Origin of the sequence: Azospirillum sp. BE72 (assembly GCF_031455875.1) — a bacterium.
Lineage (GTDB): Bacteria > Pseudomonadota > Alphaproteobacteria > Azospirillales > Azospirillaceae > Azospirillum.
In genome coordinates this window covers 844085-899705 of sequence record NZ_JAVDTO010000002.1, presented here as the reverse complement: position 1 = coordinate 899705, position 55621 = coordinate 844085, and the positions used below count along the sequence as shown (strand labels likewise).

At 67.5% G+C, this 55621-nt stretch carries 54 protein-coding genes and 1 pseudogene (2 of these 55 cut by a window edge); 28 read left to right on the top strand and 27 right to left on the bottom strand.

Going from position 1 to position 55621, the window contains the following annotated elements:
• Window positions 1-663: the 3' end of a S10 family serine carboxypeptidase-like protein gene (locus J2Y49_RS10325; protein ID WP_310114682.1), read on the top strand. 963 nt of this gene lie to the left of the window's left edge; 663 of the gene's 1626 nt are visible here — the last part of the coding sequence; its start codon lies beyond the left edge, outside the window; its stop codon occupies window positions 661-663.
• A 103-nt stretch (window positions 664-766) separates the two neighbouring features.
• Here the strand turns inward: J2Y49_RS10325 and J2Y49_RS10320 are convergent, their stop codons facing one another.
• Complete coding sequence (locus J2Y49_RS10320; RefSeq protein ID WP_310114680.1) at window positions 767-2626, bottom strand: flagellin; 1860 nt, start codon at window positions 2624-2626, stop codon at window positions 767-769.
• A gap of 367 nt (window positions 2627-2993) precedes the next feature.
• Between J2Y49_RS10320 and J2Y49_RS10315 the strand changes: the two genes are divergently transcribed.
• Together J2Y49_RS10315 and J2Y49_RS10310 are read left to right on the top strand one after the other, a co-directional pair.
• Window positions 2994-3461 carry a RidA family protein gene (locus J2Y49_RS10315; RefSeq protein ID WP_310114678.1) on the top strand — a complete coding sequence of 156 codons (468 nt, stop codon included), beginning with the start codon at window positions 2994-2996 and terminating at the stop codon, window positions 3459-3461.
• 101 nt (window positions 3462-3562) lie between these two features.
• On the top strand, window positions 3563-4726 hold the full coding sequence (locus tag J2Y49_RS10310; RefSeq protein WP_310114676.1) for a GNAT family N-acetyltransferase: 1164 nt from the start codon (window positions 3563-3565) through the stop codon (window positions 4724-4726).
• A 3-nt stretch (window positions 4727-4729) separates the two neighbouring features.
• Here J2Y49_RS10310 and J2Y49_RS10305 read toward each other — a convergent pair whose 3' ends face one another.
• The 5 genes from J2Y49_RS10305 to J2Y49_RS10285 form a co-directional block, all read right to left on the bottom strand.
• Window positions 4730-5842 (bottom strand): CoA transferase, encoded by a 1113-nt coding sequence (locus J2Y49_RS10305; RefSeq protein ID WP_310114674.1) that lies wholly within the window; start codon window positions 5840-5842, stop codon window positions 4730-4732.
• A 170-nt stretch (window positions 5843-6012) separates the two neighbouring features.
• The gene (gene moaA / locus J2Y49_RS10300) at window positions 6013-7053 is read right to left on the bottom strand and encodes a GTP 3',8-cyclase MoaA (RefSeq protein WP_310114672.1); all 1041 of its coding nucleotides are present in this window, start codon (window positions 7051-7053) and stop codon (window positions 6013-6015) included.
• Between the two features lie 133 nt (window positions 7054-7186).
• Window positions 7187-9241: a 4Fe-4S dicluster domain-containing protein gene (locus J2Y49_RS10295; RefSeq protein ID WP_310114670.1), complete on the bottom strand. Its 2055-nt coding sequence runs from the start codon at window positions 9239-9241 to the stop codon at window positions 7187-7189.
• A gap of 173 nt (window positions 9242-9414) precedes the next feature.
• A complete protein-coding gene (locus J2Y49_RS10290) occupies window positions 9415-10272 on the bottom strand; it encodes a substrate-binding domain-containing protein (protein WP_310114668.1) in 858 nt (285 codons plus the stop codon).
• A 117-nt stretch (window positions 10273-10389) separates the two neighbouring features.
• Window positions 10390-11088: an ABC transporter permease gene (locus J2Y49_RS10285; RefSeq protein WP_310114666.1), complete on the bottom strand. Its 699-nt coding sequence runs from the start codon at window positions 11086-11088 to the stop codon at window positions 10390-10392.
• Between the two features lie 87 nt (window positions 11089-11175).
• On the opposite strand from J2Y49_RS10285, the gene fdhD reads away from it, so the two are divergent.
• The 11 genes from fdhD (at window position 11176) to J2Y49_RS10230 (ending at window position 20946) form a co-directional block, all read left to right on the top strand.
• Window positions 11176-12057, top strand: a complete 882-nt coding sequence (gene fdhD / locus J2Y49_RS10280; protein WP_310114663.1) for a formate dehydrogenase accessory sulfurtransferase FdhD — start codon at window positions 11176-11178, stop codon at window positions 12055-12057.
• The gene (gene mobA / locus J2Y49_RS10275; protein ID WP_310114661.1) at window positions 12047-12682 is read left to right on the top strand and encodes a molybdenum cofactor guanylyltransferase MobA; all 636 of its coding nucleotides are present in this window, start codon (window positions 12047-12049) and stop codon (window positions 12680-12682) included. The genes fdhD and mobA overlap by 11 nt, the downstream gene beginning before the upstream one ends.
• On the top strand, window positions 12682-13191 hold the full coding sequence (locus J2Y49_RS10270) for a DUF3305 domain-containing protein (RefSeq protein WP_310114659.1): 510 nt from the start codon (window positions 12682-12684) through the stop codon (window positions 13189-13191). Before mobA ends, J2Y49_RS10270 begins: the two co-directional genes overlap by 1 nt.
• Entirely contained in the window at window positions 13188-13757 is a 570-nt protein-coding gene (locus J2Y49_RS10265) for a DUF3306 domain-containing protein (protein ID WP_310114657.1), read from the top strand. Before J2Y49_RS10270 ends, J2Y49_RS10265 begins: the two co-directional genes overlap by 4 nt.
• Window positions 13758-14196: 439 nt before the next feature.
• On the top strand, window positions 14197-14823 hold the full coding sequence (locus J2Y49_RS10260) for a molecular chaperone TorD family protein (RefSeq protein ID WP_310114655.1): 627 nt from the start codon (window positions 14197-14199) through the stop codon (window positions 14821-14823).
• Window positions 14824-14840: 17 nt separating this feature from the next.
• Window positions 14841-15077, top strand: a complete 237-nt coding sequence (locus J2Y49_RS10255) for a formate dehydrogenase (RefSeq protein ID WP_310114653.1) — start codon at window positions 14841-14843, stop codon at window positions 15075-15077.
• A 13-nt stretch (window positions 15078-15090) separates the two neighbouring features.
• On the top strand, window positions 15091-17991 hold the full coding sequence (locus J2Y49_RS10250; protein WP_310114650.1) for a formate dehydrogenase subunit alpha: 2901 nt from the start codon (window positions 15091-15093) through the stop codon (window positions 17989-17991).
• Window positions 17992-18009: 18 nt separating this feature from the next.
• Window positions 18010-18687: a formate dehydrogenase FDH3 subunit beta gene (gene fdh3B, locus J2Y49_RS10245; RefSeq protein WP_310114648.1), complete on the top strand. Its 678-nt coding sequence runs from the start codon at window positions 18010-18012 to the stop codon at window positions 18685-18687.
• Window positions 18684-18884, top strand: coding sequence for a hypothetical protein (locus J2Y49_RS10240; RefSeq protein WP_310114646.1), 201 nt, complete (start codon window positions 18684-18686; stop codon window positions 18882-18884). The genes fdh3B and J2Y49_RS10240 overlap by 4 nt, the downstream gene beginning before the upstream one ends.
• Before the next feature lie 10 nt (window positions 18885-18894).
• The gene (locus J2Y49_RS10235; protein WP_310114644.1) at window positions 18895-19965 is read left to right on the top strand and encodes a formate dehydrogenase subunit gamma; all 1071 of its coding nucleotides are present in this window, start codon (window positions 18895-18897) and stop codon (window positions 19963-19965) included.
• Window positions 19966-20256: 291 nt separating this feature from the next.
• Window positions 20257-20946, top strand: a complete 690-nt coding sequence (locus J2Y49_RS10230; protein WP_310114642.1) for a class II aldolase/adducin family protein — start codon at window positions 20257-20259, stop codon at window positions 20944-20946.
• Between the two features lie 15 nt (window positions 20947-20961).
• Here the strand turns inward: J2Y49_RS10230 and J2Y49_RS10225 are convergent, their stop codons facing one another.
• From J2Y49_RS10225 to J2Y49_RS10180, 10 genes are all read right to left on the bottom strand, one after another.
• A complete protein-coding gene (locus tag J2Y49_RS10225; RefSeq protein WP_310114640.1) occupies window positions 20962-22965 on the bottom strand; it encodes a HAMP domain-containing sensor histidine kinase in 2004 nt (667 codons plus the stop codon).
• Between the two features lie 191 nt (window positions 22966-23156).
• The gene (locus J2Y49_RS10220; RefSeq protein ID WP_310114638.1) at window positions 23157-23957 is read right to left on the bottom strand and encodes a class III extradiol ring-cleavage dioxygenase; all 801 of its coding nucleotides are present in this window, start codon (window positions 23955-23957) and stop codon (window positions 23157-23159) included.
• Window positions 23958-24132: 175 nt separating this feature from the next.
• Complete coding sequence (locus J2Y49_RS10215) at window positions 24133-24612, bottom strand: F0F1 ATP synthase subunit B (RefSeq protein WP_149223115.1); 480 nt, start codon at window positions 24610-24612, stop codon at window positions 24133-24135.
• Window positions 24609-25259 carry an ATPase gene (locus J2Y49_RS10210; RefSeq protein ID WP_149223116.1) on the bottom strand — a complete coding sequence of 217 codons (651 nt, stop codon included), beginning with the start codon at window positions 25257-25259 and terminating at the stop codon, window positions 24609-24611. The genes J2Y49_RS10215 and J2Y49_RS10210 overlap by 4 nt, the downstream gene beginning before the upstream one ends.
• A 95-nt stretch (window positions 25260-25354) precedes the next feature.
• Complete coding sequence (locus J2Y49_RS10205; RefSeq protein ID WP_012973363.1) at window positions 25355-25579, bottom strand: ATP synthase subunit C family protein; 225 nt, start codon at window positions 25577-25579, stop codon at window positions 25355-25357.
• A 79-nt stretch (window positions 25580-25658) separates the two neighbouring features.
• Window positions 25659-26402, bottom strand: coding sequence for a F0F1 ATP synthase subunit A (locus J2Y49_RS10200; protein ID WP_310114627.1), 744 nt, complete (start codon window positions 26400-26402; stop codon window positions 25659-25661).
• A 12-nt stretch (window positions 26403-26414) separates the two neighbouring features.
• Window positions 26415-26783 carry an AtpZ/AtpI family protein gene (locus J2Y49_RS10195; protein ID WP_149223118.1) on the bottom strand — a complete coding sequence of 123 codons (369 nt, stop codon included), beginning with the start codon at window positions 26781-26783 and terminating at the stop codon, window positions 26415-26417.
• 251 nt (window positions 26784-27034) lie between these two features.
• A complete protein-coding gene (locus J2Y49_RS10190; RefSeq protein ID WP_310114625.1) occupies window positions 27035-27649 on the bottom strand; it encodes an SCO family protein in 615 nt (204 codons plus the stop codon).
• A gap of 75 nt (window positions 27650-27724) precedes the next feature.
• Window positions 27725-29935 carry a bacteriohemerythrin gene (locus J2Y49_RS10185; RefSeq protein WP_310114622.1) on the bottom strand — a complete coding sequence of 737 codons (2211 nt, stop codon included), beginning with the start codon at window positions 29933-29935 and terminating at the stop codon, window positions 27725-27727.
• A gap of 216 nt (window positions 29936-30151) precedes the next feature.
• Window positions 30152-30907 (bottom strand): PhoH family protein, encoded by a 756-nt coding sequence (locus J2Y49_RS10180; RefSeq protein WP_310114620.1) that lies wholly within the window; start codon window positions 30905-30907, stop codon window positions 30152-30154.
• Between the two features lie 808 nt (window positions 30908-31715).
• Between J2Y49_RS10180 and minC the strand changes: the two genes are divergently transcribed.
• From minC to dgcA, 8 genes and pseudogenes are all read left to right on the top strand, one after another.
• Window positions 31716-32483, top strand: coding sequence for a septum site-determining protein MinC (minC, locus tag J2Y49_RS10175; protein ID WP_310114619.1), 768 nt, complete (start codon window positions 31716-31718; stop codon window positions 32481-32483).
• 94 nt (window positions 32484-32577) lie between these two features.
• A complete protein-coding gene (gene minD / locus J2Y49_RS10170; protein ID WP_149223123.1) occupies window positions 32578-33393 on the top strand; it encodes a septum site-determining protein MinD in 816 nt (271 codons plus the stop codon).
• Window positions 33390-33638, top strand: a pseudogene (gene minE / locus J2Y49_RS10165) (cell division topological specificity factor MinE); the annotation flags it as partial. The gene minD and the pseudogene minE, both read left to right, overlap by 4 nt.
• Window positions 33639-34055: 417 nt before the next feature.
• Complete coding sequence (locus tag J2Y49_RS10160) at window positions 34056-35465, top strand: CRTAC1 family protein (protein WP_310114616.1); 1410 nt, start codon at window positions 34056-34058, stop codon at window positions 35463-35465.
• Window positions 35466-35717: 252 nt separating this feature from the next.
• Window positions 35718-36242 carry a PAS domain-containing protein gene (locus J2Y49_RS10155; RefSeq protein ID WP_310114614.1) on the top strand — a complete coding sequence of 175 codons (525 nt, stop codon included), beginning with the start codon at window positions 35718-35720 and terminating at the stop codon, window positions 36240-36242.
• On the top strand, window positions 36217-37545 hold the full coding sequence (locus J2Y49_RS10150; RefSeq protein WP_310114612.1) for a methyl-accepting chemotaxis protein: 1329 nt from the start codon (window positions 36217-36219) through the stop codon (window positions 37543-37545). The genes J2Y49_RS10155 and J2Y49_RS10150 overlap by 26 nt, the downstream gene beginning before the upstream one ends.
• Before the next feature lie 378 nt (window positions 37546-37923).
• Window positions 37924-38970: a methyl-accepting chemotaxis protein gene (locus J2Y49_RS10145; RefSeq protein WP_310114610.1), complete on the top strand. Its 1047-nt coding sequence runs from the start codon at window positions 37924-37926 to the stop codon at window positions 38968-38970.
• 82 nt (window positions 38971-39052) lie between these two features.
• Window positions 39053-40045: an N-acetyl-D-Glu racemase DgcA gene (gene dgcA / locus J2Y49_RS10140; protein WP_310114608.1), complete on the top strand. Its 993-nt coding sequence runs from the start codon at window positions 39053-39055 to the stop codon at window positions 40043-40045.
• A 163-nt stretch (window positions 40046-40208) separates the two neighbouring features.
• On the opposite strand, the gene J2Y49_RS10135 is transcribed toward dgcA, so the two are convergent.
• Entirely contained in the window at window positions 40209-40619 is a 411-nt protein-coding gene (locus J2Y49_RS10135; RefSeq protein WP_310114605.1) for a 4a-hydroxytetrahydrobiopterin dehydratase, read from the bottom strand.
• A gap of 154 nt (window positions 40620-40773) precedes the next feature.
• Between J2Y49_RS10135 and J2Y49_RS10130 the strand changes: the two genes are divergently transcribed.
• On the top strand, window positions 40774-41379 hold the full coding sequence (locus tag J2Y49_RS10130) for a uracil-DNA glycosylase (RefSeq protein ID WP_310114603.1): 606 nt from the start codon (window positions 40774-40776) through the stop codon (window positions 41377-41379).
• A 47-nt stretch (window positions 41380-41426) separates the two neighbouring features.
• On the opposite strand, the gene J2Y49_RS10125 is transcribed toward J2Y49_RS10130, so the two are convergent.
• The gene (locus tag J2Y49_RS10125; RefSeq protein ID WP_310114601.1) at window positions 41427-42086 is read right to left on the bottom strand and encodes a 50S ribosomal protein L11 methyltransferase; all 660 of its coding nucleotides are present in this window, start codon (window positions 42084-42086) and stop codon (window positions 41427-41429) included.
• Window positions 42087-42228: 142 nt separating this feature from the next.
• Here J2Y49_RS10125 and J2Y49_RS10120 point away from each other — a divergent pair, with 142 nt between their 5' ends.
• The gene (locus tag J2Y49_RS10120; RefSeq protein ID WP_310114599.1) at window positions 42229-43074 is read left to right on the top strand and encodes a CHAP domain-containing protein; all 846 of its coding nucleotides are present in this window, start codon (window positions 42229-42231) and stop codon (window positions 43072-43074) included.
• Between the two features lie 286 nt (window positions 43075-43360).
• Here J2Y49_RS10120 and ubiA read toward each other — a convergent pair whose 3' ends face one another.
• Window positions 43361-44308 (bottom strand): 4-hydroxybenzoate octaprenyltransferase, encoded by a 948-nt coding sequence (ubiA, locus tag J2Y49_RS10115; RefSeq protein ID WP_310114597.1) that lies wholly within the window; start codon window positions 44306-44308, stop codon window positions 43361-43363.
• 225 nt (window positions 44309-44533) lie between these two features.
• Here ubiA and J2Y49_RS10110 point away from each other — a divergent pair, with 225 nt between their 5' ends.
• The 3 genes from J2Y49_RS10110 (at window position 44534) to J2Y49_RS10100 (ending at window position 47285) form a co-directional block, all read left to right on the top strand.
• The gene (locus tag J2Y49_RS10110) at window positions 44534-44923 is read left to right on the top strand and encodes a response regulator (RefSeq protein WP_310114595.1); all 390 of its coding nucleotides are present in this window, start codon (window positions 44534-44536) and stop codon (window positions 44921-44923) included.
• Window positions 44924-45092: 169 nt separating this feature from the next.
• Entirely contained in the window at window positions 45093-45872 is a 780-nt protein-coding gene (locus J2Y49_RS10105; protein ID WP_310114593.1) for a 16S rRNA (uracil(1498)-N(3))-methyltransferase, read from the top strand.
• A 48-nt stretch (window positions 45873-45920) separates the two neighbouring features.
• Window positions 45921-47285: a glutamate--cysteine ligase gene (locus tag J2Y49_RS10100; protein ID WP_310114591.1), complete on the top strand. Its 1365-nt coding sequence runs from the start codon at window positions 45921-45923 to the stop codon at window positions 47283-47285.
• A 225-nt stretch (window positions 47286-47510) separates the two neighbouring features.
• On the opposite strand, the gene fdxB is transcribed toward J2Y49_RS10100, so the two are convergent.
• From fdxB to nifE, 6 genes are read right to left on the bottom strand one after another with little or no spacing between them, the layout of a single operon-like run.
• The gene (gene fdxB / locus J2Y49_RS10095) at window positions 47511-47804 is read right to left on the bottom strand and encodes a ferredoxin III, nif-specific (RefSeq protein ID WP_012973385.1); all 294 of its coding nucleotides are present in this window, start codon (window positions 47802-47804) and stop codon (window positions 47511-47513) included.
• A 57-nt stretch (window positions 47805-47861) separates the two neighbouring features.
• On the bottom strand, window positions 47862-48062 hold the full coding sequence (locus tag J2Y49_RS10090; protein WP_310114587.1) for a CCE_0567 family metalloprotein: 201 nt from the start codon (window positions 48060-48062) through the stop codon (window positions 47862-47864).
• 19 nt (window positions 48063-48081) lie between these two features.
• Entirely contained in the window at window positions 48082-48537 is a 456-nt protein-coding gene (locus tag J2Y49_RS10085; protein ID WP_310114585.1) for a NifX-associated nitrogen fixation protein, read from the bottom strand.
• Between the two features lie 2 nt (window positions 48538-48539).
• The gene (gene nifX / locus J2Y49_RS10080; protein ID WP_310114583.1) at window positions 48540-48938 is read right to left on the bottom strand and encodes a nitrogen fixation protein NifX; all 399 of its coding nucleotides are present in this window, start codon (window positions 48936-48938) and stop codon (window positions 48540-48542) included.
• A 38-nt stretch (window positions 48939-48976) separates the two neighbouring features.
• Window positions 48977-50362: a nitrogenase iron-molybdenum cofactor biosynthesis protein NifN gene (nifN, locus tag J2Y49_RS10075; RefSeq protein ID WP_310114581.1), complete on the bottom strand. Its 1386-nt coding sequence runs from the start codon at window positions 50360-50362 to the stop codon at window positions 48977-48979.
• A gap of 5 nt (window positions 50363-50367) precedes the next feature.
• Window positions 50368-51774, bottom strand: a complete 1407-nt coding sequence (nifE, locus tag J2Y49_RS10070; RefSeq protein WP_310114579.1) for a nitrogenase iron-molybdenum cofactor biosynthesis protein NifE — start codon at window positions 51772-51774, stop codon at window positions 50368-50370.
• Between the two features lie 226 nt (window positions 51775-52000).
• On the opposite strand from nifE, the gene J2Y49_RS10065 reads away from it, so the two are divergent.
• Window positions 52001-52540 carry a hypothetical protein gene (locus J2Y49_RS10065; protein ID WP_310114578.1) on the top strand — a complete coding sequence of 180 codons (540 nt, stop codon included), beginning with the start codon at window positions 52001-52003 and terminating at the stop codon, window positions 52538-52540.
• Between the two features lie 151 nt (window positions 52541-52691).
• Here J2Y49_RS10065 and nifK read toward each other — a convergent pair whose 3' ends face one another.
• Together nifK and nifD are read right to left on the bottom strand one after the other, a co-directional pair.
• A complete protein-coding gene (nifK, locus tag J2Y49_RS10060) occupies window positions 52692-54251 on the bottom strand; it encodes a nitrogenase molybdenum-iron protein subunit beta (protein ID WP_310114577.1) in 1560 nt (519 codons plus the stop codon).
• A gap of 31 nt (window positions 54252-54282) precedes the next feature.
• Window positions 54283-55621 carry the 3' portion of a nitrogenase molybdenum-iron protein alpha chain gene (gene nifD / locus J2Y49_RS10055; protein ID WP_111065782.1) on the bottom strand. It continues 101 nt past the right edge of the window, so only the last 1339 of its 1440 coding nucleotides appear in the window; the start codon falls outside the window, past its right edge — the gene reads right to left on this strand; the stop codon is at window positions 54283-54285.

Below are 55621 nucleotides of genomic sequence, written 5' to 3'. Positions count from 1 at the left end.
GCGCTCGGTCCCTATCTCACCGGATTGGCCGGGTTGGACTATGGCCGGCTCGACGCCGGGCAGGACGTCTTCGCCGAGGTGGCGCGCATCACCGGCCTGCCGGTGGAGATCGTGCGGCGCCAGCGCGGGCGTGTGCCGATGGGCGTCTTCACGCGCGAGCTCCTGCGCGACCAGGGGCGTATCCTCAGCATCTATGACGGCACCTTCACCGCGGCCGATCCCGATCCGGGCGCGGCCCGCATTCCGTTCGATCCCTTCCTGAAGGGGACGGTGCCGACCTACACGACGGCCTTCGCCGCCTACGCCCATGACGCTCTGGGGGTGCGGACCGACGCGCCCTACCGGCTGCTGAGCGACCGGGTGAACCGGAACTGGGAATGGCCGCGGATGTCGGTGCCGAGCGCCGTCGACGCGCTGCAGACGGCGCTGACCCTGCAACCGGCGCTGCGGGTGCTGATCGTCCATGGCCGCACCGACCTGATCACCCCCTACATGGCCTCGCGCTGGGTGGCGTCCAGGCTGGAGTTGCCGGTGGGCGGGCGCGACCGGGTGGCGGTGACGGTGCATCCGGGCGGGCACATGTTGTACACGCGCGCGGAAGGCCGCGCCGCGCTAGCCGCCGATGCCCGCGCCCTGGTCGAGGAAGCGCTGCGCCGGCGCTGACGAGGCGTGCCGACAAGGCTTCTTGAAAAGGCATGAGAGGATGAATCGAAAAGGGGCGCCCCGGCGGGAGCGCCCCTTTTCGTGTGTCAGTCCCTGGTCCGGCTTAGAACAGACGCAGGATCGACTGCTGCGACTGGTTGGCCAGCGAGAGGGCGATGGTGCCGAGCTGCTGACGGGTCTGCAGCATCAGCAGGCTGGCGCCTTCCTCGTTCTGGTCGGCCAGCGTCAGCTTGCTGGCACCTTCCGTCAGAACGTCGCTGAACTCCTTGGTGAAGCTCTCGCGGGTCGTGATGATGTTCAGGTTGGTCGACAGCGACTGCGACGCGGAGCGGATCGTCGCCTTGGCGTTGTCCAGGCCGGCAACCGCCTTGTCGATGTCGGCGCGGTCCATCCAGTCGTTCTGCGCACCGTCCATCCGCAGACCCTGGCCGCTGGTCGACAGGTTCACCGCGCTAACGGTGATCGAGTTGGTGTTGCGTTCGTTCAGCTGGACCGTGATGTCGTTCGACGTGGTGGCGTCCGAGATCTGCTTGGTGACGATGTTGGCCGAGCAGTTGGCCGTCGCCGCCTGCTGGATCGTCGTGGCATCGACCCCCAGCCGCACCGTGCCGGTGTCGAACGTGAAGGACTGCTCGCCGCCGGTCAGCTTGCCGTCGCCGCGGTCGCTCATGCCATCGCGGGTGACCTGGGCGCCGTTGGAGTTGGTCACCTGGATCTGCAGGTCGACCTTCTTCTCGATGGTCGAGATGCCGTTGCCCTGGTTGTTCGCCGCTTCCAGCAGCTTGCGGTCGACGGTGAAGGACACCACCGTGCCCGACGCGAAGCTTTCCGAGATCCTCTTGGTCAGCGCGTTGGTCGTGCTGGCGGTCACGGTGAAGTCGCGGACCTCGCCGGCCGTGGCCTCACCGGTCAGGATGATCGTGCCGCTGCCGCCCACGCTGGCGGTGGCAACGTCCTTGCCCTGCAGGCGTCCGCCCGAGATCGCGCTGCTGATCGAAGCCGCCAGCTGGTTCGCGACGTTCGTGCTCGCGGTCTGGCCCATGGCAACGTCGCCGGCGGTCGCGGTGTAGCTGAAGGTCTGGCCTGCGACCGTGATGCTGAAGATGTCGCCTTCCTCGACGGTGCCCTTGACGTTCACACCCGATGTCTGCGCGTTGCCAGCCGTGGCGGGCGTCGCCAGGTTGGTCGTCATCGTCTGCGTGTTGTCGAAGTAGGAGATCGTGCGGCTTTCGTTGCCGTCCGACACGATGAAGTCGCGGGTACGGCCGTTGGCGCCGCGGACTTCGATCTGGACGTCGGAGAAGCTGCCCAGCGTGCTGGACATCGTGCCCGACAGCTGCAGGCCGACGAGGCCGTGCTTGTTCTCGGCCTTGGAGATGTCGGCGGTCTTGCCCTCCACCGAGCCGTCGCCCTTGATGCGGATCGAATAGGTGTCGGGGGCGATGACGTTGGTGACGCGGGCGTTGTCGACGCCGGTGATGGTGTTGACGGCGGCACGGGACTCGCTGGTGCTGTCCATGCTCATGCCGTTGCCGTTGATCAGGTTCTTGCCCTGGTAACCGCTGTCGGCGGCCAGCTTGTCGATCTGGTCCTTCAGCGTGTTGAACTGGGCGGCCAGCGACTTGCGGGTGGCCACGGAGGCGGCGTCGGTGCCCAGCGCGGCGTAGGCGGCGGTGGTCAGGCCCTTGGCCTGGTCGACCAGCGAGTCGATCGAGGTCAGGCCCTTGTCGGCGGCCTGGATCGTGCTGATCGACTGGCCCATCGCGTCCTTCAGCGAGGACAGGTCGCCGGCACGCTGGTTCAGGCCCTTGGCGGCGAAGAAGGAGGTGGGACCATCCAGAGCCGAGTTGATCTTGTTGCCCGTCGACAGGATGTTCTGCTTCTTGTCGATACCGGCCTGCGTGCTCTGCAGCTGCAGCAGGTTGGTGCGCATCGAGGCGGTCAGGGTCACATTACCGGCCATGGTCCTAGTCTCCTTCTGAGGCTGTCCCCGCCCTTGGTCATTTGACCGGCGAGGCAACGTGCGTTTTTCCTGACACCACTATTTCAAGCGCCGTGCCAACTGGGTTGGTGTGCCATAAGCTGCTGATTTTCCTATGGAATAAAAATAGGTCGGCAAAAAGGGCAGGGTTGGGGCGGCCCCGGCCGGCGGGGGAGTCGAAAAAGATTCCCGGAATCTTTTGCCGGTGACGGACGGTTCTGCCGATGTGGCCGGCGGCAAGAAACTTCCCACCGCCTTGCCGGCGCGGCTATGGTCTGGCTCCAAACCGCGTCCCAGACATCGAACGCATGACCCCGACGCGGGCCACAGCAGGGAAGGGAGAAGCATCATGACCGGTCGGATCGACGCGCGCCTGGCGGAACTGGGCATCGAATTGCCACAGGCGGCGGCCCCGGTGGCGGCCTATGTGCCCTACACCCGTTCGGGCAACACTCTTTACATCTCGGGCCAGGTCACGGTCTGGAACGGCGAGCGCAAGTTCGTCGGCAAGGTCGGCCAGGACTTTACCGTGGAGCAGGGCAAGGAAGCGGCGCGCCTGTGTGCGCTGAACATCCTGGCCCAGGCCAAGGCCGCGTTGGGCGGCGACCTGGACCGCGTCACCCGCGTGCTGCGGCTGGGCGGCTTCGTCAACTCCGGCCCCGACTTCCACGATCATCCGCTGGTGATCAACGGCGCGTCGGAACTGATGCGCGACGTCTTCGGCGAGACCGGCCAGCATGCCCGCGCCGCGGTCGGCGCCCCGTCGCTGCCCGGCAACGTCGCGGTCGAGGTCGACGCCATCCTGGAAGTGGCCTGACCCGCGAGACGGTGACCGCGGCTTTACCGGGCGCCGACGGTGCCTTGCCGCAACGCGACATGAGGCTTACCTCCTTGCCATCGGTTCAGGGAGACGCATGCATGCCCGACGGCAACGACGCGATCACCGTCAAGGTTCTGACCGGGATCGGCGAGGCGGACCAGCAGGGCTGGGACGCCTGCGCCGGTCCCGGCAATCCGTTCCTGTCCCACGCCTTCCTCCTGGCGCTGGAGGAATCGGGATCGGCGACCGGGAAGTCCGGCTGGCAGCCCAGCCATCTCGCCGCCTTTGACGGCTCCGGCCGGATGGTGGGCGGGGTGCCCGCCTATCTGAAAAGCCATTCCTATGGCGAATACGTCTTCGACCATGCCTGGGCCAACGCCTATGAACGGGCGGGCGGCAGCTATTACCCCAAGCTGCAGGTGGCGGTGCCTTTCACGCCGGTGCCGGGGCCGCGCCTGCTGGTGGCGCCGGGGCCGCAGGCCGATGCGGTCGCCGACGCGCTGGTCGCGGCGCTGGAGCAGGTGGCGCAACGCTACGGCGTCTCTTCCGCCCATGTCACCTTCCCGGAGCGCACGGACTGGGACCGGCTGGGCAAAGCCGGCTGGCTGCAGCGGACCGGCGTGCAGTATCATTGGCACAACCGCGGCTATGGCAGCTTCGACGAATTCCTCGACGCGCTGAATTCCCGCAAGCGCAAGGCGATCCGCAAGGAGAGGCGCGAGGTCGCCGACAGCAGCGTCCGCCTGCACACCCTGACCGGCGGCGATCTGAAGCCGGAGCATTGGGACGCCTTCCACCGCTTCTACCTGGACACCACCGACCGCAAATGGGGCGGCGGCTATCTCAACCGCCGCTTCTTCCAGCTGCTGGGCGAGACGATGGCCGACCGGGTGGTTCTGGTGATGTGCGAGGATGGCGGGGAGTGGGTGGCGGGGGCGCTGAACCTGCTGGGCGACGATGCGCTGTACGGCCGCAACTGGGGCTCGGACGGCCGCTACCGCTTCCTGCACTTCGAGGCGTGCTATTACCGCGCGCTGGATTTCGCCATCGAACGCGGGCTGGCGCGCGTCGAAGCGGGTGCGCAGGGCGAACACAAGATCCAGCGCGGCTACATGCCGGTGCCGACCTACAGCGCCCATTGGATCGCCGACCCCGGTTTCCGCCGCGCCGTGGACCGCTATCTGGCACAGGAACGCCCGGCGATCGAGGCGGAGATCGAAGCGCTGGGCGACGAGATGTCGCCCTACCGGCGGGAGGGCTGAGCCTTACGACCAGCCGGCCAGCACCGCGGCGGCGTCGCTTTCCCGCAAGGGCGCGCGTTCCGGCGGCGGGGCGCCGTCGACGCGCAGGCCCATCAGCGTCTCTACCAGCGGTTCCGGCCCCTCCGTGACGCGGACCTGGCCGCGGGCGGCGATGTGCGGGTGGGCGGGCACCTCCGCCAGTTCCGGCAACGCCTCGAAACAGCAGTCGACCGGGTCGAGCAGGGACTTCCACTCCGCCAGCGTCCGCGTCGCGAACAGCGCCTCCAGCTCCGCCGTCAGGGCGGTCTGGGGCAGGGGATCTTCCTGCCGGGCGATCCAGTCCGGGCGGCCGACCGCCTCGCAGAAGCCTTGCCAGAACTTGGCCTCCAGCGCCGACAGGGTGGCGAAGCGGCCATCGGCGGTGCGGTAGATGCGATAGCAGGCGGCGCCGCCCGACAGCAGCGCCTCGGCGCGCTTCGGCATGGTGCCGCGCGCTGCGGCGGTCAGCGTCATGCCCTGCCAGCCCAGCACCGATTCCATGATCGACAGGTCGAGGAAGCAGCCCTGTCCCGACCGTTCCCGTCCGAACAGCGCGCCGGCCACCGCCAGCGCCGTCTGCTGGGCGGACGCGAAATCGGCCACCGGCAGGTAGCTGATGACCGGCCGGTCCGGCAGCCCGGAGGCATCCAGCCCGCCGCCGACCGCCATATAGTTCAGGTCGTGCCCGGCCCGCGTGGCATAGGGGCCGTCATAGCCCCAGCCCGACAGGCTGGCATGCACCAATCGCGGATTGAGCTGCCGCAGCCGCTCGCGCCCCAGCCCCAGCTTGTCCATCACGCCCGGCCGGTAGCTTTCGATCAGCGCATCGGCCTTCGCCAGCAGCTCTTCGAGAGCCTTGCGCCCCTCCGCCGACTTCAGGTCGAGCCGGATGACGGTCTTGCCGGCGTTCAGCAGCTTGTAGGCGGCGGTGGTGCCGTCGCTGTCCGTGGGACCCAGCCGGCGCAGCGGATCACCCGCCGGCGGCTCCACCTTCACCACCGTGGCGCCCAGGTCGCCGAGAAGCTGGGCCGCATGCGGTCCCGGCAGATACTGGCCGAGGTCGATGACGCGCAGTCCGGTCAGGAAGGGCAGGGGCATGGCGGTGCTCGCTCTTGGTTGGTGGTAGGGTGTCGGCTGGCGATTGCCCCCACCTAACCTCCCCCGCTGGGCGGGGGAGGGACTGCCGCCGTACGCCGACAAAGTTCCGATCCCTCCCCCGCCCAGCGGGGGAGGTTAGGTGGGGGCCTAACTTCCGCCTCTAGAGTAACTCACCCCCCCGTCACGCTCATATGCCGCCCCACCGCAGGACCCTGGTGGCGGCGGTCGATGATGAAGTCGTGGCCCTTGGGCTTGCGGGTGATGGCCTCGCGCACCGCGTCGATCAGCGGGCCGTCCTCGTCGCTGACGCGCAGCGGCGTGCGCAGGTCGGCGGCGTCCTCCTGGCCCAGGCACATGTACAGCGTGCCGGTGCAGGTCAGCCGCACGCGGTTGCAGCTTTCGCAGAAATTGTGGGTCAGCGGCGTGATGAAGCCGACGCGCTGGCCGGTCTCCTCCACCCGCACATAACGGGCGGGGCCGCCGGTGCGGTGGTCGCTCTCGGTCAGGGTCCAGCGCTTCTGCAACTCCGCCTTCAGCATGGTCAGCGGCCAATACTGGTCCATGCGGGCGCCCTCGCCGATGTCGCCCATTGGCATGACCTCGATGAAGGTCAGGTCGAAGCCCTGCTCGCCGCACCAGGCGACCATGCGGTGGACCTCGTCGTCGTTGACGCCCTTCAGCGCCACCGTATTGATCTTGATCTTCAGCCCGGATTCCTTGGCCGCCTGGATGCCGCCCAGGATCTTGTCCAGCTTGCCCCAGCGGGTGATGGCCTGGAATTTGTGCGGGTCCAGCGTGTCGAGCGACACGTTGATCCGCCGCACCCCCGCCTCATACAGCCCGGCCGCATGCTTGAACAGCATGGTGCCGTTGGTGGTCAGCGTCAGTTCGTCCAGGTCGCCCGACTCGATGTGGCGGCCGAGCGAGCGGATCAGCCGCATCACGTCGCGCCGGACCAGCGGCTCGCCGCCGGTCAGCCGCAGCTTGCGCGTGCCCAGCTTCACGAAGGCACTGCACAGCCGGTCCAGCTCCTCCAGCGTCAGCACCTCCGCCTTGGGCAGGAAGCTCATGTCCTCCGCCATGCAATAGACGCAGCGAAGGTCGCAGCGGTCGGTCACCGACACGCGCAGATACTCCACCTTCCGGCCGAACGGGTCGATCAGCGGAGCGGTGGCGGCTGGCGATTGGGTTTCGGACACTGGATCGATCATCGGTGGACTCCACGGGCGGCCGCTGGCGGGCCGCCACAGTATATGTTCGCTACACATACGATGTGCAACGATCGCGGGAGCGTATTCCACATCACGGTATGCCGACTTTGACGATGATCAAGAGTTCCCGGCGTCACATCAGCTTTTGTCGCACTGCCGCCAGTTGTGCTTCCCGCTGCGCCTCTTCGCGTTCGCGCAGGTCGTCGTCGGTGGTGCGGGGCACCGGCGGGCGGCCCATCGCGAAGGGCTCGCTGCCGCGCTCGAACTGGTCGCGGACGCGGCAGTCTTCGCACATGCGGATGCGGTTGGCGGCCTCCGGCGTCGCGAACATCCAATGCTTGCCGGCCAGCGTCGTCACGATCTTCTCGATCGCCGACTTGGTGGCGAAGGGCTTGCCGCAGGACACGCAGCAGAAGGGTTCCTCCTCCTTGATCACCGTCGCACCGCGCGCCTGGTCGCGGAAGTCGATCTCCGGCACCAAGGAGATGACCTTCTCCGGACAGGTGGTCTTGCACAGGCCGCACTGCACGCAGGCGTCCTGGGCGAAGGACAGCATCGGCTTGTCGGCATTGTCGAGCAGCGCGCCGGTGGGGCAGGCGCCGACGCAGGACAGGCAGAGCGTGCAGCCCTCCACATTCACCGACACCCGGCCGAAGGGGGCGCCCGGCGGCAGCGGCAGCACCTCCACCGGCGCAGGAGCGACCTTGTGCAGATGGCGAAGCGCCAGCATGGTCACGGTGCGCTTCGGCCCCATCGGCAGGAACATCCCGGCCTCGACCGGGTCGGCCGGCAGGGCCCAAAGCTCGTCCGCCACCGCGTCGGGGTCGGCGGCGTCGATCACCGCCACCCGGCCGGAGCCGTAGCCGAGCCCGCTGAAGGCGGCTTCCGCCAGCCCGACCTGCGAGGCCAGCCCGGCCGTTTCCCCCTCGTTCTCCGGCCCGGTCAGGACGCGGACATGGGTGCAGCCATAGGCGAGCGCCAGCGCGAACAGGTCGAAGCCGATCTGCGTCACCTCGTGCAGGGCGAAGGGCAGCACGCGGGCCGGCAGGCCGCGGCCGTGCCGGGACATCATGCCGACCAGTTCGTCGCCATGGCGCGGGTCGTGGACCAGCAGGGCGGGGGCGACGCCGCCGGCCTTCCGGTAGGTGGTCAGCAGCGTGCGCAGCCGCTCATACACTGTGACGGCTGGCGGCAGGGCATAGGTGGCGGCCCCGGTCGGGCAGACGGCGGCGCAGGACCCGCAACCGGCGCAGACATGCGGGTCGATGGACACATGGTCGCCGTTCGGCGTGACCGCCCCGGTCGGGCAGACGTCGAGGCAGCGGGTGCAGCCGATCTTGCGGCTGCGCGAATGGGCGCAGAGATCGGCCTTGAAGTCGACGAAGCGCGGCTTCTCGAACTCGCCGACCAGATCGGCGATCTCCAGCAGGGCCTTCGCCACCTGGACCGGGCTGTCGGGATCGGGGCGGATGTAGCCGTCGCGGCGCTTGTGGTCGGGGAACAGCGGCGTCCCGCCGGTCAGGTCGAGGATCAGGTCGCAGCGGGCCGACGCCCCCTGCCGCACCGGCTCGAACCCCAGCGTTCCGCGCGAGGAGGGCAATGCCGGGGCATAGTCGTCCACCACGATCTCGAAGGCGCCGACCCAGCCGCGCCCGCTGCGGATGCGCCCGCGGAAGATCGCGACGTCCATCACCTGCGGCGGTGCGATGTCCTTGGGGTTGGTCAGCAGGACGGTGACGTCCAGGTGCTTCGCCAGCTGCCGCCCGGCCTCGATGGCGCGCTCGTCTGTGCCGTAGACCAGGCAGGTGCCCTGAGAGGTCAGGGTCAGGGCACCTGTCGGCGGGATCGGCAAGGCGGCCTCGGCCAGCAGCGCCGCGATCTTCGGCAGGGCCTGGGCGCCCTCGTCCGACCAGCCGGCGCGCTCGCGGATGTTGGTGAAGGTCAGCGCGGTGTCCGGCGCCACCTCCGCCGCGACCTCGCTGAATAGCGGTGCTTCCTGCGTGCAGGCGACCAGCAGCGGCTGGCCGTTGGCGACCGCCTTCTCGAAGCGGTCGAGCTGCGCCCGGCACAGCTGGGTGTGCACGGTGACGGCGCTGCCGTCGCCGCATGCCTTGCCCAGCGCCGCACCGTCCAGCGCGATGCTGTGCGCACAGTCGCAGACGAGCACCGTCCGATCGCCGATCTTCATCGTCCCCAAAACTCCTGTCGCTTGGGGCTGACGCCCCTGGCCTGCCGACACTCATATGGGGGAATGCGGCGCAATGGGAACGGGAATCTTATCGGGATCGATCCGGATAAACGCTGACTGGACCGTTCCTGCGACCCTCCCGGATCGGCAGGGTCGCAGGAAATCGATGCTCCTTACGCCCCCGGCTCGTTGGCGTTGGGGAAGAACAGCTGTTCGCCGTTGATGGTGTAGTCGGCGATGGCCTTCTGGCCCTCGGCCGAGACCAGCCAGTCGACGAAGGCCTGCCCGTCGGCCGCCTTGACGTGGGCGAACCTGGCCGGGTTGACCGGCATCGCGCCATACTGGTTGAACAGGCGCTTGTCGCCCTCCACCAGCACCGTCAGCGGGCCGCGGTTCTTGAAGTTCAGCCAGGTGCCGCGGTCGGTCAGCGTATAGCCGTTCATCGCGGCGGCGGTGTTCAGCGTCGGGCCCATCCCCTGGCCGATGGAACGGTACCAGCTCTCCTTGGGCTCCGCCTTGGCCGGGTCGAGGCTGGCGGTCTTCCACAGCGCGAGTTCGGCCTTGTGCGTGCCGCTGTCGTCGCCGCGCGACACGAAGGGGGCCTTGGCGGCGGCGATCTTGGACAGGGCGGCGGCGACGTCCTTGCCGCCCTTGATGCCGGCCGGGTCGGCGGCCGGGCCGACGATGACGAAGTCGTTGTACATCACCGGCTTGCGCAGGGTGGAGAAGCCTTCGGCGACGAACTTCTCTTCGGACGGCTTGTGGTGGACGAACAGCACGTCGGCGTCGCCGCGCTTGGCGAGGTCGATGGCCTGTCCCGTGCCCTTGGCGACGACCCGCACCTCGATCCCGGTCTTGGCGGTGAATTTCGGCAGGATGGAGCCGAACAGGCCCGAATCCTCGGTCGAGGTGGTGGAGGCCACCGTGATGAAGCGGTCGGCGGCCGATGCGGCCGACGGGACGGCGGTCTGGATCAGGCCGATCAGGGCCGCGGCTGCGGCGACCCCCAGCACGAACGAACGGCGCAGCATCGCGTCACTCCTCCCACAGGCGTTGTTGCCTGGAACGCATAGCGCAGACCGGCCATCCTTGCAAAGGCTTGCCAAGCTTCCGTCGATTTTGCCGCATACCGGAAAAACCGGTTCGGGTCAGGCGCGCTCGCCCGTCTCCTTCAGCAGCGCAGCGGTGAGGTTGACGGCCAGGGACAGTGTCATCAGGACGAGGCCGAGCGCCAGCGCCATCGGCAGGTCGCCCTTGCTGGTTTCCAAGGCGATGGCGGTGGTCATAACGCGGGTCACATGCTCGATGTTGCCGCCGACGATCATCACGGCGCCGACCTCCGCCGACGCACGCCCGAACCCGGCCAGCACGGTGGTGACGAGGCTCCAGCGCGCTTCCGACAGCAGGGTCGCCAGCCGCCGGAACGGCCCGGCGCCGGTGACGCGCAGCAGGTCGTCATACTCGACCAGCAGATCCTCCACCGTCTGGCGGGAGAGGGAGGCGACGATCGGCACGATCATCACCGTCTGGGCCACGATCATTGCGGTGGGCGTGAACAGCAGCCCCAGCACCCCGAACGGGCCGGAGCGCGACAGCAGCAGATAAACCACCAGCCCGACCACCACCGGCGGCAGTCCCATCAGCGTATTCAGCAGGATGGCGACCGCACGCCGTCCGGGGAAACTCAGCGCCGCGACGGCGGCACCCAGCGGCAGGCCGATCAGCGTGGCGGCGGCGACGGCGGTCAGGCTGACCCGCAGCGACAGCCCGACGATCTGCATCAGCCCGTGGTCCAGCGTGGCGATCATGGTGACGGCCAGCGCCATGGCCTGGGAAAAATCGTGCATCGCGTCCAGATCAAAAATGGAATTGCTTGGGCCGGGGACTTGTCCGAAGACCGGCGCTCGCCCACACTCGCGCGCATGAGCCCTATCATGAGTCTTAAGACCTTCACCATAGCGCCGGATCCGGCCGACCCCAAGCTGACGGAGCGCGTCCGCGGCCTGGACCAGGACGGCCGCGAGATCGAAACCGCCGTGACGGTGGAACGGCCGCTGACCCTGTACCTGAACGGGCAGGAGATCGTCACCATGATGACGATCGGCGACTATCCCGACTGTCTGGCCGTCGGCTATCTGCTGAACCAGAACATGCTGCGGCGCGACGACCGCATCACCGGCATCGACGTGGACGAGGAGACGGACACCGTCGTCGTCCGCACCGAGCGCGCGACCGACTACGAAGCCAAGCTGAAGAAGAAGACGCTGACCTCCGGCTGCGCCCAGGGCACCGCCTTCGGCGACGTGATGGAGACCTTCGAGTCCGTCAGCCTGCCGACCGATCTGCGGCTCCGCACCTCGTGGATCTACGCGCTGTCGAAGCAGATCAACCTGCAGCCCAGCCTGTATCTGGAGGCCGGGGCGATCCATGGCTGCGTGCTGTGCCAGGAGGACCGGCCGCTGATCTATATGGAGGATGTCGGCCGCCACAATGCGGTGGACAAGGTTGCCGGCTACATGCACCTGAACGGCATTCCGGCCGGGGACAAGATTTTCTACACCACCGGGCGCCTGACCTCTGAGATGGTGATCAAGACCGTGCAGATGGGCATTCCGATCCTGGTCTCGCGCTCCGGCTTCACCGCCTGGGGCGTGCAGCTGGCGCGGCAGGCCAACCTGACGCTGGTCGGCCGGGCCAAGGGCAAGCGCTTCATCGCGCTGGCCGGCACCGACCGGCTGGTCTTCGACGCCGATACGGCCGCGACCGCGGACGAGGACCGCCGGCATGGACGCAAGGGAAGCCGCGATGACGACTGACACAGCACACAGGGATATCGGCGGCGTCCTGCTGGCCGGCGGCCTGTCGCGGCGGATGGGCGGCGGCGACAAGTGCCTGCGCCCGCTGGGCGGCCAGACCATCCTGGAGCGGATCGTCGCCACCGTCCGGCCGCAGGTCGGACCGCTGGTGCTGAACGCCAACGGCGACCCGGCCCGCTTCGCCCATCTCCATCTGCCGGTCGCGGCGGATGTGGTGGAGGGTTATGCCGGGCCGCTCGCCGGCGTGCTGACCGGCATGGAGTGGATGCGCGGCACCGCCCCCGGCGTCGCCTGGATCGCCAGCTTCGCCACGGACGCGCCCTTCATACCGCGGGATCTCGTCACCCGCATGGCCGCGGCGCTGGAGCGGGAGGGTGCCGACCTCGCCTGCGCCCGGTCGGGCGGGCAGGAGCATCCCGTCTTCGGGCTTTGGCCGATCCGGCTGGCCGGCGATCTGCGCCGGGCGATGGTGGAGGAGGGCATCCGCAAGGTCGATGCCTGGACCGCCCGCTACCGGCTGGCCGTCGCCGATTTCGACGTCGAACCGGTCGACCCCTTCTTCAACACCAACCGGCCGGAGGATCTGGCCGAGGCGGAACGCCTGCTGGCGTCGGGACGCGTGTGATGATGGAACCCCTTGGCACCCAATCGCTGGAGCGCATCGAGACGATGCCGCTGGGCATCGTGGTGGAGCGCCGCCGCGGCGTCACCGCCTGGGCCGAGTGGAGCTGGCGCCCGGTGTCGGTCATTCCCGGCGCCGGCCCGGTCGATCCGCCCGGCCGCGTCCTGATGGAGGGCGAGGGCTGGACCCACAGCCATGCCGCCACCCTGACGCTGGAGCTGTTCCGCACCGACACCGAAGGCTACCGCCTGAACCTGTCGCAGGACCCGCCGCGCCTGTGGGTGGTGATGCGCCCCGGACCCGACGGTGAGGAGCTGGTGCCCTTCACCGTCACCGCGTCGGCCCATGAAGGGGAGGGCTATCAGGTCGGCAGCGACGTGGTGGAAACCGTGCCGATGCCTGCGGAGGTGATCGCGCTGGTCCGTGATTTCGTCGAGCAGCACCATGTCGACGTCCCCTTCCACAAGCGCGAACGCAAGCGTCACTTCGAGAAGGATGAGCGGCAGCGATGAGCGGCGAAGCCTTCCTGTCGCGCTGGTCGCGCCTGAAACGCACGGCCGTCAAGCCGGAACCGGAGGCCGTCGATGTTGCGCCGCCCGTCGAGGAGAGCGCTGCGCTTCCGGTCGCGGTTGCCGACGAGGTGCCGGCTGATCCCGCGGAGCCGGACGCTCAGGCAACGGCTGACGGCGAAGCCGACGACCCGCTGAAGGACCTGCCGCCGATCGAGGAATTGACCGGCGAGTCCGACTTCACCCCCTTCCTGCGCGCCGAGGTGCCGGAGGATCTGCACCGGCAGGCCCTGCGCAAGCTGTGGACCTCCGACCCGATCTACGCCAACGACGACGGGCTGAAGGACTACGCCGACGACTATGCCAGCCTCTTCACCGGCAACGTTCCGGTGAAGACCCTCTACCGCGTCGGCGAAGGCTTCCTGAACATGCTGGACGAAGCGGCGGAAGGGGTGGCGGAGGGAGCGGAGCCTTCTCCCGTCCCTGCTGCCGATGCCGAACTTGCAGAGGCAAGCGATACCTCCTCTCCCCAACAACCAATTCCCTCCTCCCCCCGGGGAGAGGGTTAGGGTGAGGGGGGCGCGTTGCGGAACCTCATCATTCCGCGCGCAGTCCCCATCGTCCCAAAATCCTCCCCATGCATCCCCCTCATCCCGACCCTCTCCCCAGGGGGGAGAGGGAGTGTTCTCCCCCTTCGCAATTGTCCCCTCAAATTGCGACCAATCGTCGCGCCGTATTGGACGCCCTCAAAATCCAGGGGCGCTCTGTTAGCGCGAGCATAGCGCAGCGACAAAGATTCATTTGTCTCCCCTTCCGGACGCGTCCTTAGTTGACAAAAGGATAGGTTCAGTCCTTCTATTATCTGCCTGCGCAATGCTAAGCCACTGTAAGGCAACGGCTTTTCGCAGGTGCATCAAAAGTGGTTTCGGATGGGGCCAACGGACGGCGCGCGGTCAGACCGCGGACGCCGGCATCCCCGTCTGTGTGTCCGGGAGGAGTTTGCGGCGCGTGTCCAGGGCCGTCGATCATACCGTTCCCCCCGCGGTCGCGGAGGAGGAACTGCTGCGCGCGCAGGTCTACGGCCTGCTGGCCCGCCTGCTGTCGCGCGCGCCCGACGCGGACTTCCTGGCCGCGCTGGCCGGCGTGGCGGGGGAGGGCGGCGAGTTCGGCGCGGCTCTCGACCGGCTGGCCGAAGCGGCGCGCGGAAGCGACCCCGCCGCTGTGGAGGAGGAGTTCACCACCCTCTTCATCGGCGTCGGCGGCAGCGAGCGCACCCCCTACGGCTCCTACTACCTGACCGGATTCCTGAACGAGAAGCCGCTGGCGGAGCTGCGCGTCGACATGGCGCGGCTGGGCATCGCCCGCGCCGACGGCGTGAGGGAGCCGGAGGACCACATCGCAGCGCTGTGCGAGATGATGGCCGGCCTCATCGGCGGCGAGTTCGCGCCGGAGGACGGCGTCACGGTCGGTCTCGATGCGCAGCGGGCATTCTTCGACCGCCATGTCGGCTCCTGGGCCGGGCGGTTCTTTGCGGATTTGGAGACCTCGCCGTCGGCCCGCTTCTACCGGGCGGTCGGTGCGGTCGGACGAAGTTTTCTGGCGGTCGAGGCGCGCGCCTTCGACCTTGCGGCGTAAAGGTGAGGAGCGAAGCCATGACGCGGAACGCGGTCAAAGCCAAAGAAGAAGCTGCCAAGCAGAACACGAATCCATCGCTCGCCCGGCGCGACCTGTTTCGCGTCGCCGGCCTGGGCGTCGGTGCGCTGGGCGCCGTCGCCGCCGGGGTGACCGCCACCGGCGGGACCGCGGAGGCCGCCCCGGCGGAGACCGTCTCCACCGGCTACCGCGAGACCGATCACGTCCGGCGGGTCTACGAACTGAGCCGCTTCTAAGAGGAACGCCCCGATGCTCATCAAGAAAAGCTCGGCCACCTCGGGCGGCCGTCACCTTGCCCGCACCCTGTCGCAGACGCTGGCCTCCGCCACCGGCGTCACGGTCGACCGCCGCGCCTTCCTGCGCACCTCCGGTATCGCCGCCGGCGGCGCCGCGCTCGCCTCCGCGATGCCGTTCGGCATGGTGAAGAAGGCCGACGCCGCCACCGCGGCCGCCGTCGCCGGCGCGCCCGTCAAGCAGGTCAAGTCGATCTGCACCCACTGCTCCGTCGGCTGCACCGTGGTGGCCGAGGTGCAGAACGGCGTCTGGATCGGGCAGGAGCCCGGCTTCGACAGCCCGATCAATTTGGGCGCGCACTGCGCCAAGGGCGCGTCCGTGCGCGAGCACGCCCACGGCGACCGCCGCCTGCGCTATCCGATGAAGATGGTCGACGGCAAGTGGACCCGGATCAGCTGGGACCAGGCGATCGAGGAGGTTGGCTCCAAGCTGCTGTCGATCCGCGAGCAGTCCGGCCCGGATTCGGTGTTCTGGCTCGGCTCCGCCAAGCACAGCAACGAGCAGGCCTATCTGTTCCGCAAGTTCGCGGCGTTCTGGGGCACCAACAACGTCGACCATCAGGCGCGCATCTGCCACTCCACCACGGTGGCCGGCGTGGCGAACGTCTGGGGCTACGGCGCCATGACGAACAGCTACAACGACATCCAGAAGTCGCGCGCGCTGTTCTTCATCGGCTCCAACGCCGCCGAGGCGCACCCCGTCGCCATGATGCATGTGCTGAAGGCGAAGGAGCAGAACAACGCGCCGCTGATCGTCGCCGATCCGCGCTTCACCCGCACCGCCGCCAAGGCCGACGAGTACATCCGCTTCCGTCCCGGCACCGACGTGGCCCTGGTCTGGGGCATCCTCTGGCACGTTCTGCAGAACGGCTGGGAGGACAAGGACTACATCGCCAAGCGCGTCTATGGCTTCGACGACATCCGCGCCGAGGTTGCCAAGTGGACGCCGGAAGAGGTTGAGCGCGTCACCGGCGTTCCGGGCTCGCAGCTGAAGCGCGTCGCCCGCACGCTGGCCTCCAACCGTCCGGGCACGCTGGTCTGGTGCATGGGCGGCACCCAGCACCACATCGGCAACAACAACACCCGCGCCTATTGCGTGCTGCAGCTGGCGCTGGGCAATGTCGGTGTGGCCGGCGGCGGCACCAACATCTTCCGCGGCCACGACAACGTGCAGGGTGCGACCGATTTCGGCGTCACCTCCGACAGCCTGCCCGGCTACTACGGTCTGGCCGAGGGCGCGTGGCGCCACTGGGCGCGCGTCTGGGATGTGCCGTACGACGCCGTGCTGGCCCGCTTCAAGGACAAGAAGCTGATGGAGGCCACCGGCATCCCGGTGTCCCGTTGGTTCGACGGCGTCCTGGAAGCCAAGGAGAACCTGGACCAGCCCAACCCGGTCAAGGGCATGGTCTTCTGGGGCCACGCGCCGAACAGCCAGGTCCGTCTGCCCGACATGAAGAAGGCGATGGAGAAGCTGGAGCTGCTGGTGGTCGTCGATCCGTTCCCGACGATGACCGCCGTGCTGCCGGACCGCAAGGACAACTTCTACCTGCTGCCGGCCGCCACCCAGTTCGAGACGGTCGGCTCGCGCACCGCGTCCAACCGCTCCGTCCAGTGGTCCGACAAGATCATGGAGCCGCTCTTCGAATCGAAGGTGGACCATGAGATCATGTATCTGTTCGCGAAGAAGTTCGGCTTTGCCGAGCCGCTGTTCAAGAACATCAAGGTCGAGGGCAATGTCCCGGTGATCGAGGACATCACCCGCGAGTGGAACCGCGGCATGTGGTCCGTCGGCTACACCGGCCAGTCGCCGGAGCGTCTGAAGCTGCACATGCAGCATCAGGCCACCTTCGACAAGACGACGCTGCGCGCCGTCGGCGGTCCGTGCGACGGCGATTACTTCGGCCTGCCCTGGCCCTGCTGGGGCACGCCGGAGATGAAGCATCCGGGTTCGGCCAACCTGTACGACACCTCGCTGCCGGTGGCCGAGGGCGGCGGCGCCTTCCGCGCCCGCTTCGGCGTGGAACGCAACGGCGTGACCCTGCTGGCCGAGGGCTCCTATCCGGAAGGGTCGGAGATCAAGGACGGCTATCCGGAAGTCACCATGGCGATGCTCCAGAAGCTGGGCTTCGACAAGGACCTGACGGAACAGGAGTTGGCGGTCATCCAGAAGATCGGCGGCGAGAAGATCGGCGCCGTGTCCTGGACCACCGACCTGTCGGGCGGCATCCAGCGCGTGGCGATCAAGCACGGCCTGAACCCGCCGGGCAACGCCAAGGCCCGTTGCGTCGCCTGGAACTTCCCGGACCCGGTTCCGATCCACCGCGAGCCGCTCTATACCCCGCGCCGCGATCTGGTCGCCAGCTACCCGACCTATGCGGACACCAAGTCCTGGCGCGTGCCGACCCTGTACAAGTCCATCCAGGACCGCGACGTGTCGAAGGAGTATCCGATCATCCTCACCTCCGGCCGTCTGGTCGAGTATGAGGGCGGCGGCGACGAGACGCGCTCCAACCCCTGGCTGGCCGAGCTGCAGCAGGACATGTTCGTCGAGATCAACCCGTTCGACGCCAACAACGCCGGCATCAAGGACGGCCAGATGGTGTGGGTGGAAGGCCCTGAGAAGGGCAAGGTGAAGGTCAAGGCCATGGTGACCGAGCGTGTCGGCCGCGGCGTCGCCTTCATGCCCTTCCATTTCGGCGGCGTGTACCAGGGGCAGGATCTGCGCTCCAAGTACCCGGCCGGAGCCGACCCGATCGTTCTGGGCGAGGCCGCCAACACGGCGACCACCTACGGCTACGATTCGGTGACCCAGATGCAGGAAACCAAGACCACCCTTTGCCGCATCCAGGCGGCCTGACGCGCGGGAGTTTGAACCATGGCCCGGATGAAATTCCTGTGCGACGCCGAGCGCTGCATCGAGTGCAATGCCTGCGTCACCGCCTGCAAGAACGAGAATGAGGTTCCCTGGGGCGTCAACCGCCGCCGCGTCGTGACCATCAACGACGGCAAGCCCGGGGAGCGGACGATCTCGGTCGCCTGCATGCATTGCTCCGACGCGCCCTGCATGGCGGTCTGCCCCGTCGACTGCTTCTACCAGACCGCCGAAGGCGTGGTCCTGCACAACAAGGACCTGTGCATCGGCTGCGGCTATTGCTTCTACGCCTGCCCGTTCGGCGCGCCGCAGTACCCGCAGGCCGGCAATTTCGGCACCCGCGGCAAGATGGACAAGTGCACCTTCTGCTCGGGCGGTCCGGAGGCCGACAATTCGGAGGCCGAGTTCAAGAAGTACGGCCGCAACCGTCTGGCCGAAGGCAAGCTGCCGCTCTGCGCCGAGATGTGCTCGACCAAGGCGCTGCTGGCCGGCGACGCCGACAAGGTGTCGGACATCTACCGCGAGCGCGTGACCGCCCGCGGCTTCGGCTCCGGCGCCTGGGGCTGGGGCACCGCATACCAGACCAAGTCGGGTCAGGAGCGCGGCCAGCCCGGCAGTTCGCTGTTCCAGGGCACCGGCGGTGCGGCCGGCGGGGCTCCTGTGCAGAAGCAGGGGCTGTGACGGTGACGATGGTGGGGACGCGCACTGTCCTGCTGGTATTCGGCGCTTCGCTCCTCCTGGCCGGGTGCCAGGAGGACGCGACCCCGCGCCCGATCCATCTGGACAAGGGCGTCTACCGGGGCGCGGCCGACACGCCGCGCACCGCGGACGAGGTGCGCGCGCTGCAACGGCGCGCCGCCTATCAGGGTGTGCGATAGGGAGCGTCCGATGGAAGGTCATCGCATGAAGGCGGCTATCGCCGCTCTGCTGCTCGGGATCGGCCTTGCCGCCGGCGCGGCACTGCCGGCCGCCGCCCAGTCCAGCGTCCGCGTCGGCGGTCCGGTGGATCAGCAGGCCAACAGCCAGCAACTCGAACGTGAAGCGCCGCCGGTGCCGACCCAGATCCCTGGGAAGAGCATCGCCGAGGGCTGGCACGGCATCCGCCTGGGCGAGCAGGGCACCGTCTCCATCCCCAACAAGCAGGCCGGCGTCCTGATCCAGTCGGAAGGCGAGGCTTGGCGCGCGGTGCGTAACGGGCCGCTCAGCCAGTACGGCACCTGGGTGCTCGCCGGCATCATGGCCCTGCTGGTTCTGTTCTTCCTGGTCCGCGGGCGCATCCGCATCGACGGCGAGAAGACCGGCCGCACCATCCAGCGCTTCAACGCCTTCGAGCGTGGCGTGCACTGGCTGACCGCCGGCAGCTTCGTCGTGCTCGCCATCTCCGGTCTGAACGTGCTGTACGGCCGCTACACGCTGCTGCCGCTGATCGGGCCGGAGCCCTTCGCCGCCTTCACCCATTACGGCAAGTTGGCGCACAACTTCCTGGGCTTCGCCTTCATCCTGGGCGTGGCGCTGATCTTCGTCATGTGGGCCCGGCACAACATTCCGTCCCGCCATGACCTGACCTGGTTCCTGAAGGCGGGCGGCCTGTTCTCAAAGGGCGTCCACCCGCCGGCGCACAAGTTCAACGGCGGTCAGAAGGTCATCTTCTGGTCCACCGTGGTCGGCGGTGCTGCGCTGGGCTTCACCGGCGTGCAGCTGATCTTCCCCTTCAGCTTCGCCACGCTGGAGGAGCTGCAGCTCTACCAGCTGGCCCATGCTGCGATTGCCGTCATCATGATCGCCATCATCCTGGCGCACATCTACATCGGCTCCGTCGGCATGGAAGGCGCCTTCGCCGCCATGGGCGACGGTCAGGTCGAACTGCAATGGGCGCGCGAGCACCATTCGCTGTGGGTCGAGGAAGTCACCGGCGAGAAGGTGCGCCACGGCCATCATCACGGGACGCCGGCGGAGTAGGGGCTGCTCGGCTGACGGTGCTAGACCCCCACCCCAACCCTCCCCCGCTGAGCGGGGGAGGGGGCCGCTGTTGATGCGGGAGAGCGTCGCTCTGCGAAGTGGCGGCAGTCCCTCCCCCGCCCAGCTCTCGCACAAAGCTTTGCTTTGTGCTGACGCGGCAGGCGGACCGTAGATCCGCTGAGAGCGGGGAAGGTTAGGTGGGGGGCTAACGCCGACAAAGCTCTAAGCCCCCTTGACCCCCACCAAACTCCATGGCCCCTTTGCGCTCCCATCGCCCCGGATGCGCCCGCCATGACCCACCACCTCGCCGAACGCCAGGCCGTGATCGACGGTTGCCTTGCCATGAACCGGCTGGGCATCAACCAGGGCATGTCGGGAAACCTGTCGCACCGGGTCGAGGGCGGATTCCTGGTCACGCCGACCAGCATGTCCTATGACGCGATGACCCCCGACGACATCGTCGAGATGGGCTTCGACGGCACCTATCTGGGCCACCGCCGGCCCTCGTCGGAATGGCGGATTCATCGCGACATCCTGCGGGCGCGGCCGGATGTGACGGTCGTCCTCCATGCCCATCCGACCTTCGCCACCGCGCTGGCGGTGCATGGCCGCGGCATCCCGTCCTTCCATTACATGGTGGCCTTGGCCGGCGGCGATTCGATCCGTTGCGCCCCTTACGCCACCTTCGGCACGCAAGACTTGTCGGACCACGCCCTGACGGCTCTGGACGGTCGGTTGGCCTGCCTGTTGGCGAACCATGGCATGATCGTGCTGGGGACGAGCGTGGCAAGCGCCCTGTCCCTGGCCGTGGAGGTCGAGACGCTGGCCCGCCAGTATCTCTACGCCCAGCAGTTCGGCGAACCGGTGATCCTGCCGCCCGACGAGATCGCGCGGGTGGCGGAGAAGATGCGGCGGATGAAATACGGCCAGCCGGTCGACGACAACGACGCGCCGGAAGACACCGCGCGCCCCCGCCTCTGATCGTCACGCGTCCGGTTACGGTCCGATCTGCGTCATTGAGGTGCTGCCGGCGAGATGGCCGGCCGGCTTCAGCGAAGCGACCCGCAGCAGCGGCTTGGCATTTCCGACGGCCTCCACCTGCAGCGCACGTTCTTCCGCCGGTGCTTCATAGACGGCGGGAAGGGCGATGGTGATGCGCGTGCCCTGGCCGGGTTCGCTCGCCACCTCGATGTCGCCGCCCAGCATCGCGGTATAATGGCCGACCAGAGTCAGACCCAGCCCGGCGCCGCGCGGCTTGCCCTGCCCCCGCGTCGCCACGGTGCCGTTGCCGGCGCCCTGGACGAAGGGCTGGAACAGCCGTCCGGTCTGCGCGCTGGGGAAACCACGGCCGCTGTCGGCAACGGTGAAGCGGTACCAGCGGGCGCCGTTCCGCTCCACCCGCTCCGCCGACAGGGTGACCGTGCCCTCCTGCGTGAATTTGCAGGCGTTGTCGAGAAGGTTCAGCAGGGTCTGCCGCACCTTGGTGAAGTCGGAATGCATCTGCCCCAACCCGGCGGGGGCAGACAGCTCCAGCGCGTTGCCGTAGAGATCGGCGGCGGGCATTGACCGCTCGCGCGCCTCGGTCAGCAACCGGTTGATGTCGAAATCCTGCAGGCAGACGTCCATCGCCCCGGCCTCGATCTTCGCATAGTCCAGAAGCGCATCGACCAGAGTGGTCAACTGCTCCCCGGTCCACTGGATATGCTCGACGTCGGTCGCCAGTTCGTCGACGCCCAGCCGGTGCAAGTCGGTCATCAGCGACTGGCTGGCATTGACGATCTCGGTCAGCGGTCCGTGCAGTTCATGGCCCATATTGACCAGGAAGTCGCTCTTGGTCCGGCTTGCGGCCTCGGCCAGCGCCTTTTCCCGAAGCAGGCGGGTGTGTTCCACCTCTGCCTCGCGGCGTTCGCGCTCGGTTTCCTCGGCGGTATTGCGCAGGGTTTCCACCGCACGCGCCATGGCGGCTATCTCGTCCTGCCCGGTCAGCGCCGGCAGCGTCAGGTCGGTGCGGCCGGCTGCCAGCGCCGATACGGCGGTTGCCATGGTCTTCATCGGCGCCGCCACGCTGCGCTGGACCAGCCAGAGCGCCAGCAGCCCGGCCAGCAGGACCGCACCGCCGATCCACAGGGCGACCGTGGTGTAGCCCGACAGCCCGTTCGCCAGAGTGCCGCGCAAGGCCTGGGTCCCGGCCTCCGCCCGGCGGCGGATCTCGCCCAGGTTCGCTGCGATGCCGGCCGCGTTGGCGGCCATCGCCTCGGCGCGCAGGGTGTCCTCCTCGGCCACGGCCGATTCGATGGCGGTCAGCACGCCGCCGGCCTTGGACAGCAGGGCCGACACCTCGTCGATCGCCTGCTTGGTGCCGGGGACCCACAGGTAGCGGTTCATTTCCGCGAGCCGGTCGCGGGCGACGGCCAGCTGGGCGCGCATCGCCTCGGCATCCTGGGGGTCGCGGCGGTCGATGAAGCGGGTCAGATGATCCTGCATCAGCAGCACGGCGATCGCTGCGTCGCTGGCCAGAGCGGTCGAATCGACGCCGCCGGCGCTCTTGAGATGGTCCAGCTTCTGGCGGGTCTGGGCAACCATCGGTTCCAGCACGCCGGTGATCTGCCCGTTGCGGTCGCTGCGCAGGGCGATGACCTTCTGCACCGCGGCCCAGTAATCATCGAGCGCCGACTTGGCCTTGTCGACGCCCTGCCGATCCGCGATCTCCACCGCGCCTTTCGACAGGGTGTCGAGCCGCTCGCGCAGCGTGTCGTGCCGCCAGGAGGCGTCGAGGAGGCTTTGGTCATCGCCGTAGGTCAGGTGGTCGCGCACGGCGACCTCCAGGTCGCGCAGGCTGACGTCCGCGTCCGCGGCCGCCTGCGACAGGTCGGCGCGGCCGGAGAAGGCGCCGATGTCGCGCGACACTGCATGGAACCAGCCGAGTCCGACCAGCGCCAGCAGGGCCACAAGCCCGAGCGCGATACCGAAGCCCGTGCTGACCCGGGCCGACACGGTCATGTCGCGGAATCGGGTCCGGCGGCCGCTCCGGGACAGAATGCCGTTCCGCTTCACACCGACTCCCGCTTGCGCTGTGCCTGACGAATTGCATGGGCGGCCACAACCGTTGGCCGGCTCCCGCGCGGCGCGGATTGTAGCTTGGTGATCCCCGCAGGCAAACAGACAAGTGTGCGACGGAGTACCGCCAAAGGTCAGGATTCGTCCCCGGAGGTGAAGGCGTAGGCATGCATGCCCAGGCTGCCATGCTCGAACCCCGCATGCAGCCGCTCGGTCCTCGGCTGCGCACCCGCGGCGCCGAACGCCACCGGCAGCGGCAGGAAATGCTCGTCGCTGGGATGGGCGCGGCGAGCATCCGGGCTGGCGGTCAGCCAGTCGCCGAGGGATTGGGTGTCGCCGGCCTCCAGCGTCCGGTCCAGCCAGCCGGCGAAGCCGGTCGCCCAGGCCGCTGCGCCGGTCCCGCCGAAACGGAATTCCCGCAGATTATGGACCGCGCCACCGCTGGCGAGGATCAGCACGCCGTCCCGCCGCAGCGACGCCAACCGCCGCCCCAGCGCGATGTGGTCGGCGGCGCTGCGGTGGGGCATCACCGACAGCTGCGCCACCGGGATGTCGGCATCCGGATACATCAGCATCAGCGGCACCCAGGCGCCATGATCCAGGCCCTGCGCCGGGTCGATCACCGCGCCGGTCAACTCCGCGACCCGGTCAGCCAGCGCCGGTGCGCCGGGGGCGGGATAGCGCATGCGGTAGAGCGCGTCGGGAAAGCCGTAGAAGTCGTGAATGGTTTCGGGCGCGGTGGCGCCGCTGATCGCCGGTGTGCGGGTCGTCCAATGCGCCGATACAGCCAGTATGGCGCTCGGCCGGCCGAGCCTGCGGCCGAGCCCGGCCAGGAAGTCGCGGCCGGCGCTGGTCTCCAGGATCAGCGTGGGGGCGCCGTGGGAGACGAAGACCGACGGGAATGGGGCGGCGAACGGCTGGGCGAGGGAGGGCATGGGCGAACGGAACTCCGGCCGGGCGGTGGGGGAGGGCGGCGAAAGTCCCATTCGAGCAAAGAAAAACCCCGGCGCCTAGGCCGGGGTTTTTCGAAAGTCCGTTGTTCACGCCGCAACAATGATCAGGGGACCCGTGCCGCTGCGGAACCCGGTTACGCCAATCGGTGGGGACCGATCAGTGCAGGTGCTTCGGCAGCTCGCCGATCGACTGCTCGATCAGCTTGTCAGCCTGCATCGGCGGCAGGCCGCCGGACAGGACGCGCTTGCTGGCGCCGATGGCGACGTCGACGGTCAGGTTGCGGACCTCGGCCAGCGCCGCGGCTTCCGCCTGGGCGATGCGGTCCATGGCCTGGGCCTCGCGGCGCTTCAGCGACGCTTCCAGGTCGGTTCCGGCCTGGGCCCGCAGACGGGCGGCTTCCTCGCGGGCATGGGCCAGGAAAGCCTCAGCATCCTTCTGGGCGTCGGCCAGACGGCGCTGGTAGCCGTTCAGCAGGGCCTGGGCGTCCTTGTGCAGACGCTCGGCCTCGTCCAGTTCGGAACGGATGCGCTCGGCGCGGCCGTCCAGCATGGTGCCGATGGCGGCCGACGCCTTCTTCCAGACCAGGGCCACGAAGATGACGAAGGCGACGAAGACCCAAAATTCAGGTGCGTTCATCCCCGGCGCTCCTCAAGCACGGCCGCGACGGCGGCATCCGCCTGGGCCTGATCGACCTCGACACCGGCCAGACGGCCGGCGATGTCGCGGACGATCCCGGTCGATTCGGCGCGGATGTTGGCCAGGGCCTGATCCTTCGCCGCGGCGATGGACGCCTCGGCGCTGCGCAGACGCTCGGTGATGTCGGCGTTCAGCTGGGCCTGACGGGCCTGGTTGTTCGCCTCGATATCGGCGCTGGCCTGGGCGATGACGCCCTGGGCCTCGCTGCGGGCGCCGGCGAGGGACTTCTCGACCTGGGCCAGGATGGCCTCGGCCTCTTCCTTCAGCTGGGCGGCCTTGGCGAGATCACGCGAAATGCGCTCCTGCCGCGCTTCCAGAACCTCGGCCACGCGCGGAAGCGCCTTTTTGGACATGAGGTAGTAGAGAACGCCGAAGGTCAGAGCCAGCCAGAAGATCTGGGTCGGGAAATTGGCGGGATTGAGCTGCGGCAGGCCGCCGGAAGCGTGCTCGCCGCCGTGCGCCGCGTCCGGAGCGTGCTCCGCCGCGGCCGCCAGGACGGTGCCGGCCATCGTGGTGAGGGTGACGAGCGAGGCGCCCGCCACTCCCGACCAGCGGGCCAGCCGGCCTTTGGCCAACAGGTTCGGCATGATCGGTCCCCCTAGGCAAAGGAGCGGCGCCGAAACTTCGATGAAGAAGCCCGGCGCCGCGTCAGAGCTGTTTTCTTTGAAAAGCCGCTCTGGCCTTAGGCGAACAGGATCAGGAAGGCGATCAGCAGAGCGAACAGCGCGACGGCTTCCGTCAGCGCGAAGCCCAGAATGCCGATCGGGAAGACCTTCGGCTGGACGGCCGGGTTACGGGCGATCGAGCCGATCAGGGTCGAGAAGATGTTGCCGATACCCAGGCCGACACCGGCGAGGGCGATGACAGCCAGACCGGCACCGATGAACTTGGCGGCTTGAGGATCCATTGTACTCTCTTCCTCTAGGTAAGGGTGAACTTGTTGGAACTTGAGGTGGACAGGAGGTCCGGCCTTCCGCCGGAGCCGCTTAGTGCAGCTCCAGGGCGTCGCGGATGTACAGGCAGGTCAGGATCGAGAAGACGTAGGCTTGCAGGAAAGCCACCAGGAACTCGAAGCCGGTCAGGGCGACGTTGATCGCCAGCGGGACGAGGCCGGTGACGAAGCCCAGCGCGCCGAGACCGCTGATCATCATGACCGTGAAGCCGGCAAAGACCTTCAGCATCGTGTGACCGGCCATCATGTTGGCGAACAGTCGGATCGAGAGGCTGACGGGGCGCATCACGTAGGAGATCACCTCGATCGGGATGAGGATCGGGGCGAGCGCGATCGGAGCGCCATGCGGCATGAAGAAGGAGAAGAAGTGCAGGCCATGCTTCAGCAGGGCCAGAACCGTCACGAACACGAACACCGTCGCCGCCAGCGCGAAGGTCACGATGATGTGGCTGGTGAAGGTGAAGGTGTAGGGGATCATGCCGATCATGTTGCCGATCAGCACGAACATGAAGATCGAGAACACGAACGGGAAGTAGGGCTTGGCGTCGTGGCCGGCGTTGTCGCGCACCAGGTTCGCGACGAACTCGTAGAACATCTCGGCCAGCGCTTGCAGACGGCCGGGAACCATCGACTTGTTCGCCATACCCATGACCAGCAGGGCGTAGATCGCCGCCACGGCCACGACCATGAAGAAGGCCGAGTTCGTGAAGGACACGTCGTAGCCGCCGAGCACGATCTGGAACAACGGGTTGATTTGGAACTGGTGCAGCGGATCCAAGGTCGTCCTCGCTCAGTGTGCGTCGCCGTCTTGGCGCTCGTTGTCGTCCCCAGTGGGCCGGCGGTAGCCGGCGGCGATGCCGAAGCCGGTGACGGCCCGGTAGACGTTCAGGACTCCCGCCGCGGCCCCAAGGAAGAACATGACGATCAGTCCCCAAGGCGCGGTGCCGAGCCAGCGATCGAGCAGAAGCCCGCCGCCGACGCCGACGATCATGGCCGCAACAAGCTCCGTCCCGATGCGCCAGGCGGTGGCGAGGGCGCCCTGCGGCGGACGATGGTATTTGCTACCAGGTCCACCAGACCAGCCGCGCTGTCCCTCACGCGCCTTCCGCAACCGGGCTTCGAGGTCATCCAAAGGATCGGGGGGCGTTTTGTTGTCCATTCCGCCTCTCAATCACCCTTGGCACTCGTTGGCTCGCAGCCATGCGAAAGCGGCGAGACCATACGGGTGGGGCGTTACCCTGTCAAGTCGCAAAACCTGCGGTGTAAACCCTTGAAAAGATTGAGAAAGACAGGAAATGTCGCGGATTTTGCCGCGGTGCGGCGCGTTGTCCCGCTCCAGCATGCGAAAAAACCCGGTGGTATGACCGCTTTTCCGGGGTTTTTGGGAGCTTTTCACCCCCTCTGCGCAGCTCAGCCGGCGATCCGTCCGGACAGATCCTGCACGATCTTGTCGGTCCCGGTGCCGCCGGGATACACGCCGACGAACTTTCCGTCCGGCCCCATCAAATAGATGAAGCTGGAATGGTCCATCAGGTAATCCTCGGGCTTTCCATCCTTCTGCGGCGCTTTGGCATAATAGACGCGGTAGGCGCGGGCGGCCTCGCGCACCTGCTCCGCCGTGCCGGTCAGCCCGACCAGGCGGGGGTGGAACAGCGCCACATAATCGTTCATGTGCGCCACAGTGTCGCGGTCCGGATCGACCGTGATGAAGACGGGCTGCACCTGCTCCGCTTTCGGACCCAGCTGGTCCAGTGCCTGGGTCATCACCCCCAGTTCGGTCGGGCAGACGTCCGGGCAATAGGTATAGCCGAAATAGATCAGCATGTATTTGCCGCGGAAATCGGCGTCGGTGACGGTGCGACCGCGGTTGTCGGTCAGCGCGAAGGGCCCGCCGATGGGTACGGCGGTCTTCGCGCCGGCGTCCACGGTGGTTGCGGCGTTGCGCACCTGCCACCAGGCGATGCCGGCGGACACGGCGATGGCGAGGACGGAGGCGGCGGCGATGCGGATGAGTCGTGCCTTCATGGTGCGTCAGGAATGGGGCCGCGGGCCGTCCAGGTCAAGAGGCAGGGTGACGTCAGTCCGCAGGCCATATGCCCGTCACGCCGCCCGTTTGGCCGTAGACGGCTCGGTTGCACCGCCGGCCGTTCGGCGAATGGCGGCCAGATGCTCGCCGATCCGCTTGTCGGCGCGCTGAATATGTTCGAACAGCCATTCGCGGGTCAGGGCCAGCAGTTCGTCGGCCACGGAGTCGCCGGCATCCAGCCGGCGGCGCAGGTCGCCAGCCCGGGTGCGCAATGCCTCGTGCTGGGCCTTGTGGGCCTTGGCGTCGGGATAGCCGCATTGGTCCATCAGCCGCTCCTCCTGCTCGAAATGCAGGACCGTGTAGGCCATCAGCCGGCCGATCGCCTCACCGAGCGCCCGGCGGTCGCCGGTGTTTCCGCCGGAGGAGCCCTTCGCCCGCCGCGCCAACGAGGCAGCCTCGTTCATCAGCGCGATCAAGATCATATGGTCGGTGTCGATTCCCTCCTCCCCGACCGCCAGGCTGTCGGTCCAGGGCATGAAGGTCTCCGACCCGTCCGGCGCGGCGTCGTGGAGCGCGGCGAGCGGTGCCGCATTGATCGCCTCGACATTGACCAGGAAGGCGTCGACCATCCCGCGCAGCCCCTCCGCCTGCCGCGACAGCCCGCCGGCGGCGTCCAGCAGCGCGCCGGCCGACCGTTCGGTCTCCTGCGCCGCGTCGGACACGGCGTCGATGCTGGTGGAGACCTGCCGGGTGCCCTCCGCCGCCTCTCCGGCGCTGCGGGCGATCTCGCTGGTTGCCGCGCCCTGTTGCTGGACGGCGGCGGCGATGGAGGTGCCGATCTCGTCGCTGCGGGCGACGATGGTGCCGATCTCGCGGATGGCGGCGACGGCGGTCCGTGTGGCTTCCTGCACCTCGGCGATGTGGCGGGCGATCTCCTCCGTGGCCTTGGCGGTCTGGTTGGCGAGCGTCTTCACCTCGCCCGCCACCACGGCGAACCCCTTGCCCATCTCGCCGGCCCGTGCCGCCTCGATGGTGGCGTTCAGCGCCAGCAGGTTGGTCTGGCCGGCGATTCCGGCGATCAGGTCGGCCACTTCGCCGATCTTTTGGGCGGCTTGGCCCAGCCCGTCGATCCGCTCCCCCGCCTTGTGCGAGGCTTCCACCGCCTGGGTGGAGATGGCCGACGAGGTCACCACCTGCTGCCCGATCGCCGCGATGGAGCCGGTCAACTGCTCCGCCGCCGAAGCGACGGTCTGCACGCTGCTCGACGCCTGCTGCGAGGCGCCGGCGACGGAGGTCGCCTCGCGCCGGTTGCGGTCGGCGGTGGCGGACATGGCGCGGGCGGTGGTCTCCAACGTGCCGACGGCGGCGCCGACGGTGCGGATGGTTTCCGCGATGGTGGCGTCGAAGCGGTCGGTCAGCCGTTTCAGCGCCTGGGCGCGCTGCTCGCCCACGCGATGCTCGATCTTCTGCCGCTCCCAATGGCCGGCAAGATCGATCTGCTGGACGCGGAAGACCTCCACGGTGCGGGCCATGGCGCCGATCTCGTCGCCGCGGCCGAGACCGGGCACGGCGACCGCGCTGTTGCCGCCGGCCAGATCCTGCATGACCCGGCCCAGCCCGCCGAGCGGCCGGACGATGGCCCGGCTGACCAGCAGCGCCAGAAGCCCGGCGGCCAGCGCGATCAGCAGCCCGGTGCCGGCCAGCCGCCACGCGGCGCGGCGGAAGGCGTCGTCGACGTCGTCGATGTAGATGCCCGATCCGACCAGCCAGCCCCACGGGGCGAATCCCTTGACGTAGGACAGCTTCGCCACCGGCTCCGCCGATCCGGGCCGCGGCCAGAGGTAATCGACGAATCCGGCGCCGTCGGCCTTCACCACGCGCACGAAGTCCTGGAACAGCAGCTTGCCGTTGGGATCGGCGTTGCGCGACACGTCGGTGCCGTCCAGCTCCGGCTTGATCGGGTGCATGACCATGCGCGGGCCGAGGTCGGTGACGAAGAAATACTCGTCGCCATCGTGACGCAATGCCTTCAGCGCGGCCTTCGCGCCGGCCTGCGCCTCGGCCCGGGAGAGGGTGCCGGCACGTTCGCGCGCCTCGAAATGAGTGATCAGGCTGTGGGCGATCTCCACCACGTTGCGGGTCTTGTCGCGACGGTCGGCCATCATCTCGGCACGCAGCCCCATCAGGCTGACCGCGGCGATCAGGACGAGCCCGACACCCGCCGCCGCCAGGATCACTGCGATCTTGCCCCGGATGCTGATGCGTTCGAACACGGCAACGGTCACGGCTGCGGCCCCCTCGGCGATGTCCTTAAAATTTTGTGGACATTTGCCTGGGTTGACTCGGCCGTCAAGCCTATTTGCTCGTATATCCGACGTTTCGTTCAACTGAATGTCATAAATGCAACCATAATGGAGTGTGAGGGGTGAACCCGGCGGTGCGACGGACCGGGAGGCGCCGTATCGACGCCTCCCGTGCAACATTGCGGCGAATGGCAGCGGTCAGAGCACCGTCAGCATGCTGGCGACCAGCGGATGGCGGACGATGTCCTTCTCGGTCAGGCGGGCGACGGCGATGCCCTCTACCGCTTCCAACCGGCGGGCGATGTCGGCCAGTCCGGACAGGTTGTCCAGCAGGTCGGTCTGGTCGGGGTCGCCGGTCAGCACCATGGTGGAATGCCAGCCCAGCCGGGTCAGCAGCATCTTGATCTGGGCGTAGGTGCAGTTCTGCGCCTCGTCGATCACCACGAAGGCGTTGTTCAGGGTGCGGCCGCGCATGAAGCCCACCGGCGCGATCTCGATTGTGCCGTCGGCCATCATCATCCGCAGCCGCTTGGAGCCCAACCGGTCGGTCAGCGCGTCGTAAAGCGGGCGAAGGAAGGGTGCCATCTTCTCGTGCATGTCGCCGGGCAGGTAGCCGATGCTCTCGCCGGCCTCGATCGCCGGGCGGGACAGGACGATGCGATCGACGCTGCCCGATTCCAGCGCCTCCACTGCGGAGGAGATGGCGATGTAGGTCTTGCCGGTGCCGGCCGGCCCCAGCGCCACCACCAGATTGTGCGTCCTGATGGCGTCCATCAGAAGCTTCTGGTTGGGATTCTGCGGCTTGACCTTGCGGAGATAGCTCTGGTCGCGGCGGTCGTCGCTCCCACCTAGCGGATCCCAGCCGGTGGCGGCGGGGCTGCTCATGCCGGGGAAAAGCGGGTGGACGGTGGAGTCGCCCGCCGCGGCGATGCCTTTGCTGGAACGCTTGGCCATGTCGCATCTCCTCGAATGGTGGGGGTGGCGCCGGAGTCAGGCGCGACGGCATCCGGGCACAAAAAAACCTCCCGCAGGGGGAGGCTCGATCGGGCGCATGGATGCTCGCTGATGAGTGCTTCGCCGGGCGTTGCGGCCGGGCGTCGTGCCGGATCCGGACATGCCGGTGCGGGCCGACGGGGGAGGTGCTCTATAAGCGAAACAAGGTGCAAGAGAACCTCGTCGTCGTTGGAAGCCACGCATCCTGACTGTACCGGTCTCAACGCGACGCGTCAGGCAAAATTGCGGCCGACGCTAAATATTCATACTAGATGTGGTGTGGGTGCCGCAGGAAAGCCGGCAGGTGCGGGGTTGGTAACCCTTTCCGCCGAGCCGTATCGGCTGCCCGATGGCCTTCCGGCCGATGCGGCCGAAAGGCTTTGCCGCTGCCGGACGCTTTCATTACACTGTGCGGCCACGGGGGAAATCGAACGATATGCTGCAACCCTGGCCTGTCCGCTCAGGTGGATGGCCGCGGCCCAAGGTCGTCGCTCAGGTCGTCGCGATCTGCGATGACCGGGCGGGGTGGGGTTTTGTCCGTCACCGGGCGATGGCCCGGCGTTCGGGCGCGGCATTCGATTGTCACCCGTGGGGGCGGGGAAACTCTTGAATCCGACCGCTGCGGACGGCTAGAAGGCGCGGATTGGCTGGCTCGATGCCGGTGCCGCGCGCGATGGCGGTCGGCTCCGGACCGGACGCAGGGCGGAACCAGACGCATGGCGGACCGGACGCACGGCACGGGACGGCAGGAACGAACGGGAAGGCTACGGTGAGCAGCGCCAGTCAGGTCGCCGAACGGGATGTGCCGTTCCAGTTGCGTGGCAATTCCTTCACCATGATGGTGCTGAAGGTCTTTGCTCCGACATCGCCGAATTTCTTCACCCAGCTGAACGTCAAGGTGCGCCAGGCGCCCAACTTCTTCCACAACGCCCCGGTCGTGCTGGATTTCGATGAGTTGCCGGAGGCCATCGTCTTCGACCTGGGCGCCTTCGTGGCGCAGGTGCAGGCGCTGAACCTGCTGCCGGTCGGTTTCCAGGGCGGGCCGCAGGCGGTGCGCGAGGCGGCGATGAATGTCGGTCTGACGCCGATGCCGTCGGGCCGCGCCGCCAAGCTGGAAGAAGTGGTGAAGGCCCCTGATCCCCGCCAGCCGGATCAGCAGGCGCCGGTCGCCGCGCCGCAGGTGCTGATCGAGGTCGTCCACCGCCCGACCGTGGTGGTGACCGAGCCGGTGCGCTCCGGCATGCGGGTCTATGCCGAAAAGACCGACCTGATCGTCACCAGTTCCGTTTCCCCGGGGGCGGAACTGCTGGCCGACGGCAACATCCATGTCTATGGCGCGTTGCGCGGCCGGGCGCTGGCCGGTTTTTCCGGTGATACCAACGCCCGCATCTTCTGCCACAGCCTGGAGGCGGAGGTGCTATCGGTCGCAGGCAATTATCGCATCAGCGAAGACATCGGCAGTGACTTTTACAAGAAAGCCGTGCAGGTTTTCCTGCGCGACGGCGTCCTCAGCATGGACCTTCTGAAGACAGGCTGAGACGCGGCAGGACAGGAACTTTTCCGAAGGGTGAAATCTTCGGATCGTCTATGGTATCGGTGACGGCAACTTTGGGATTATGGGAGAGGCTCCGTTGAGCAAGATCATCGTCATGACCTCCGGCAAGGGCGGTGTCGGCAAGACGACCTCGTCCGCGGCCTTTGCGACCGGGCTGGCGCTTCGCGGCTTCAAGACGGTCGTCATCGACTTCGACGTCGGCCTGCGCAACCTGGATCTGGTGATGGGTTGCGAACGCCGGGTGGTCTTCGACTTCATCAACGTCATCAACGGTGAAGCGAAGCTCAACCAGGCGCTGATCAAGGACAAGCGGATCGAGAACCTCTATATCCTCCCGACCTCGCAGACGCGCGACAAGGACGCGCTGACCCGCGAGGGGGTGGAGAAGGTCCTGAACGAGCTGTCGAAGGAATTCGACTACATCCTGTGCGACAGCCCGGCGGGTATCGAGCGCGGCGCCCTGATGTCGCTCTATTTCGCCGATCACGCGATCATCGTCACCAACCCCGAAGTCTCGTCGGTGCGCGACAGCGATCGCATCCTGGGCGTGCTGAACTCGCGTTCCCGCCGGGCGGAGCAGGGGCTGGAGCCGGTGACGCAGCAACTGCTGCTGACCCGCTACGACCCGGAGCGCGTCGAGAAGGGCGAGATGCTGAAGGTCGACGACGTGCTGGAGATCCTGGCGATTCCGCTGCTCGGCGTCATTCCGGAAAGCCAGGCGGTGCTGCGCGCCTCCAACGTCGGCATGCCGGTGATCCTCGACGAGGTCTCCAACGCCGGCTTGGCCTATTCGGACGCGGTCGGCCGCTTCCTGGGCGAGGACATCGAGCATCGCTTCGTCACCCCCCAGAAGAAGGGCCTGTTCAGCCGGCTCCTGCGGAGGAGCGCATGAGCATCTTCAACTTCTTCCGCGCGGCACCGCGTGCGTCGGCCGTCCAGGCCAAGGAGCGTCTGCAGATCGTCATGGCGCACGAGCGCGCCGGGCGCAGCGGCCCCGACTATCTGCCGATGCTCCAGCAGGAACTGTTGGCGGTCATCGCCAAATACGTCAACATCGACGAGAACAAGGTCGAGGTTAAGCTCGACCGCGGCGGCGATTGTTCGACGCTTGAGGTCAACATCGAGTTGCCGGCCCGCGAGCAGGCCAAGGCAGCCGCCGCGGCCAAGGCGGCCGAGAAGCCGGCCGGCAACGACGATGCCGCGGCCAAGCGGGCGGCCGGCAACTCGGGCGCCAAGAAGCGGATCTGAGCCGGAGGCGGCACCCGTTGCGGCCTTCGCCTGAACGTCCGGGATCCCTCCGGTGCAGCCGCGCCGGGGGGATTTTTGCGTTTGAAGCTTCCGCATCGCACATCTGCATCGGACATAGGCCGCCCCTGATCATCCGTCCGGGTTTACGGGCGGGCGGGGACGGGGTATCAACAGGGATACGCCGCACGAAAGGCCAATGGCTCCAAAGGCCTGCCCCATGACCGGTCCCAGAGCCGTTCGGCAGGCCGGCAGGGGTGCCGTCCAGGGCTGGCTGCGGCGGACCGACCACGGGACAAGAGGGTGCCGATGTTCCTCGATTGCTCGTCGCTGATCGCCGAAAACCCGCCGCGGCCATCGAACGGAATTGCGGTCACGGACATCGACGGCGACGGGGCCTTCGAGCTGGTCGTGGCCGGCTACCGCACCGCCAACCTCGTCCTGAAATGGGTGGACGGCCGGCTGGTCGACATCGCCGGCCCGCTGCTCGCCGATCCCGCCGGTCCCGCCCTGGGCTTGGCCGCCGCCGACATCGACGGCGACGGGCGGGAGGAGCTGTATGTGGTCAACTGCGACCGCGCCACCGGTTCCAAGGATATGGCCGACCGGCTCTTCGCCTGCTTCGGCAAGCATTGGCTCGACCTGTTCGCCCAGGCGGAGAATGCCGGCGCCGCCAACCACACCGCGGCCGGCGCGGTCGCGGCGATGGACCGCTGGGGTCACGGCCGCTACGGCTTCCTGGTGGCGACGGACGGTGGGCCCTTGCGCCTGTACGAGCTGACCCGCCGTGGCCGGCTGGAGGATGGGGCGGAGGAGGCCGGGCTGGACTCGATCGGCGCGGCACGCGGCGTCACCGCCCTGTCGATCGTCTCGGACCACATGGATGTGGTGACGGTCAACGACGGCGGACCCAACGAGCTGTTCCGCAACCTCGGCGACGGCAATTTCGAGGAGATCGCGGAAGAGCGCGGCATCGCCGATTCGCGTCCGTCCGGCCGTGCGGTGGTGGCGCTGGACGCCGACGGCGACGGGCTGTTCGATCTGGTGGTCGGCACCTGGGACGGGGCGCAGCGCTATTTCCAGCAGCGCATGGGCGGCGGCTTCGTCGAATCGGCCGGCGCCGACTTTTCGATGCCCGGCCGCATCTTCACCGTCGTCGCCGCCGATTTCGACAATGACGGCTATGAAGAGCTGTTCTTCCATGCCCATGGCGAGCCGAACCGCTTGTTCGGCTGGCGCAACGACCAGTGGCAGGAGCTGGAGCTTGGCGATGCCGCCGAGCCGAAGGGCCTCGGCACCGGTGCCGTCGCGGCCGACATCGACGGCGACGGGCGGTTGGAACTGATCCTGGCGCATGGCAGTTCCCACGGCAGCTCCCATGGGGGCGGCGGCCACGGTGCGGAGAGCAACGCGCAGCCGCTGGCGGTCTTCCGTCCGGAGGCGACCAACAATGGCTGGCTGCGCGTGCAGCCGCTGACCCCCTTCGGCGCGCCGGCCCGCGGTGCGGTGGTCAGCCTGACCGCCGGCGGACGCCGCCAGCGCCGGGCGGTGTGCGCCGGCTCCGGCTATCTCTGCCAGGGCGAACCGGTCGCCCATTTCGGGCTGGGACCGCTCCATGCGGTGGAGCAGGTGGAGGTGCGCTGGCCCGACGGCACCGTGGTGACGGTGGACAACCCGCCGGCCGACCGGCTGCTGACCGTTCCCTATCCGCCGGAGTAAGGCAGCTGATCCGCCCTACCGTCCGCACCCAAATATTTCAGCATCGCAATAGGTAGGGTCTTTCCTGCAAGCTTCCGTCACATTACAGTGCAAATCGTTGCGGCGCCCGCGGTGCGGGGCATCGCGCGGCATGCCGATCCGGACATAATCCGTCCCTGCCGCCGGTCTTCGTCGCGACGGGAGCATGCCGGGGCCATCATGCCGGGCCGGCGTGATCCCTGCGGGTCAGGGATGCGGGAGACCGGAAGGCACATGGCACGACGCGACGTTCCCCTGACGGGGGTGGAACGCTTCTTCGACCCGAATGAAGTCATCGTTTCCAAGACGGACCTGAAAGGGCGGATCACCTACGCGAACCGGGTGTTCCAGCAGGTCGCCGGCTATAGCGAATCGGAGCTGATGGGTGCGCCCCATTCCATCGTGCGCCACCCCGACATGCCGCGCTGCGTCTTCAAGCTGTTGTGGGACACGCTGGCGGCCGGGCGGGAGATCTTCGCCTATGTCGTCAACCGCGCCCGCAACGGTGACCATTATTGGGTCTTCGCCCATGTCACGCCAAGTTTCGACGCGGACGGGCGGGTGATCGGCTACCACTCCTCCCGCCGGGTGCCGGAGCGGTCGGCGTTGGACAAGGTCATCCCGCTCTACCGCCAGCTCCTCGACATCGAGGACAGCCACGCCGACCGCAAGCAGGGGATGGAGGCCGGATTCGCCGCCGTCCTCGCCCTGCTGGCCGAAAAGGGAATCGGGTATGACGAATTCGTCTTCTCCCTCTAACGCGTCGTCCCTGACCCGGGCCGGTTGGCTGGTTGCGTTTGGCCTCGTCGCGCTGGCGGTCCTGCTGGTCGTCGAGATGCTGGATGCCGGCGGCGTCGCTTTGCGCGCCGGTCTGGCGCTGGCCGGGCTCGCCGCGCTGGGCGGGGCGGGTCTGTACCTGCGCCGCACGAGCGCGGTGGTGCGGCAGCTGACCGCGGTCAACCGTGCCGTCGCCGCCGGCGATTTCGAGGCGCGGGTGATCGGCATCCGCGAAGGCGGGGCGCTGGGCGAGCTGATGCACGCCACCAATGACGCCATCGACCGCACCGACGCCTTCGTGCGCGAGGCGACGGCCTCCATGCATGCGGTGTCGGAGCACAAGTATTTCCGCCGGATCGTGCTGCGCGGCATGCAGGGCGGTTTCCTGCACGCCAGCCGCACCATCAATGCGGCGACCGAGAGCATTTCGCAGAAGGTCGCGGGCTTCGCCGGCGTCACCCAGCGCTTCGAGGGCCAGATCCAGAGCGTGTGCAGCGAGGTGGCCGACACCGCCCATCAGCTGGAGGTCTCCGCCCGCACCATGGAGACGGACGCGACCCAGGCGACCGGCAAGGCCTCGTCGGTCGCGGCCTCCGCCGCGCAGACCGGCAGCAATGTCGGAAGCGTCGCCGCCGCGACGGAAGAGCTGTCCGCCTCCATCGCCGAGATCGCCCGTCAGATCGGCGATGTCGCCCGCGTCGCCGAAACCGCGGCCGGCGAGGCGGAGCGGTCGAACGCGCTGGTCGCCACGCTGTCGGGGGCGGCGCGCACGGTCGGCGACGTCATCACCCTGATCAACGACATCGCCAGCCAGACCAACCTGCTGGCGCTGAACGCCACCATCGAGGCGGCTCGGGCGGGGGAGGCCGGCAAAGGCTTCGCCGTCGTGGCGCAGGAGGTGAAGCGGCTGGCCGACCAGACCGCCAAGGCCACCGGCGACATCGCGGCCCAGATCGCCGGCATCCAGTCCTCCACCGACGAGGCGGTGGACGCAATCGTCGGCATCGGCCGTACCATCACCTCGATCAACCGGATCGCCGCCGGCATCAGCGCCGGGATCGAGCAGCAGGGCTCCGCGGTCCGCGAGATCGTCGTCAACATGGAGCAGGCCGCCGCCGGCACCCGCGCCGTGTCCGACGATATCCGCGAGGTCACCGATGCCGCCGGGCGCACCAGCGGCACCGCGCACGAGGTGTTCGCCGCGTCCGAACGCATGGCGGCCGAAGCCGACCGGCTGACCCGCGAGGTCCAGCGTTTCCTCGACGAGATGCACCGCGTCGCCTGACGGCGTTTTCCCGGCGTGGTGACGTGGATCGCATCAACTGCCCGGCGAATGTGCACAGCATGTGCATGGGATCCCGCGATGCGGAATTGATCTGGCGTCTTTCCGGGCGGACCGGACTTTTTATTACGAATTTAGCGAGAAATCGTGTTACCAGTCGGCAATATGGCTAGCGTATGACTGCCGGCGCCACGACCCGTTGAGCAACCTCACGCCAGCCTGCCTTTTGTTTCAGCATCTTAACCGAACGACACTCCCGAAATATGCGGACCTTGCGTGTCGTCCGCGGCCAAGTGCCGCGGAAATCGGGAAAGGTGGGTGGCCCGCGGAGTTCCGGTGACCGTTGGCACGGCTTTTGATGAAGGGGAAACAGGGACGGTCATGACGGGGGACAAGACGATGAGCATGGCGGGCACCGATCTGTTCGAGCTGTCGCGGGGCGTGCTGGATGTTGCCTCGAAGAAGGTGTCCTTGATCGAGGACATCACCCGGCGCACCAAGATGCTGGCGATGAACGCCCTGATCGAGGCGGCGCGGGCCGGCGACGCCGGGCGCGGCTTCGCCGTCGTCGCCAACGAGGTGTCGGAGATCTCGACGCAGGTCAACAGCATCACCAAGGAACTGCGGTCGGAGATCGTCGCCCGCGTCGATCACCTGACCACGACCGGCAGCGCCATGGTGCAGGAGATGCACGGCAAGCGGCTGGCCGACCTGTCGCTGAACATGATCGAGATCATCGACCGCAACCTGTACGAACGCTCCTGCGACGTGCGCTGGTGGGCGACCGACAGCGCGGTGGTCGATTGCGCCGCCGACCCGAGCGAGGAGGCGCGCCGCCATGCCTCGCGCCGGCTGGGCGTGATCCTGGAATCCTATACCGTCTACCTCGACCTCTGGATCGCCGACCGCAACGGCACCGTCATCGCCAATGGCCGGCCCGACCGCTATCCGGGCGCGCGCGGCGCCAACGTGTCGGACGAGCCCTGGTTCCGCCAAGCGCTGGCCACCCGCAACGGCAGCGAGTTCACCGTCGGCGACGTCGCCCGCAACCGCAGCCTGGACGACCGTGTCGTCGCCACCTATGCCACCGCCATCCGGCGCGACGGCGAGTCGGACGGCGACGCCATCGGCGTGCTCGGCATCTTCTTCGACTGGGAGCCGCAGGCCGCAGCCGTGGTCGAGGGCGTGCGGCTGGAGGCCGGGGAGCGGGAGAAGTCGCGCTGCCTGCTGCTCGACGCCCGTCATCGGGTGATCGCCTCGTCCGATGGCCGCGGCCTGCTGACCGAGACAGTGCCGTTGCGCCGCAGTGCCACCACCATGGGCCACTACATCGACGACAGGAACCGCATCGTCGGCTATGCCCTGACCCCCGGCTACGAGACCTACAAGGGGCTGGGCTGGTACGGCGTGATCATCCAGGAGCGTTGAAGCGGGGGTAGCCTTCACTGTCGCATTCACGGACAGGGCCGGGATACACTCCCGGCCCTGTTCCGTTTCGGGGTTCGCGATCATGTCCGCCCAACAGCTGACCGTCCGCCGGGAGAGCTTCCCGATCCGCGGATCCTTCCGCATCTCGCGCGGGGCCAAGACCGAAGCCGCGGTGGTGGTGGCGGAGGTGACCGACGGCCCGCACCGCGGCCGTGGCGAATGCGTGCCCTACGCCCGCTACGGCGAGAGCGTGGACGGAGTAGCCGCCGCGCTGGAGGCGATGGCGGGCGTGGTCGCCGGTGGGCTCGATCGCGATTCGCTGTCCCGGCTGATGCCGCCGGGGGCGGCCCGCAACGCGCTGGATTGCGCCCTGTGGGACCTGGAGTCCAAGCGCAGCGGCGTGCCCGCCTGGAAGCTCGCCGGGCTGGCCGAGCCGCCGGGGCCGCTGGTGACCTGCTACACGCTGAGCGTCGACGAACCCGAGGCGATGGCCGCCGCGGCGCGGGAACGGGCGCCGCGCCATCCGCTGCTGAAGATGAAGCTGACGGGGGAGGGCGACCTCGACCGGGTCCGCGCCGTCCGCGCCGCCGCTCCCGCCGTCCGGCTGGTGGTGGACGCCAACGAAGGCTGGACGCTGGACCAGTTGCACCGCTTCGCTCCGGTGCTGGCCGGGCTGGGCGTCGAGATGATCGAGCAGCCGCTGCCCGCCGGCCAGGACGATGCGCTGCGCGGAGTCGCCTGCCCGGTGCCGCTGGGTGCCGATGAATCCTGCCACGGTCTGGAGTCGCTGGACCGTCTGCACGGGCTCTACCGGGTGGTGAACGTCAAGCTGGACAAGACTGGCGGCCTGACCGAGGCGCTGGCGATGACCCGCGCCGCCCATGCCATGGGGTTCGAGGTGATGGTCGGCTGCATGGTGGCGACCTCGCTGGCCATGGCCCCGGCGATGCTGGTGGGGCAGGGCGCGCGCTACGTCGATCTGGACGGCCCGCTGCTGCTGGCCCGCGACCGCGAGCCGGGGCTGGTCTATGACGGCGCGGTGGTGCAGCCGCCGGTGGCGGAGTTGTGGGGGTAGGGCGTTGGGGAGGTCCCGGCTGACGATGCCCCCACCCTGACCCTCCCCCGCTGGGCGGGGGAGGGGACAAGTGCTTGTCCGAAGGCATCAGGAATTCCTCCCCCGCCCAGCGGGGGAGGTCAGGTGGGGGTCTAACTTCGGGGTAACGAGAAGACTTACTCTCTCACGCCCCCTGCACGTAGGGCGGCGGCGGAGTCCCCACCGATGCCGGCACATAGGGCGCGTCGGCAATGCCGTTGACCTTGGCGGCCATGATGAAGTCGTTCTCGTGCAAGCCCTTGATCTTGTGGGTCCAGAAGGCGACCCGGCAGTGGCCCCAGCCGAAGCGGATTTCGGCATGGTGGCCTTCGGCCTCGCACAGGCTACCCACCTGATTGGCGAAGGCCTGGGCCTGGGCGAAGTCGGGGAACGCGAAGTCGCGCTCGATGCGGTCCGGGTCTTCCTTCAGGACCCAGCCCGGCACCTGCACCAGATAGGAGGCAGCCATCGCGCGGTCCATCGGCGGTATTCCGCCGCGGCAGGGCTCGCAGGTCTTGCCCGCCAGTTCCTGTGTCGCCGGTGCTTGCGGTGTCATCCCGGTCTCTCCCTTGTTTGTGGGTTGAGCTTGTTTGTAGGTTGGGCGGTCTGGGCTGGAACCTTACCGTCTACAAGCTTGGGATCGGGCCTGCGCTTCGGCAAGCCCGGCGCCCCAACTGCGCCCAATTGGCAAGATTTCTGGAAGCGATCCGATGACCGACCTGCGCACCGACATGCCCTTCGCCGATTACCAGTATCCGACCAAGCCGGTCGACGGGCCGCGGCTCGCCATCGTCGGCGAGGCGCCGGGGGCGGAGGAAGCCCGGCAGGGCACACCCTTCGTCGGGCGCAGCGGCAAGCTGCTGGACGAATCGCTGGCCGCCGTGGGGATCGAGCGGGCGGAATGCCTGGTCGCCAACGTCTTCCGCTACCAGCCGCCCGGCAACAAGGTGGGGCATTTCTTCGCCTCTCGCGCCCGCGCCCGCAAGGAGGGGCGGGAGATCGACGAAAGCTGGGGCGCCTTCGGCACGTCGGACCGGCTGCTCGCCGAATTCGCCGGCGAGATCGAGCATCTGCGCGCCACGCTGGCCGAGTATCGCCCGTCGGTGATCGTGGCGCTCGGCCGCACGCCGACCTGGGCGCTGACGGGGGAAAATGGCATCCTGCAACTGCGCGGCAAGCTGCTACCCTGCCGGCTGTTGGAGGGGGTGGAGGTGGTGCCGACCTTCCACCCCAGCTACCTGCTGCGCGGTCAGCTGGTGGAGCAGCCGACCTTCCTGGCCGACCTGCGGCTGGCCGTGTCGCGCCTCAGCCGTTAGATCGGATCACGTAAGATCCGAATCGATCTGACGTGTGAATCCGGTCGCTAAATCTGAGCCAACAGGCGCCAGATCGCCGTTTCGCGCGCCTCGCGGTCCTCCAGTTCCAGCGATGTCGGGACGGTGTAGCTCGCCACCTTCTCGACGCCGCCGGCGGGGAAGTAAGCGCGGCCGGGATCGCCCAGCAGGACCAGCGTTCCGGTCGCCGCGATCTCGCGCAGCCACGCCGTCACCCGTTCGGCCATCGGCTTCTCGTAACAGACGTCGCCGGCCAGCACGACGTCGATGCCCGGCAGGGGCCGGCCGACCAGATCGGCGCTGACCGCCTTGACCTCCACCCCGTTGGCCTCGGCATTCAGCGCGATGGCGGCGAGCGAGAAGCGGTCGATGTCGCAGCACTGGACCCGCGCCGCCCCGGCCTTCATCGCGGCGATGCCGACCAGCCCGGTGCCTGCGGCAAAATCTAGCACCGACCTGCCGGCCACCAGCTCCGGCCGGTCGAGCAACAGCCGCGCCACAGCTTGTCCACCCGGCCAAGCGAAAGCCCAGTATGGCGGTGGCAAATTCGTGGCGGCCAAGGTCTCCTCGGTCGCCTGCCAGAGGGGCGTGACCTCGGTAGCAAGATGAAGCTGGATTTCCGGCAACAGCGGCGTGGTCGTCAGCGTCGTGTTGTCGCGGACGAAATCTTGCGGAGATACGTTGTTCATACGAGGTTTCCCAAGGGGCTCCGCTGTTGGGGGTATGCTGGCCGATGGCTTTTGAATGTTACACATTTCAAACGGTGTAGACACAGCTGCGAACCCGTGTTACCCGTTTCCACCAGGGGAAAACAGAGGGATTGGGGGAATCATGCGGCAGAGGGGAACCGCCATCGGCCTTTCGCTTGCGGCTTTGATCGCGCTCAGCCCCCTTACCGTGTCGACGGCTGCCGCACAAGACGGCGATTGCGTCCGCACCGTCCGCTCCATCTCCGATTTCACGATCCGCGGCGACGCCTGGACCTGGTGGGGCCACGCGGCCGGCCAGTATGACCGTGACCAGCGCCCCGCCGTCGGCTCCGTCCTCGTCTTCAAACGCACCGGCCATATGCGCCGTGGCCACGTCTCGCTGGTCAGCGCGGTGATCGACCGCCGCACCATCGAGGTCGACCACAGCTGGATCGATGGCGACGGGCTGCGCCGCGGCATGCGGGTGGTCGATGTTTCCCGCAACAACGACTGGTCCTCCGTCCGCGTCTGGCACGAGCCGACCGACCAGATGGGCCTGCGCGTCTACGCCGCCTACGGCTTCATCATGCCGGAGGGGGAGGAGGCTTCTCCGCGCGGCGGCCGGATGCTGGATGCCGGCGACCGCGGCATGGACCAGGGCTTCAGCAGCAGCCCGCGCGGCCGCGCCAAGGCCAACGGCCCGCGCATGATGGAAGCGTCGCTGCACCCGCAGAAGGGCCACAGCGTCTCGGTGCCCGGCCGCAAGCCGCAGAGCCTGCCGGCCACCGCCGTCGCCTCCCATGCCAAGCCGCAGCGCACCGACGTCGCGGTGCTGCCGGTCCGCAAGCCGGGCGCCGCGCATGCCGCTTCGGCTCCGGTCACCGTCGCCGAGGTCACGGCTCCCGGCAGCCGCCGCGCCGTCGCCCCCGGACGCAAGCCGGGCTCCACCAACTCCGTCGCCCAACTGGTCGATACCGGCGAGCGCTGAGTGGGGCAGTTTTTCAGGCATTGAGGAAGGGCGGGGCTTTGCTCCGCCCTTTTTGTTTGTGGGGGTGTATGAGCGTCGGTAGACGATGCCCCCACCCCAACCCTCCCCCGCTGGGCGGGGGAGGGGGTAAGTGCTTAGGCGGAAGAGTGGCGGCAGTTCCTCCCCCGCCCAGCTCTCGCACAAAGCTATGCTTTGTGCTGACGCGGCAGGCGGACCGTAGGTCCGCTGAGAGCGGGGGAGGTTAGGTGGGGGCATCGTCAGCCGACACCTCCCCACCAACGCCTCCCTAAATCTTCCCCGCCAAAATCGCCGCCAGGACCAGCCAGCCGAACCAGCGGTTGGACTTGAACTTGTCCAGGCAGTCGCCCTGATCGTCCGGCCGCCATGTCGCCACCTGCCAGGCCAGTTGCAGGGCGGCCAGCGACAGCACCGGCAGGAACAGGCCGCCCAGGCCGGCGAGGCGGCCGGCGATGCCGATGCCGACATAGGTCAGGGTGTAGAAGCCGTAGATCCAGATCTTGCTCTGGTCGCCCAGGCGCAGCGCGGTGGACTTCACGCCGATCCGGGCGTCGTCCTCCTTGTCCTGGTGGGCGTAGATGGTGTCGTACCCCAGCGTCCAGGCGATGCCCGTCACATAGAGCGCCACCGCCGGCCAGCCGACATCATTCTGCACCGCGGCCCAGCCCATCAGGGCGCCCCAGTTGAAGGTCAGCCCCAGGAAGGCCTGTGGCCACCAGGTGATGCGCTTCATCAGCGGATAGGTGAAGACCAGCGCCAGCGACAGCACGCCCAGCCCGATGGCCGTCATCCCCAGCTGGAGCAGGACCAGCAGCGACACCAGCAGCTGCAACACCAGGAACGCCAACGCCTGACGCACCGACACCTGACCCGACGGAATCGGGCGTGAGCGGGTGCGTTCCACCATCGCGTCGAACTTGCGGTCCAGGATGTCGTTGACGGTGCAGCCGGCGCCGCGCATCAGAACGGCGCCGACCCCGAACAGCGCCATCAGCCAAAGCAGCGACGGCCAGTCGCGGAAGGGCTGCGGCATCGCCAGCGCCACGCTCCACCAGCAGGGGAACAGCAGCAGCCATGTCCCGATCGGCCGGTCCAGCCGCGCCAGCGTGACATAAGGGCGCAAGGCTGCCGGCACCCGGCGGGCGAGCCACCCGTCCTGACGGATGTCGGTGAAGCCGGAGTCGGGAAGAGTGGGACCGGTGGAGGCGGTGGGCATGACGGCGGCATTCCCGCTGTGCTATGGAGATGTCTGAACAGGCAATCAGCGCGAAGGTATCGGGCTGCCGTCCAGGCGGCAAGCACGCTGCCGTGGCCGGGTGCGAGGTGGGTGCGGCGAAAGGCCCGGGGGACGCTATGGAAAATAGCAGGTCGGGGGCTTGCACGCGCCAAAATCGCACCAATACTGTTTCTTCGTTGTAACCTCAGCGGTCTGCTATCTTAAATGGACATGAATGCAACACCGGACCGTTTCGCCATCGTCATCGACGACGAGTCGATCATATTGGCCGGGATGGAGATCATGCTGGACACCTGGGGCTACCGGGTGCTGGCCGCCGAGGATGTGGAAACCATCCTGGCGAAGCTGCCGGGCCATCCGGTTCCGGACGTGATCCTGTCCGATTACCGGCTGCGCGACGGCTGGTCGGGCATCACCGCCGTGCGTGCGGTACGCGAGGCCTGCGGCGCAGCCGTTCCCGCCATCATCCTGACTGGCGACACCGGCGTCGAACTGATGACCGCCGCCAAGGCCGAACAGGTGCGCATCCTGCACAAGCCCGTCCAGCCCAACGACCTGCGCCGTCAGATCGAGGCACTGATCGCCCCCGTCTGATCGCTCCTGTCTGATTGCCTGGGCCTGATCGCTGCAGCCTTATCCCGCGCGCTCAGGCCCGCCATCCGTTTTCCGCGCACCGCTCCTGCGCGTCTCCGTTGTCTCTGATGTGCTGACTTGCACGCCCGCAGCCGGCTATAGTCGGCACCGCCCCGCGGAGACGACAGCCATGGCCGACCCGATCAAGACCCGCCTGTATGTGGACAGCCCGCTGGCCGAAGGCCAGTCGGTCGGGCTGGACCATGAGCGCGCCCATTTCCTGCGCCATGTCCTGCGGCTCGACCGCGGCGATCCGGTCGCCGTGTTCAACGGCCGCGACGGCGAATGGCGGGCGGTGATCGACGGCTTCGGCAAGGGCTGGTGCTCGCTGACCGTGGCGACCCGGCGGCGGGAACAGGACACGACTCCGGACCTGTGGCTGCTGTTCGCCCCGCTGAAGAAGGGTCGCATCGACTTCGTCGCCGAAAAAGCGACGGAGATGGGGATCTCCCGCCTGTGGCCGGTCTTCACCCGCCGCACCGATCCCAACCGCGTCAACATCGACCGGCTGCGCGCCAATGCGGTGGAGGCGGCCGAGCAGTGCGAACGCCTGAGCGTACCGGAAATGGGCGAGGCTCTGCCGCTGGACCGCGCGCTGGCCAATTGGCCGGCCGACCGCCGGCTCTATCTGTGCGCGGAGGCCGGGTCCGCCCGTCCCATCGCCGATGTGCTGCGCGACGCGCCGCCGGGTCCCGCGGCCTTGCTGGTCGGACCGGAGGGCGGCTTCGACCAGTCGGAACTTGACGAACTCGTCAAACTCCCCTTTGTTGTTCCGGTGGGATTGGGTCCGCGCATCCTGCGGGCCGATACGGCGGTGGTGGCGGCGCTGGCTTGCTGGCAGTCCTTGGCCGGGGACTGGACTGCCGGGGGAAGCGACCGACGTCCGCCTTTCCGCGCGCCGACCCCTTAACCGGCCGCCATCCGGCCGTTCCTCCGTCCACTTCCCGCGAGAGACTTCATGTCCGCACCCCCGACCACGCGCGGCGAACCCATCACCGACCGCCGCCAACTGGTGGCCTATCTCGAATCCGGCAGCAAGCCGGCGCCGGATTGGCGCATCGGGACCGAGCACGAGAAGTTCGCTTACCGCACCTCCGACCTGCGGCCGCTGCCCTATGACGGGCCGGACGGCATCCGCGAACTGCTGACCCGCATGACCCGCTTCGGCTGGCAGCCGGTGGAGGAGAAGGGCAACATCATCGCGTTGGTCCAGGACATGGCCAACATCACGCTGGAACCGGGCGGTCAGGTCGAGCTGTCGGGCGCGCCGCTGGAGACCCTGCACCAGACCTGCGCCGAGGTGCACCGCCACCTGCGCCAGGTGAAGGAGGTCGGGGCGGAGCTTGGCATCGCCATGATGGGGCTGGGCTTCCAGCCGAAATGGACGCGCGACGACATCCCCTGGATGCCCAAGGGCCGCTACAAGATCATGCGCGACTACATGCCGAAGGTCGGCTCGCTCGGCCTCGACATGATGACGCGGACCTGCACGGTGCAGGTCAACCTGGACTTTGCGTCCGAAGCGGACATGGTGAAGAAGTTCCGCGTGTCGCTGGCCTTGCAGCCGATCGCGACCGCGCTGTTCGCGATGTCGCCCTTCACGGAAGGCAAGCCGAACGGTTTCCAGAGCTTCCGCAGCCACATCTGGACCGACACCGACCCGGACCGCACCGGCGACATCCCCTTCGTCTTCGAGGACGGCTTCGGCTTCGAGCGCTATGTCGACTATCTGCTCGACACGCCGATGTACTTCGTCTATCGCGATGGCGTTTACATCGATGCGGCCGGCCAGTCCTTCCGCGCCTATATGGACGGCAAGCTGCCGGCACTGCCGGGCGAGGTGCCGCTGATCACCGACTGGGCCGACCACACCACCACCGCCTTCCCGGAAGTGCGGTTGAAGAAGTATCTGGAGATGCGCGGCGCCGACGGCGGCCCGTGGCGCAGCCTGTGCGCCCTGCCGGCCCTGTGGGTCGGGCTGCTCTACGATCAGGTGGCGCTGGATGCGGCCTGGGATCTGGTGAAGGACTGGACGACGGAGGAGCGCGCGCATCTGCGCGCCGAGGTGCCGCGGTCGGGCCTGCGCACGACGTTCCGCAATGGGACGGTTCGCGACGTGGCGTTGGAGGTTGTGGCGATCGCCCGCGACGGTCTGGCGCGGCGTGCCCGCAACGACAATTGGGGCGACGACGAGACCCACTTCCTCGACACGCTTCAGGTCATCGCCGAGACCGGCCGCAGCCCGGCCGACGAGCTTCTGGAGAAGTTCAACGGCCCGTGGGGCGGCAGCGTCGATCCGGTGTTCAAGGAATACGCGTACTGAGGCAAAGGTTAGCTGGGGAGGTTAGACCCCCACCTAACCTCTCCCGCTCTCAGCGGACCTACGGTCCGCCTGCCGCGTCAGCACAAAGCAAAGCTTTGTGCGAGAGCTGGGCGGGGGAGGGACTGCCGCCGCGTTTCTGAACAAGCACTTATCTCCTCCCCCGCCCAGCGGGGGAGGATTAAGGTGGGGGCAATAAGCAGGCGCTTCAACGAACCGGCAAACACCCTACGCCGCAACCGGCGCATGGGTGATGCAGCTCTTCGAGCAGACCTTGGAGCAGCTTTCGCAGCCGATGCAGTTGGCGGCTTCCTTGACCGTCATGATCTTCTTTTCGGCCTCGTCGTCGAAGGCGTCGACGATGTCGCCGTCCTCGGTCAGGCCGATCATGTCGAGCACGCCGCGCCCGCATACCTTGAAGCAGCGGCCACAGCCGATGCACTGCTTCTGGTCGATGGATTGGACGAATTTCGGGGTCCAGCTCTGACCACCGCGGGTGGTGCCGGTCAGGAACTCAGCCATGGGAATGCTCCTCTCGGGAAAGGCTGCGCCTAAGCTTTTCTTGGAAAATTGAGCGGGTCAGGCCTTCTCCAGCGCCTTCAGCGCCGCCCGCTTCTCGGTCAGGGTCTTGAAGGCGTCATAGGTTTCCTGCGCCACCGTCAGGATGGTCTGCCAATTCTGCGGAAGCTCTTCCGACAAATCGTGCAAATCCATCTTCTTCTGCGTGGCGCGGGCGTTCAGCTTCTTGATCTCGTCCTTCAGGGCGTCGATGTCGCTCATGGTCGTGCTCCCGCGAAGCTCAGAGGTTCGCGACCTCGGGGTATTTCCTGATCAGCGCGACGGCATCCTCGACCAGCTTGGCGCCGTCGGCGGCCATCTTTTCGATGCTGGGGAAGCCGAAGCGGTGGACGTCGCGCAGGGTCTTCGACACCACCACCAGCCGGCCGGTGGTGAGGATCATGCGGCCGAAGCCCTCGTGGCTCATCTTCATCATCGGCGAGGCCATCATGCCGGTCTGCTTTTCGACCGTGACGCCGACCGCCTTGTAGAACAGCTCCAGCCGCCACAGCGTATCCGGGTCGGGATCGCCGATGATCGGGATGGCGGCGCGGGCCTCCTTGTCCAGGATGAAGGGGGCGAGCAGAGCCTCGTCCGGCTTGCCTTCCCAGGCGCCATAGCTGTCCTCGGCACGGAACAGCAGGACCAGCGTCTTCACGAACTGGTCGGCGACGGACACTTCAGCCAATTCGGCCATGCTCAAACCTCCTCCTCGTCGAAATGGAATTGCGGCGTCTCGCCCATCGCCTTGCGCAGCCAGGGCGGCGGGTTGCCGTTCAGCGTCTGGACCAGCTTGTCGAGCACGGCCGGTATGGTTTCCGTGGCCTCGAGCTTCACCGGATGGATCTTCTTCGCCACCACGCGGGCGGCCGCCGAGGCGCCGATGGCCGACAGGTAGATGATGGCGACGTCGGCCAGCGCCTCCAGCTTGGGCACCAGCTTGTCCTCGTTGCCGTCCTCGAACATCGAGCCGCCGAACTGGAAGGTCTCCAGAAAGGCATGGCCCTGACGGTCGACCTGATAGACGGCGATGTTCTTGGCCCAGCCGAAATGCGCATCGACGTGCTGCATGTCCTGGGTGCAGAAAGCGACCTTCATCGATCCTCCTTTGGTCGGGCGTGGGTCCTGCACCACGCTCAGACGGCGTTGCATCCGCATGATCCGCCTCCGCAGCTGTGCGATTCACCTGCCCCATGGTGTCCGGCTTCGTGGTTCTCGTGGTCCATCTCGCGGGCGAGGAACAGGTTGCCGATCTCGCACAGCAGCTCGCGCGTGCCGCGGTAGCCGACCTGGACGCGAAGTCCCGCACCCAGCCGGTCGAACATCGGCAGGCCCATGCGGTGCAGCGGCACGCCGATCCGCGCCGCCCCCTGCCGTCCGTGCGAGTTGGAGACGATCAGGTCGGCGTCGCGGGCCAGCGTCTCCAGGTCGGAATGGTCGCCGACCATGATGGTGGCGGCCTTCAGCCGCTCCAGCACCGGGCTTTGCGTCGGCGACACCGCGGCGACCACCTCGGCCCCCATGTCGGCCAGGAAGCCGGTCACGGCGTAGAGCAGGTCGGGTTCCAGGGCCACGGCGATGCGCTTGCGGCTGAAGAAGAAATGCCCGTCCAGCATGGCATCGACCAAGCTTTCGCGCTGGCGCCGCAGCCGGGCCGGCGCCGGCTTGCCCGACAGCTCCATCAACAGGCGGACCAACCTGTCCGACGCCTCCAACCCGGTCAGCCGGCTGAAGAAATGGCTGGGCACGTCGGTCTTCAGCTCCAGCGCGTTGCCGGCCACCCGCATATGCTCGCCGACCACGATGGTGGCCGCCGAGGCGCCCATGGCGCGGATCTGCTCCACCGTTACGCCGCCCAGCGAGGTGGCGGTGAAGTCGGACGGCTGGCGGCCCGCCATCGACAGCGACAGGTCGGGCAGCATGATCAGTGCCAGGCCGAAGCCCTCGATGATGTCGCGCAGTTCCTCGACGTCGCCGGGCGACAGATGGCTGCCGGCCAGCACATTGACCTGGGTCGGGATGCGCACCGGCGAGGGTTCGACCAGCCGCTCCACCATGGCGGTCACGGCGGCGGCGAAGCCGTCCTCGAAACCGCCGGCGAAGTCGGGAGTGTTGGCGAAGACCAGGGCGGTGTCGGCCATGTCGGGGTTGCGCCGGCGGAACAGCGTGTACTGGCCGCCCATATCCTCGCCCTTGGTCTCGGTCACGCCGGTGGTGGCGACGCCGATCATGGCGGGCTTGTTGCGCTCGACGATGGTGCGGATCGCCTGCTCCAGATTGTCGTAGCCGCCGAGGATGGTGGAGACCTGATCCATCGCCGTGGTCTGCAGCGGAATCGCCTCTCGGAAATGGCGGACCAGCAGGACCAGACCGAAGGCGGTGCAGCCCTGCGACCCGTGGAACAGCGGCAGACAGCGGTCGACGCCGAGATAGGCGAGCGCCGCGCCCAGCGGCTGGCTCATCTTCAGCGGGTTGGTGGAGGCGGCCTTGGCGGCGGAGGGGAAGCGCTGGATGTGGGACATCGGCCTTACTCCGCCGCCAGAAGGGTGGAGGACGGACCGGACTCCCACGGTGCCGGCTGGCGGACCTGACGCCAGATCGGGTTGGACAGCGTCTTGTCGATCTCCTCGCAGAGATTGACGATGCCGTCATAGCCGGCATAGGCGTGGTGGCGCTCCTGGTTGATGTCGAGCCAGGGAACCTTGGCCTTCAGCGAGATGAACTGCGACCGCCCGCCGGACATCATAATGTCGGCCTGATCGTCGGCCAGCATCTTGTAGATGTCGCGCGGCTTCAGATCGTCCCACTGGTGGAACTCCTCGCCCTTCATCTTCTTGATGCGCTCCTTGTCCTCCTTGGTCGATTTCTTGGTGGAGGTGCCGAGGATGGTCAGGCCGGCACCTTCCAGCGCGCTGACCATCGACCAGCTCTTGACCCCGCCGGTAAACAGGAGGACGCGCTTGCCTTCGAAGCGCGGCTTGTAGGGTTCCAGACGGCGCCAGACCCGGCTTTCCTCCCGGGCGATCACGCCCTCCGCCCGGTCGATCAGGGCCTTGTCGGCGCCGCGCTCCACCAGCATCCGGGTCATGGTGCGCAGCGTGTCCGACATGTCGGACACGCCGTAGAAGGACCCCTCGAAATAGGGGATGCCGTAGCGCTCCTGCATCTTGCGGCCGACATTCACCAGCGCCTGGCTGCACACCATCATGGTGACGCGCGCGCGATGGGCCTGGGCGACCTCGTTGTAACGGCCGTCGCCGGAGATGCAGGACAAGAGGCGGATGCCGATCTCGTCCAGCAGCGGCTTGACCAGCCACAGCTCTCCCGCGAGGTTGTATTCGCCGATGATGCAGACGTCGGTGGGGGTGGTGTACTCCGGCTCCACCGTGCCGATGACATGCTCCAGCAGCGCTTCACCGGCCAGCTTGTTGCCGAGATTCTTCGACCCGACGAAACCCGGTGCATCCACCGGGATCACCGGCTTGCCCAGCTTCTGCGTCGCGAATTTGCAGACCGCGGCGATGTCGTCGCCGGTCATGGCGGGCACGCAGGTCTGATAGACGAAGACGGCCGGCGGATCGTATTGCTGAACGATCTCCTTGATGGCGCGGTAGAGCTTCTTCTCGCCGCCGCCGACGACGTCCAGTTCCGACAGATCGGTGGTGAAGCCGGTGCGGTAGAGCTGCGACCCCGACGACCGGGTGCCGCGGTTGTCCCAAGCATTGCCCAGGCAGGCGATGGGGCCATGGACGAGATGGGCGGCGTCGGCGATCGGCTGCAGCACGATCATCGCGCCGTCATAGGCGCAGCCGCCGGCCGCGGCTCCGGGTTTCAGCGACTTGGTGCAGCCCTTCTTCTTCTCCTTGGCCGACTTGGCCTGGTTGGTCGCGCAGCCCGGTTCGTTGAAGACGTCCTGGATCTTGTCCTGGAGCATGCCCGCTTCTCCCATCCTGGCGCCGGAAATGGCTTTGCATCGGTGTGATGCAGGGGGCATGCCAGAGGGTAAGTCGTTGGCGGGAAAGGATTGTCGGGTTTGCCGGCCCTGTTCGATAGCTGACAATCGCGGGTTCGGGCCAGAAGCTTGTCGGGTGTCGCACATCCCGCGCAGGGGGAGGGGAGGGGCGGCCGTAACAGGACGCTTGCGACAAAGGGATGTGACGATGGAGCGGATCGGACGGCGCCGCCGCCGCCACGGGACGATGGCTGCAATTCTGACTGTGCTAGCGGCCCTGCCGGCCATGGCAACGCAGGATGGCGCGGTGATCCGGCTCTCGCAGGAGCCGGGAAGCGAGATCGGCGTCGCCTGCCGCTTCCTCGACCTCGATCAGCGCCCGGTTCCGGCGGAAACCACGATGCTGTGCGATGCCGCCGCGGATTTCGTCACCCGAAAGGCCGCTGGTCACGGCAAGTCGGTGGTCCGCCTCGGATTGCACCCGGTGATGCGCGGCGACCGACCGGCGGAGGAACAGTCCCCCACCGTCGATGGCCCGATTCTGTTGCTGGTTCTGGAGAGCCGCCAGGATTGGAGCGGTACCGGGCACCCCCGTCTGCTGCTGCGCGCCCGCCCGGTCCGTGACGGCGTTGCCTCCCCCTCGGTCGGCCTGCCGCCGGCATCGGTCGAGTTGGGTGGAGAGGGCTGGCAGGCGGCGGCCGAACGCGCACTGGAGCGGGTGGTCGGCTTCGCCCTCCGGGATGGCTGACGCGCTGAAGTCACCAAAAAAGAAACCCGGAGCGCGCCGTCGCCGACGCTCTCCGGGCTGGGGAAGTTGCCGTCGGGCCGGGGGGATGGAAACCCCGGCCCGACGGGTAGACTGGAACCGATGCGTGTTTCGATGCCTGGATTGCCGCCGGTCAGCGGATCAGGTCGAACGAGTAGTCGGTCTGGCCGACGATGTTGGTGTTGGCGTCGATGTCCTCGAAGATGCGGTCCAGGATCCGCACCAGCACGTTCAGCGCGCCCTGGTAGCCCCAGGTCGGATAGCGGTGGTGGTGGTGGCGGTCGAAGATCGGGTAGGTCAGGCGGATCAGCGGAACCTTGGTGTCGCGCTCCAGATACTTGCCGTAGCTGTTGCCGATGATGTAGTCCACCTTGTCGGTGAAGATCAGCGAGCGCAGGTGCCACAGGTCCTTGCCGCCGTAGGCAGAGCCCGAGGCGCCGAAGGGCGAGCTGTCCAGCACCTTCTGGACCTGCTTCTCCCACTTCTTGGAGCCCGAGGTGGACAGGATGTGCACCGGCTCCGCACCCAGCTCCAGCAGGAACTTGGTCATGCCCAGGCAGAAGTCGGGGTCGCCGTAGACGGCGAAGCGCTTGCCGTGCATGTGGGTGTGGCTGTCGGCGATGGCGTCGACCAGACGGCCGCGCTCCAGCTTCAGGCTTGCCGGCACCGGCTTGCCCGACAGCTCCGCCAGCTTCAGCAGCAGTTCGTCGGTGGCGGTGACGCCCATCGGGTAGTTGAACTTGGCGACCTCCTGGCCCTTCTCCTTGCAGAACTGCAGGGTCTGGGTCGTGTTGTACTCCTGCATGGAGATGGTGGCCTTGGCGTGCAGGGCCTCCTTGGTCTCCTCGATGGTGGTGCCGCCGTCATACATGCGGTACTCGCCATCCATCGGCGTGTCGAAATTGTCGGACACGTCGGACAGGATCTGCAGCTTCACGCCGAATTCGCCGGCGATGCGCTTCAGTTCGCGGTTGTTGCCGACGGCGAAGCCGTCGAAGCCCGGAATCAGGTTGATCTGCTCGGTCTTGGGCGTGTCGAAATTCTCCGAATTGCCCCAGAAGTTGCTCAGGATCCCCTTGATCATGTTGTCGTAGCCGACGATGTGGCTGCCGACGAAGGCCGGAGTGTGGGCGAACGGCACCGGGAAGTCGGCCGGGACGCTTTCCTTGTTCTTGGCGTTGGCGATGAAGCCCTGCAGATCGTCGCCGATGACTTCGGCCATGCAGGTGGTCATCACCGCGATCATCTTCGGCTTGTAGAGCGCATAGGCGTTCGCCAGGCCGTCGATCATGTTGTTCAGGCCGCCGAACACCGCCGCGTCCTCCGTCATCGACGAGGAGACCGCGCTGTTCGGCTCCTTGAAGTGGCGGGTCAGATGGGTGCGGTAATAGGCGACGCAGCCCTGGGAGCCGTGGACGAAGGGCAGGGTGCCCTCGAAGCCCTGGGCGGCGAACATCGCGCCGATCGGCTGGCAGGCCTTGGTCGGGTTGATGACGACCGCTTCACGGGCGAAGTTCTTCGCCTTGTATTCCTCGGACTTGGTCCATTCGGACACGCGGGCGACTTCCTCGTCCGAATGGCCGTACTCGAACTCGGTCTTCTTCTTCTCGAACATCGCCGCGTATTCGGGCTGCCGGAAGAGCGTGTAGTGATCGAGGACCTTGTCGGCGCTCTGCGAAAGCTTGTCGGTCATTCTCAAATTCTCCTGTTCCAGAGGCCGATGGTCAGAACGGGGCCTTCATCACGCCCCAGACGGGGTTGTTGATGGCCAGGTCCATGTCGCGGGCGAAGATCGCGAAGCCGTCATAGCCGTGGTACGGGCCGGAATAATCCCAGCTGTGCATCTGGCGGAACGGCAGGCCCATCTTCTGGAACACGTACTTTTCCTTGATGCCCGACGCGACGAGGTCGGGACGCATCGCCTCGACGAACTTCTCCAGTTCGAACGCGGTGACGTCGTCGTAGATCAGCGTGCCTTCCTTCACATAGTGGGGCGTGCGCTGATAGTCGTCGTTGTGGGCGAACTCGTAACCGGTGCCGATGATCTCCATGCCCAGGTCGTGATAGGCATCGACGACGTGGCGGGGACGCAGGCCGCCGACGTAGATCATGACCTTCTTGCCGTCCAGCCGCGGCTTGTACTTGGCGATGACCGCATCGACCATCGGCTGGTAACGGGCGATGACCTTCTCGGCGTTCTCCTTGATCTTGTCGTCGAAGAGAGCGGCGATCTTGCGCAGGGATTCGGCGATCTGGCTCGGGCCGAAGAAGTTGTATTCCATCCAAGGAATATTGTACTTCTCTTCCATGTGACGCGCGATGTAGTTCATCGAGCGGTAGCAGTGGATCAGGTTGACCTTGGCCTTCGGCGTGTTCTCCAGCTCGGCCATGGTGCCGTCGCCCGACCACTGGGCGATCACGCGCAGGCCGATCTCCTCCAGCAGGATGCGGGAAGACCAGGCGTCGCCGCCGATGTTGTAGTCGCCGATGATGGTGACGTCATAGGGGGTGGAGACGAAGTCGGCCTTGGGTTCCGTCTTCTCGAACACCCAGTCGCGGATGGCGTCGTTGGCGATGTGGTGGCCCAGCGACTGGGACACGCCGCGGAAGCCTTCGCAGCGCACGGGGATGACCGGCTTGCCGATTTCCGCCGACTTGGCGCGGGCGACCGCCTCGATGTCGTCGCCGATCAGGCCGATCGGGCATTCCGACTGGATCGAGATGCCGTTCACCAGCGGGAACAGCTCGTTGATTTCCTCGATGACCTTGTGCAGCTTCTTGTCGCCGCCGAAGACGATGTCCTTCTCCTGGAAGTCGGAGGTAAAGTGCATCGTGCCCCAACTGTCCACGCCGGTGTCGCCGATGTAGTAGTTGCGGCGGCCCGACCAGGAGTAGTAGCCGCAGCCCACGGGCCCGTGGGAGATGTGGATCATGTCCTTGATCGGACCCCACACCACGCCCTTGGAACCGGCATAGGCGCAGCCGCGGATCGTCATGACGCCGGGGATGGACTTGACGTTCGACTTGACGCCGCAGTCCTTGGCCTCGGCCTCCAGCACGTTC

What these genes read in the sequence shown, in the direction of transcription:
- J2Y49_RS10320 (WP_310114680.1), bottom strand. Translation starts at nt 2,626, where the DNA reads ATGGCCGGTAATGTGACCCTGACCGCCTCGATGCGCACCAACCTGCTG.
- J2Y49_RS10315 (WP_310114678.1), top strand. Translation starts at nt 2,994, where the DNA reads ATGACCGGTCGGATCGACGCGCGCCTGGCGGAACTGGGCATCGAATTG.
- J2Y49_RS10310 (WP_310114676.1), top strand. Translation starts at nt 3,563, where the DNA reads ATGCCCGACGGCAACGACGCGATCACCGTCAAGGTTCTGACCGGGATC.
- J2Y49_RS10305 (WP_310114674.1), bottom strand. Translation starts at nt 5,842, where the DNA reads ATGCCCCTGCCCTTCCTGACCGGACTGCGCGTCATCGACCTCGGCCAG.
- moaA (WP_310114672.1), bottom strand. Translation starts at nt 7,053, where the DNA reads ATGATCGATCCAGTGTCCGAAACCCAATCGCCAGCCGCCACCGCTCCG.
- J2Y49_RS10295 (WP_310114670.1), bottom strand. Translation starts at nt 9,241, where the DNA reads ATGAAGATCGGCGATCGGACGGTGCTCGTCTGCGACTGTGCGCACAGC.
- J2Y49_RS10290 (WP_310114668.1), bottom strand. Translation starts at nt 10,272, where the DNA reads ATGCTGCGCCGTTCGTTCGTGCTGGGGGTCGCCGCAGCCGCGGCCCTG.
- J2Y49_RS10285 (WP_310114666.1), bottom strand. Translation starts at nt 11,088, where the DNA reads ATGCACGATTTTTCCCAGGCCATGGCGCTGGCCGTCACCATGATCGCC.
- fdhD (WP_310114663.1), top strand. Translation starts at nt 11,176, where the DNA reads ATGAGTCTTAAGACCTTCACCATAGCGCCGGATCCGGCCGACCCCAAG.
- mobA (WP_310114661.1), top strand. Translation starts at nt 12,047, where the DNA reads ATGACGACTGACACAGCACACAGGGATATCGGCGGCGTCCTGCTGGCC.
- J2Y49_RS10270 (WP_310114659.1), top strand. Translation starts at nt 12,682, where the DNA reads ATGATGGAACCCCTTGGCACCCAATCGCTGGAGCGCATCGAGACGATG.
- J2Y49_RS10265 (WP_310114657.1), top strand. Translation starts at nt 13,188, where the DNA reads ATGAGCGGCGAAGCCTTCCTGTCGCGCTGGTCGCGCCTGAAACGCACG.
- J2Y49_RS10255 (WP_310114653.1), top strand. Translation starts at nt 14,841, where the DNA reads ATGACGCGGAACGCGGTCAAAGCCAAAGAAGAAGCTGCCAAGCAGAAC.
- J2Y49_RS10250 (WP_310114650.1), top strand. Translation starts at nt 15,091, where the DNA reads ATGCTCATCAAGAAAAGCTCGGCCACCTCGGGCGGCCGTCACCTTGCC.
- fdh3B (WP_310114648.1), top strand. Translation starts at nt 18,010, where the DNA reads ATGGCCCGGATGAAATTCCTGTGCGACGCCGAGCGCTGCATCGAGTGC.
- J2Y49_RS10235 (WP_310114644.1), top strand. Translation starts at nt 18,895, where the DNA reads ATGGAAGGTCATCGCATGAAGGCGGCTATCGCCGCTCTGCTGCTCGGG.
- J2Y49_RS10230 (WP_310114642.1), top strand. Translation starts at nt 20,257, where the DNA reads ATGACCCACCACCTCGCCGAACGCCAGGCCGTGATCGACGGTTGCCTT.
- J2Y49_RS10225 (WP_310114640.1), bottom strand. Translation starts at nt 22,965, where the DNA reads ATGACCGTGTCGGCCCGGGTCAGCACGGGCTTCGGTATCGCGCTCGGG.
- J2Y49_RS10220 (WP_310114638.1), bottom strand. Translation starts at nt 23,957, where the DNA reads ATGCCCTCCCTCGCCCAGCCGTTCGCCGCCCCATTCCCGTCGGTCTTC.
- J2Y49_RS10215 (WP_149223115.1), bottom strand. Translation starts at nt 24,612, where the DNA reads ATGAACGCACCTGAATTTTGGGTCTTCGTCGCCTTCGTCATCTTCGTG.
- J2Y49_RS10210 (WP_149223116.1), bottom strand. Translation starts at nt 25,259, where the DNA reads ATGCCGAACCTGTTGGCCAAAGGCCGGCTGGCCCGCTGGTCGGGAGTG.
- J2Y49_RS10205 (WP_012973363.1), bottom strand. Translation starts at nt 25,579, where the DNA reads ATGGATCCTCAAGCCGCCAAGTTCATCGGTGCCGGTCTGGCTGTCATC.
- J2Y49_RS10195 (WP_149223118.1), bottom strand. Translation starts at nt 26,783, where the DNA reads ATGGACAACAAAACGCCCCCCGATCCTTTGGATGACCTCGAAGCCCGG.
- J2Y49_RS10190 (WP_310114625.1), bottom strand. Translation starts at nt 27,649, where the DNA reads ATGAAGGCACGACTCATCCGCATCGCCGCCGCCTCCGTCCTCGCCATC.
- J2Y49_RS10180 (WP_310114620.1), bottom strand. Translation starts at nt 30,907, where the DNA reads ATGGCCAAGCGTTCCAGCAAAGGCATCGCCGCGGCGGGCGACTCCACC.
- J2Y49_RS10160 (WP_310114616.1), top strand. Translation starts at nt 34,056, where the DNA reads ATGTTCCTCGATTGCTCGTCGCTGATCGCCGAAAACCCGCCGCGGCCA.
- J2Y49_RS10155 (WP_310114614.1), top strand. Translation starts at nt 35,718, where the DNA reads ATGGCACGACGCGACGTTCCCCTGACGGGGGTGGAACGCTTCTTCGAC.
- J2Y49_RS10150 (WP_310114612.1), top strand. Translation starts at nt 36,217, where the DNA reads ATGACGAATTCGTCTTCTCCCTCTAACGCGTCGTCCCTGACCCGGGCC.
- J2Y49_RS10145 (WP_310114610.1), top strand. Translation starts at nt 37,924, where the DNA reads ATGACGGGGGACAAGACGATGAGCATGGCGGGCACCGATCTGTTCGAG.
- dgcA (WP_310114608.1), top strand. Translation starts at nt 39,053, where the DNA reads ATGTCCGCCCAACAGCTGACCGTCCGCCGGGAGAGCTTCCCGATCCGC.
- J2Y49_RS10135 (WP_310114605.1), bottom strand. Translation starts at nt 40,619, where the DNA reads ATGACACCGCAAGCACCGGCGACACAGGAACTGGCGGGCAAGACCTGC.
- J2Y49_RS10130 (WP_310114603.1), top strand. Translation starts at nt 40,774, where the DNA reads ATGACCGACCTGCGCACCGACATGCCCTTCGCCGATTACCAGTATCCG.
- J2Y49_RS10125 (WP_310114601.1), bottom strand. Translation starts at nt 42,086, where the DNA reads ATGAACAACGTATCTCCGCAAGATTTCGTCCGCGACAACACGACGCTG.
- J2Y49_RS10120 (WP_310114599.1), top strand. Translation starts at nt 42,229, where the DNA reads ATGCGGCAGAGGGGAACCGCCATCGGCCTTTCGCTTGCGGCTTTGATC.
- ubiA (WP_310114597.1), bottom strand. Translation starts at nt 44,308, where the DNA reads ATGCCCACCGCCTCCACCGGTCCCACTCTTCCCGACTCCGGCTTCACC.
- J2Y49_RS10110 (WP_310114595.1), top strand. Translation starts at nt 44,534, where the DNA reads ATGGACATGAATGCAACACCGGACCGTTTCGCCATCGTCATCGACGAC.
- J2Y49_RS10105 (WP_310114593.1), top strand. Translation starts at nt 45,093, where the DNA reads ATGGCCGACCCGATCAAGACCCGCCTGTATGTGGACAGCCCGCTGGCC.
- J2Y49_RS10100 (WP_310114591.1), top strand. Translation starts at nt 45,921, where the DNA reads ATGTCCGCACCCCCGACCACGCGCGGCGAACCCATCACCGACCGCCGC.
- fdxB (WP_012973385.1), bottom strand. Translation starts at nt 47,804, where the DNA reads ATGGCTGAGTTCCTGACCGGCACCACCCGCGGTGGTCAGAGCTGGACC.
- J2Y49_RS10090 (WP_310114587.1), bottom strand. Translation starts at nt 48,062, where the DNA reads ATGAGCGACATCGACGCCCTGAAGGACGAGATCAAGAAGCTGAACGCC.
- J2Y49_RS10085 (WP_310114585.1), bottom strand. Translation starts at nt 48,537, where the DNA reads ATGGCCGAATTGGCTGAAGTGTCCGTCGCCGACCAGTTCGTGAAGACG.
- nifX (WP_310114583.1), bottom strand. Translation starts at nt 48,938, where the DNA reads ATGAAGGTCGCTTTCTGCACCCAGGACATGCAGCACGTCGATGCGCAT.
- nifN (WP_310114581.1), bottom strand. Translation starts at nt 50,362, where the DNA reads ATGTCCCACATCCAGCGCTTCCCCTCCGCCGCCAAGGCCGCCTCCACC.
- nifE (WP_310114579.1), bottom strand. Translation starts at nt 51,774, where the DNA reads ATGCTCCAGGACAAGATCCAGGACGTCTTCAACGAACCGGGCTGCGCG.
- J2Y49_RS10065 (WP_310114578.1), top strand. Translation starts at nt 52,001, where the DNA reads ATGGAGCGGATCGGACGGCGCCGCCGCCGCCACGGGACGATGGCTGCA.
- nifK (WP_310114577.1), bottom strand. Translation starts at nt 54,251, where the DNA reads ATGACCGACAAGCTTTCGCAGAGCGCCGACAAGGTCCTCGATCACTAC.